General features: G+C 70.5%; 53 protein-coding genes (1 of these 53 running past the window's edge). 28 read left to right on the plus strand and 25 right to left on the minus strand.

The window, feature by feature from the left end:
* Nucleotides 1-133: 133 nt before the first annotated feature.
* Nucleotides 134-895, minus strand: a complete 762-nt coding sequence (locus tag BDK63_RS00510) for an SDR family oxidoreductase (RefSeq protein ID WP_183329349.1) — start codon at nt 893-895, stop codon at nt 134-136.
* 232 nt (nt 896-1,127) lie between these two features.
* Here BDK63_RS00510 and BDK63_RS00515 point away from each other — a divergent pair, with 232 nt between their 5' ends.
* From BDK63_RS00515 to BDK63_RS00530, 4 genes are all read left to right on the plus strand, one after another.
* Nucleotides 1,128-1,664 carry an FxsA family protein gene (locus BDK63_RS00515; protein WP_183329350.1) on the plus strand — a complete coding sequence of 179 codons (537 nt, stop codon included), beginning with the start codon at nt 1,128-1,130 and terminating at the stop codon, nt 1,662-1,664.
* A gap of 221 nt (nt 1,665-1,885) precedes the next feature.
* Nucleotides 1,886-2,179, plus strand: coding sequence for a co-chaperone GroES (locus tag BDK63_RS00520; protein WP_183329351.1), 294 nt, complete (start codon nt 1,886-1,888; stop codon nt 2,177-2,179).
* 92 nt (nt 2,180-2,271) lie between these two features.
* Nucleotides 2,272-3,915 (plus strand): chaperonin GroEL, encoded by a 1,644-nt coding sequence (gene groL / locus BDK63_RS00525; protein ID WP_183329352.1) that lies wholly within the window; start codon nt 2,272-2,274, stop codon nt 3,913-3,915.
* Between the two features lie 202 nt (nt 3,916-4,117).
* On the plus strand, nt 4,118-4,858 hold the full coding sequence (locus BDK63_RS00530; RefSeq protein ID WP_183329353.1) for an RNA methyltransferase: 741 nt from the start codon (nt 4,118-4,120) through the stop codon (nt 4,856-4,858).
* Nucleotides 4,859-5,006: 148 nt separating this feature from the next.
* On the opposite strand, the gene BDK63_RS00535 is transcribed toward BDK63_RS00530, so the two are convergent.
* From BDK63_RS00535 to BDK63_RS00600, 14 genes are all read right to left on the minus strand, one after another.
* The gene (locus BDK63_RS00535; RefSeq protein ID WP_183329354.1) at nt 5,007-6,356 is read right to left on the minus strand and encodes a Na+/H+ antiporter family protein; all 1,350 of its coding nucleotides are present in this window, start codon (nt 6,354-6,356) and stop codon (nt 5,007-5,009) included.
* Nucleotides 6,357-6,732: 376 nt separating this feature from the next.
* The gene (locus tag BDK63_RS00540) at nt 6,733-7,749 is read right to left on the minus strand and encodes an Lnb N-terminal periplasmic domain-containing protein (protein ID WP_183329355.1); all 1,017 of its coding nucleotides are present in this window, start codon (nt 7,747-7,749) and stop codon (nt 6,733-6,735) included.
* A gap of 66 nt (nt 7,750-7,815) precedes the next feature.
* On the minus strand, nt 7,816-8,790 hold the full coding sequence (locus tag BDK63_RS00545; RefSeq protein ID WP_183329356.1) for a branched-chain amino acid transaminase: 975 nt from the start codon (nt 8,788-8,790) through the stop codon (nt 7,816-7,818).
* On the minus strand, nt 8,787-10,016 hold the full coding sequence (locus tag BDK63_RS00550; RefSeq protein WP_183329357.1) for a class II histone deacetylase: 1,230 nt from the start codon (nt 10,014-10,016) through the stop codon (nt 8,787-8,789). The genes BDK63_RS00545 and BDK63_RS00550 overlap by 4 nt, the downstream gene beginning before the upstream one ends.
* Nucleotides 10,013-10,954 (minus strand): bifunctional Delta(1)-pyrroline-2-carboxylate/Delta(1)-piperideine-2-carboxylate reductase, encoded by a 942-nt coding sequence (gene lhpI, locus BDK63_RS00555; protein WP_183329358.1) that lies wholly within the window; start codon nt 10,952-10,954, stop codon nt 10,013-10,015. Before lhpI ends, BDK63_RS00550 begins: the two co-directional genes overlap by 4 nt.
* Before the next feature lies 1 nt (nt 10,955).
* Nucleotides 10,956-11,312 (minus strand): RidA family protein, encoded by a 357-nt coding sequence (locus tag BDK63_RS00560; RefSeq protein WP_183329359.1) that lies wholly within the window; start codon nt 11,310-11,312, stop codon nt 10,956-10,958.
* A 51-nt stretch (nt 11,313-11,363) separates the two neighbouring features.
* Nucleotides 11,364-12,398: a histone deacetylase family protein gene (locus BDK63_RS00565; protein ID WP_183329360.1), complete on the minus strand. Its 1,035-nt coding sequence runs from the start codon at nt 12,396-12,398 to the stop codon at nt 11,364-11,366.
* An 11-nt stretch (nt 12,399-12,409) separates the two neighbouring features.
* Entirely contained in the window at nt 12,410-13,687 is a 1,278-nt protein-coding gene (locus BDK63_RS00570) for a TRAP transporter large permease (RefSeq protein ID WP_183329361.1), read from the minus strand.
* Nucleotides 13,684-14,229, minus strand: a complete 546-nt coding sequence (locus tag BDK63_RS00575; RefSeq protein WP_183329362.1) for a TRAP transporter small permease — start codon at nt 14,227-14,229, stop codon at nt 13,684-13,686. The genes BDK63_RS00570 and BDK63_RS00575 overlap by 4 nt, the downstream gene beginning before the upstream one ends.
* A gap of 66 nt (nt 14,230-14,295) precedes the next feature.
* Nucleotides 14,296-15,363, minus strand: coding sequence for a TRAP transporter substrate-binding protein DctP (dctP, locus tag BDK63_RS00580; RefSeq protein WP_183329363.1), 1,068 nt, complete (start codon nt 15,361-15,363; stop codon nt 14,296-14,298).
* Nucleotides 15,364-15,511: 148 nt separating this feature from the next.
* Complete coding sequence (locus tag BDK63_RS00585; RefSeq protein ID WP_183329364.1) at nt 15,512-16,291, minus strand: AraC family transcriptional regulator; 780 nt, start codon at nt 16,289-16,291, stop codon at nt 15,512-15,514.
* 75 nt (nt 16,292-16,366) lie between these two features.
* Nucleotides 16,367-17,662 (minus strand): TRAP transporter large permease, encoded by a 1,296-nt coding sequence (locus BDK63_RS00590; RefSeq protein WP_183329365.1) that lies wholly within the window; start codon nt 17,660-17,662, stop codon nt 16,367-16,369.
* Nucleotides 17,662-18,204 carry a TRAP transporter small permease subunit gene (locus BDK63_RS00595; RefSeq protein ID WP_183329366.1) on the minus strand — a complete coding sequence of 181 codons (543 nt, stop codon included), beginning with the start codon at nt 18,202-18,204 and terminating at the stop codon, nt 17,662-17,664. Before BDK63_RS00595 ends, BDK63_RS00590 begins: the two co-directional genes overlap by 1 nt.
* An 84-nt stretch (nt 18,205-18,288) precedes the next feature.
* Nucleotides 18,289-19,263, minus strand: a complete 975-nt coding sequence (locus BDK63_RS00600) for a TRAP transporter substrate-binding protein (protein ID WP_183329367.1) — start codon at nt 19,261-19,263, stop codon at nt 18,289-18,291.
* A gap of 279 nt (nt 19,264-19,542) precedes the next feature.
* Here BDK63_RS00600 and BDK63_RS00605 point away from each other — a divergent pair, with 279 nt between their 5' ends.
* Nucleotides 19,543-20,316, plus strand: a complete 774-nt coding sequence (locus BDK63_RS00605) for an SDR family NAD(P)-dependent oxidoreductase (RefSeq protein WP_183329368.1) — start codon at nt 19,543-19,545, stop codon at nt 20,314-20,316.
* Here the strand turns inward: BDK63_RS00605 and BDK63_RS00610 are convergent.
* Nucleotides 20,291-21,190: a LysR family transcriptional regulator gene (locus BDK63_RS00610; protein ID WP_183329369.1), complete on the minus strand. Its 900-nt coding sequence runs from the start codon at nt 21,188-21,190 to the stop codon at nt 20,291-20,293. The genes BDK63_RS00605 and BDK63_RS00610 overlap by 26 nt on opposite strands.
* A 151-nt stretch (nt 21,191-21,341) precedes the next feature.
* Between BDK63_RS00610 and BDK63_RS00615 the strand changes: the two genes are divergently transcribed.
* A complete protein-coding gene (locus BDK63_RS00615; RefSeq protein WP_183329370.1) occupies nt 21,342-22,547 on the plus strand; it encodes a CaiB/BaiF CoA transferase family protein in 1,206 nt (401 codons plus the stop codon).
* Nucleotides 22,548-22,573: 26 nt separating this feature from the next.
* Nucleotides 22,574-23,500: a hydroxymethylglutaryl-CoA lyase gene (locus BDK63_RS00620; RefSeq protein ID WP_183329371.1), complete on the plus strand. Its 927-nt coding sequence runs from the start codon at nt 22,574-22,576 to the stop codon at nt 23,498-23,500.
* A 79-nt stretch (nt 23,501-23,579) separates the two neighbouring features.
* Here the strand turns inward: BDK63_RS00620 and BDK63_RS00625 are convergent, their stop codons facing one another.
* Nucleotides 23,580-24,278, minus strand: a complete 699-nt coding sequence (locus tag BDK63_RS00625) for a GntR family transcriptional regulator (protein WP_183329372.1) — start codon at nt 24,276-24,278, stop codon at nt 23,580-23,582.
* A gap of 168 nt (nt 24,279-24,446) precedes the next feature.
* Between BDK63_RS00625 and BDK63_RS00630 the strand changes: the two genes are divergently transcribed.
* From BDK63_RS00630 to BDK63_RS00665, 8 genes are all read left to right on the plus strand, one after another.
* Complete coding sequence (locus BDK63_RS00630) at nt 24,447-26,027, plus strand: ABC transporter substrate-binding protein (RefSeq protein WP_183329373.1); 1,581 nt, start codon at nt 24,447-24,449, stop codon at nt 26,025-26,027.
* A 108-nt stretch (nt 26,028-26,135) separates the two neighbouring features.
* Nucleotides 26,136-27,113, plus strand: coding sequence for an ABC transporter permease (locus tag BDK63_RS00635; protein ID WP_183329374.1), 978 nt, complete (start codon nt 26,136-26,138; stop codon nt 27,111-27,113).
* Nucleotides 27,110-27,946 carry an ABC transporter permease gene (locus BDK63_RS00640; RefSeq protein ID WP_183329375.1) on the plus strand — a complete coding sequence of 279 codons (837 nt, stop codon included), beginning with the start codon at nt 27,110-27,112 and terminating at the stop codon, nt 27,944-27,946. Before BDK63_RS00635 ends, BDK63_RS00640 begins: the two co-directional genes overlap by 4 nt.
* Nucleotides 27,947-27,949: 3 nt before the next feature.
* Nucleotides 27,950-29,590, plus strand: a complete 1,641-nt coding sequence (locus tag BDK63_RS00645) for an ABC transporter ATP-binding protein (RefSeq protein ID WP_183329376.1) — start codon at nt 27,950-27,952, stop codon at nt 29,588-29,590.
* Nucleotides 29,591-29,621: 31 nt separating this feature from the next.
* Nucleotides 29,622-31,016 (plus strand): FAD-binding oxidoreductase, encoded by a 1,395-nt coding sequence (locus BDK63_RS00650; RefSeq protein WP_183329377.1) that lies wholly within the window; start codon nt 29,622-29,624, stop codon nt 31,014-31,016.
* Between the two features lie 9 nt (nt 31,017-31,025).
* On the plus strand, nt 31,026-31,955 hold the full coding sequence (locus BDK63_RS00655) for a DMT family transporter (RefSeq protein WP_183329378.1): 930 nt from the start codon (nt 31,026-31,028) through the stop codon (nt 31,953-31,955).
* Nucleotides 31,952-32,398, plus strand: coding sequence for a GNAT family N-acetyltransferase (locus BDK63_RS00660; RefSeq protein ID WP_183329379.1), 447 nt, complete (start codon nt 31,952-31,954; stop codon nt 32,396-32,398). The genes BDK63_RS00655 and BDK63_RS00660 overlap by 4 nt, the downstream gene beginning before the upstream one ends.
* 33 nt (nt 32,399-32,431) lie before the next feature.
* Nucleotides 32,432-33,538: a pyridoxal phosphate-dependent aminotransferase gene (locus BDK63_RS00665; protein ID WP_183329380.1), complete on the plus strand. Its 1,107-nt coding sequence runs from the start codon at nt 32,432-32,434 to the stop codon at nt 33,536-33,538.
* 45 nt (nt 33,539-33,583) lie between these two features.
* On the opposite strand, the gene BDK63_RS00670 is transcribed toward BDK63_RS00665, so the two are convergent.
* Entirely contained in the window at nt 33,584-33,847 is a 264-nt protein-coding gene (locus tag BDK63_RS00670) for a hypothetical protein (RefSeq protein ID WP_183329381.1), read from the minus strand.
* A gap of 96 nt (nt 33,848-33,943) precedes the next feature.
* Nucleotides 33,944-34,126 carry a hypothetical protein gene (locus BDK63_RS00675; RefSeq protein ID WP_183329471.1) on the minus strand — a complete coding sequence of 61 codons (183 nt, stop codon included), beginning with the start codon at nt 34,124-34,126 and terminating at the stop codon, nt 33,944-33,946.
* A 167-nt stretch (nt 34,127-34,293) separates the two neighbouring features.
* On the opposite strand from BDK63_RS00675, the gene BDK63_RS00680 reads away from it, so the two are divergent.
* Entirely contained in the window at nt 34,294-35,502 is a 1,209-nt protein-coding gene (locus BDK63_RS00680; RefSeq protein WP_183329382.1) for an MFS transporter, read from the plus strand.
* Between the two features lie 5 nt (nt 35,503-35,507).
* Here the strand turns inward: BDK63_RS00680 and BDK63_RS00685 are convergent, their stop codons facing one another.
* Both BDK63_RS00685 and cysK read right to left on the minus strand, forming a co-directional pair.
* A complete protein-coding gene (locus tag BDK63_RS00685) occupies nt 35,508-36,230 on the minus strand; it encodes a carboxymuconolactone decarboxylase family protein (protein WP_183329383.1) in 723 nt (240 codons plus the stop codon).
* Between the two features lie 65 nt (nt 36,231-36,295).
* Nucleotides 36,296-37,792: a cysteine synthase A gene (cysK, locus tag BDK63_RS00690; RefSeq protein ID WP_183329384.1), complete on the minus strand. Its 1,497-nt coding sequence runs from the start codon at nt 37,790-37,792 to the stop codon at nt 36,296-36,298.
* 210 nt (nt 37,793-38,002) lie between these two features.
* On the opposite strand from cysK, the gene BDK63_RS18615 reads away from it, so the two are divergent.
* The 5 genes from BDK63_RS18615 to BDK63_RS00715 all read left to right on the plus strand — a co-directional run bounded on the left by BDK63_RS18615 (nt 38,003) and on the right by BDK63_RS00715 (nt 44,155).
* Nucleotides 38,003-40,300 (plus strand): AfsR/SARP family transcriptional regulator, encoded by a 2,298-nt coding sequence (locus tag BDK63_RS18615; RefSeq protein ID WP_183329385.1) that lies wholly within the window; start codon nt 38,003-38,005, stop codon nt 40,298-40,300.
* Entirely contained in the window at nt 40,297-40,842 is a 546-nt protein-coding gene (locus BDK63_RS00700; protein ID WP_183329386.1) for a nickel-binding protein, read from the plus strand. The genes BDK63_RS18615 and BDK63_RS00700 overlap by 4 nt, the downstream gene beginning before the upstream one ends.
* Nucleotides 40,843-40,956: 114 nt before the next feature.
* Complete coding sequence (locus BDK63_RS00705) at nt 40,957-41,517, plus strand: OsmC family protein (RefSeq protein WP_183329387.1); 561 nt, start codon at nt 40,957-40,959, stop codon at nt 41,515-41,517.
* Entirely contained in the window at nt 41,514-42,839 is a 1,326-nt protein-coding gene (locus tag BDK63_RS00710) for an NAD(P)-binding domain-containing protein (protein ID WP_183329388.1), read from the plus strand. Before BDK63_RS00705 ends, BDK63_RS00710 begins: the two co-directional genes overlap by 4 nt.
* Nucleotides 42,840-42,994: 155 nt before the next feature.
* Nucleotides 42,995-44,155, plus strand: coding sequence for an alpha/beta hydrolase family protein (locus BDK63_RS00715; protein WP_183329389.1), 1,161 nt, complete (start codon nt 42,995-42,997; stop codon nt 44,153-44,155).
* 70 nt (nt 44,156-44,225) lie between these two features.
* On the opposite strand, the gene BDK63_RS00720 is transcribed toward BDK63_RS00715, so the two are convergent.
* Nucleotides 44,226-45,119 carry a helix-turn-helix transcriptional regulator gene (locus BDK63_RS00720; protein ID WP_183329390.1) on the minus strand — a complete coding sequence of 298 codons (894 nt, stop codon included), beginning with the start codon at nt 45,117-45,119 and terminating at the stop codon, nt 44,226-44,228.
* Nucleotides 45,120-45,241: 122 nt separating this feature from the next.
* Between BDK63_RS00720 and BDK63_RS00725 the strand changes: the two genes are divergently transcribed.
* From BDK63_RS00725 to BDK63_RS00735, 3 genes are read left to right on the plus strand one after another with little or no spacing between them, the layout of a single operon-like run.
* The gene (locus BDK63_RS00725) at nt 45,242-45,946 is read left to right on the plus strand and encodes an ABC transporter permease (RefSeq protein WP_183329391.1); all 705 of its coding nucleotides are present in this window, start codon (nt 45,242-45,244) and stop codon (nt 45,944-45,946) included.
* Entirely contained in the window at nt 45,943-46,677 is a 735-nt protein-coding gene (locus tag BDK63_RS00730; RefSeq protein WP_183329392.1) for an ATP-binding cassette domain-containing protein, read from the plus strand. Before BDK63_RS00725 ends, BDK63_RS00730 begins: the two co-directional genes overlap by 4 nt.
* Nucleotides 46,678-46,700: 23 nt before the next feature.
* Complete coding sequence (locus BDK63_RS00735; RefSeq protein WP_183329393.1) at nt 46,701-47,519, plus strand: ABC transporter substrate-binding protein; 819 nt, start codon at nt 46,701-46,703, stop codon at nt 47,517-47,519.
* Nucleotides 47,520-47,638: 119 nt separating this feature from the next.
* On the opposite strand, the gene idi is transcribed toward BDK63_RS00735, so the two are convergent.
* The 3 genes from idi to BDK63_RS00750 all read right to left on the minus strand — a co-directional run bounded on the left by idi (nt 47,639) and on the right by BDK63_RS00750 (nt 50,554).
* Nucleotides 47,639-48,223, minus strand: coding sequence for an isopentenyl-diphosphate Delta-isomerase (gene idi, locus BDK63_RS00740; protein ID WP_221202427.1), 585 nt, complete (start codon nt 48,221-48,223; stop codon nt 47,639-47,641).
* Nucleotides 48,224-48,251: 28 nt separating this feature from the next.
* Nucleotides 48,252-49,400 carry a phytoene/squalene synthase family protein gene (locus BDK63_RS00745; RefSeq protein ID WP_183329394.1) on the minus strand — a complete coding sequence of 383 codons (1,149 nt, stop codon included), beginning with the start codon at nt 49,398-49,400 and terminating at the stop codon, nt 48,252-48,254.
* A 161-nt stretch (nt 49,401-49,561) separates the two neighbouring features.
* Nucleotides 49,562-50,554, minus strand: a complete 993-nt coding sequence (locus BDK63_RS00750; RefSeq protein WP_183329395.1) for a LysR family transcriptional regulator — start codon at nt 50,552-50,554, stop codon at nt 49,562-49,564.
* Nucleotides 50,555-50,673: 119 nt separating this feature from the next.
* Between BDK63_RS00750 and BDK63_RS00755 the strand changes: the two genes are divergently transcribed.
* From BDK63_RS00755 to BDK63_RS00770, 4 genes are all read left to right on the plus strand, one after another.
* Nucleotides 50,674-51,615, plus strand: coding sequence for a sodium-dependent bicarbonate transport family permease (locus BDK63_RS00755; protein ID WP_183329396.1), 942 nt, complete (start codon nt 50,674-50,676; stop codon nt 51,613-51,615).
* A 262-nt stretch (nt 51,616-51,877) separates the two neighbouring features.
* On the plus strand, nt 51,878-53,047 hold the full coding sequence (locus BDK63_RS00760) for an isovaleryl-CoA dehydrogenase (protein WP_183329397.1): 1,170 nt from the start codon (nt 51,878-51,880) through the stop codon (nt 53,045-53,047).
* Between the two features lie 161 nt (nt 53,048-53,208).
* On the plus strand, nt 53,209-54,816 hold the full coding sequence (locus BDK63_RS00765) for a carboxyl transferase domain-containing protein (RefSeq protein WP_183329398.1): 1,608 nt from the start codon (nt 53,209-53,211) through the stop codon (nt 54,814-54,816).
* 17 nt (nt 54,817-54,833) lie between these two features.
* Nucleotides 54,834-55,438, plus strand: partial view of an enoyl-CoA hydratase-related protein gene (locus tag BDK63_RS00770; RefSeq protein WP_183329399.1) — the 5' portion only. It continues 259 nt past the right edge of the window; the window shows 605 of its 864 coding nt (coding positions 1-605); its start codon is at nt 54,834-54,836; its stop codon lies off the right edge, out of view.

Consider the following 55,438-nt stretch of genomic DNA (forward strand, 5'->3'; position numbering starts at 1 on the left):
CGCCCCTCCCCCCCCCCCGCGGGGGGGGCCGGGCGGGGGGGTGGGGGCGGGGCCCAACCCGGGGGGGGGGGCCCCCCCCCCCCCCCCCCCGGGGGGGGGGGGGGGGGCCCCCCCCCCCCCCGCCGGCGGCCGTTCACAGCCGCAGGCCGCCGTCGCACTCGATCACGCGCCCGGTGAAATAGGCGTTCTGCATGATGAAGGCGACGCTCTGGGCGATGTCCTCGGGCTGCCCCAGGCGACGCAGGGGCACGCCGGAGGTCAGCTTGTCGAGCATATCCTGGCGCATCGAGGCCGTCATGTCGGTCTCGATGAAGCCCGGGGCCACCGCCCCCACCCGGATGCCGTAGCGTGCCAGCTCCTTCGCCCAGGTGGTGGTCAGGGCCACCACGGCGGCCTTGGCCGCGGCATAGTTGCTCTGCCCCATGTTGCCGGCACGAGAGATGCTGGAGATATTGACGATCACCCCCTCGTTGCCCGCCTCGATCATCTGGCTGGCCGCCTCGCGGCCGCACAGGAAGACGCCGGTCAGGTTGACGTCGATCACCGCCTGCCACTGCGCCAGCGACATGGTCTTCTCGACGCGCCCCTCCTTCGCCTTGACCAGCAGGGCATCGCGCAGGATGCCGGCGTTGTTGACCAGACCGCTCACCGGGCCCAGCGAGGCGGCGATATCACCGAACGCCTGCTTCACCGAGGCCTCGTCGGCCACGTTGGTGATGAAGGCACGCGACTCGATGCCCGCCTCGTGAAGGGCGGAGACGGCCTGGTCCAGGGCCGCGGCGTCGGTGTCCAGCAGCGCCAGGCGGGCGCCGTGGCTGCCCAGCAGCTGTGCCATGGCCAGGCCCAGGCCACGGGCCCCGCCGGTAATCGCGATCACGGCATTTTCGAGCTTCATCGTCTGTCCTCCGGGGGTTTAGGGGCGACTGCCTCCGGCGCATGGGCCAGGACAGGCATTGACGCTCGATGCAGGAGCGTACAATAACGGTAGCAGATTTTGTGCGCTGCACAATAGCCAGCAACCCTGGAAATATATTCCATATACCGTCGGCTGGCGACCTCCCTCGTCAACGCTTGATTTCCGCGCCATCGCCCCCACCTCCAGCGGAACTGTCACCCGCGGAGTGCCCATGCCCTTTCTTCTCGCCTTTACCCTCTTCGCCCTGCTCGACTTCGTCATCCTGTTCTCGGTGGGCAGCCACATCGGCCTGCTCACCACCCTGCTGCTGGTGCTGGCCACCGGCTTCATCGGCCTGCACCTGATCCGCCGCGAGGGCGCCGCCACCTTCGCCCGGGCCCGGGCGCGCCTGGAGCGCGGCGAGGTGCCCTCCGGAGAACTGCTCACCGGCGCGGCGCTGATATTCGGCGGCGCCCTGCTGATGGCACCCGGCTTCGTCTCCGATGCCCTGGGCTTCCTGTGCCTGATCCCCGACGCCAGGCGGCTGCTGGGCAAGCTGCTCGCCCGGCTCGGGGTGCGCGCCCAGGGCGTCCACGTGCGCGGTGGCGGATTCACGCAGGGCCCGCGTCACGGGGCCGATGCCGACTGGCAGCAGGCCGCCGGCGACGCTCGGCCCGGCGATTCGCAAGGCGGCGCCTCGGCCCGCGCGGACGAGCCGGATGGCCCGATCGAGGGGGAGTTCATCTCCCGCGACGAGCCACGTCGCTGAGCCGGGTCATCCGGGCGAAAAAATTTATCCACGGCCCCTTGAAAGCCCCGGTGCGGGCCCCACTTATCGGACAGCAACAGGCTTCGGTGCGGGACAGGCGTCCTGCACCATCGACAAGGAAGGCGCCAGTCGCCTCCACCTCGCAGCCACGCTGCGAGGCGATGATGAAACTGCCGGGGCAGCCTGCCCCGGCCTAGCAAACCATCAGGAGAACGTGAGCAATGAACATCCGTCCCTTGCACGATCGCGTCGTCATCCGTCGCGTTGAGGAAGAACAGAAAACCGCTGGCGGCATCGTGCTTCCGGGCAACGCCCAGGAAAAACCGACACGTGGCGAGGTCCTCGCCGTCGGTAACGGCCGGATTCTCGAGAACGGCGACGTCCGCCCCCTGGACGTCAAGGTCGGTGACACCGTGATCTTCAAGGATGGTTTCGGCGTCGAGAAGCAGAAGATCGACGGCGAGGAAGTCCTGATCATGAGCGAGTCCGACATCCTGGCCGTGGTCGAGGGCTGAGGCCCAGCCGTCCAGTAACCTGCTCAAGACACGACGTTCACGTCTGACGTTCAAGAAACTGACGCTCAAGTCACAACAGGAAGATTTCGAAAATGGCAGCGAAACAAGTCAAGTTCTCCGATGACGCCCGCAAGCGCATGGCGCGCGGTGTCGACCTCCTGGCCAACGCCGTGAAGACCACCCTGGGCCCGAAGGGTCGCAACGTGGTGATCGAGAAGTCCTTCGGTGCACCGACCGTCACCAAGGACGGCGTCTCCGTGGCCAAGGAGATCGAGCTCAAGGACAAGTTCGAGAACATGGGCGCCCAGATGGTCAAGGAAGTCGCTTCCAAGACCTCCGACGTCGCCGGTGACGGCACCACCACCGCCACCGTGCTGGCTCAGTCCATCGTCAACGAGGGTCTCAAGGGCGTCATCGCCGGCATGAACCCGATGGACCTCAAGCGCGGCATCGACCAGGCCGTCATCGCCGCCGTCAAGGAGATCGAGGCCCTGTCCGTGCCCTGCACCGACACCAAGGCCATCGCCCAGGTCGGCACCATCTCCGCCAACGGTGACAAGCGCATCGGCGAGATCATCGCCGAGGCCATGGAGAAGGTCGGCAAGGAAGGCGTCATCACCGTCGACGAGGGCCGTGGCTTCGAAGACGAGCTGGAAGTCGTGGAAGGCATGCAGTTCGACCGCGGCTACCTGTCGCCCTACTTCGTGACCAACCAGGACACCATGCAGGTCGAGCTGGAAGACCCGTACATCCTGCTGGTCGACAAGAAGATCTCCAACATCCGCGAGCTGCTGCCGGTGCTGGAAGCCGTCGCCAAGGCGGGCAAGCCGCTGGCCATCATCGCCGAGGACATCGAGGGCGAGGCGCTGGCCACCCTGGTGGTCAACACCATGCGCGGCATCGTCAAGGTCGCGGCCGCCAAGGCACCGGGCTTCGGTGACCGTCGCAAGGCCATGCTGCAGGACATCGCCATCCTGACCAACGGCACCGTGATCTCCGAGGAAGTGGGCCTGACCCTCGAGCAGGCCAACCTGGACCACCTGGGCACCGCCAAGCGCGTGACCATGTCCAAGGAGAACACCACCATCATCGACGGCGCCGGTGAAGAAGGCGACATCGAGGCCCGCGTCAGCCAGATCCGCGCCCAGATCGAGGAGACTTCCTCCGACTACGATCGCGAGAAGCTCCAGGAGCGCGTCGCCAAGCTGGCCGGCGGTGTGGCCGTGATCCGCGTCGGTGCCGCCACCGAGGTCGAGATGAAGGAGAAGAAGGCCCGCGTCGAGGACGCCCTGCACTCCACTCGCGCCGCGGTCGAGGAAGGCGTGGTGCCTGGCGGCGGTACCGCCCTGGTGCGCGTGCTGACCAAGATCAAGGACCTCAAGGGCGACAACGAGGACCAGACCCACGGCATCGCCATCGCCCTGCGCGCCATGGAGTCCCCGCTGCGCCAGATCGTCACCAACGCCGGCCAGGAGGCGTCCGTCATCCTGAACCAGATGAAGGCAGGCGAAGGCAACTACGGCTACAACGCCCAGACCGGCGAGTTCGGCGACCTGTTCGAGATGGGCGTGCTGGACCCGGCCAAGGTGACCCGCAGCGCGCTGCAGTCCGCCGGCTCCGTGGCTGGCCTGATGATCACCACCGAGTGCATGATCGCCGACGATCCGGACGAGAAGGACGCCGCGCCGGACATGGGTGGCATGGGCGGCATGGGTGGCATGGGCGGCATGATGTGATCACGCCCCCTGCCCCAGGCGCTGCTTCACGCAAGGCCTGAGACAGACCCCGCCGGCGCGAGCCGGCGGGGTTTTTTGTGGCCAGCGCCAAGCGCCGAGCTACAAGCGCCAAGCAACCCTGACCTGGCCGCTTGGCCGCCTGGCCGCTTGGCGATGTAAGATACCCACCCTCCGCTCACCCCCTGACGCCGGCCGCCTGCCCATGCTCTCGACTATCCGCATCGTTCTCGTCCAGACCTACCACCCCGGCAATATCGGCGCCTCGGCGCGGGCCATGAAGACCATGGGCCTGACCGACCTGGTGCTGGTCAATCCGCGCCGGTTCCCCGACCCCGAGGCGACCCGGCTCGCCGCCGGCGCCGAGGACCTGGTGGAGCGCGCCCGGGTGGTGGGCTCACTGGCGGAGGCGGTGACCGACTGCGTGCAGGTGGTGGGCGCCAGTGCCCGGCTGCGCAGCCTGCCCCTGCCCCACTATGACGAGCCCGACGCCATGGCCCGGGCGCTGGTGGAGCACGCCGCCACGGACCCGGTCGCGCTGGTGTTCGGCCGCGAGCGCTCCGGGCTCACCAACGACGAGATCCGCCTCTGCAGCCACCAGGTGAGCATCCCGGCCAATCCCGAGTACGGCATCCTCAACCTCGCCCAGGCGGTGCAGGTGCTGGCCTACGAGGCGTTCAAGGCGTGGCGCCGGCGGCCCGACAGCGGCTATCGCCCTGCCCTACCCGCCGAGGAGCGCGCCCCCCGTCGCGAGCAGCTCGACCACTTCCACCGCCACCTGGCCCGGGTGATGCAGGCTAGCGGCTTCCTCACCCAGCCCCACGCCCGGACCGAGGCCCAGCTGCAGGCGCTGTTCGCCCGGGCCCAACCCTCGAGAAAGGAGCTCTCGCTGCTGCGGGGACTGCTTGCCTCTCTGGAGGACCACTTGCCCGAGGAAGGAAAGTAAGGGGCTTCCGGAGGGGCGCCGGGGGCAAGCCGAAAGGGAGGTCCTACGCCAGGGATGGCGTCGGTAGCTTACAGGGAGGTATTCACAGCGCCTCCCTGCAGGCTTGTCACCGGATCAGCCCCGAACGGTGATGGCTAGACTTCTGGGCTCAGAACAGCATCACCGCCGCCCAGCCGAAGGCGATCAGCGGGATGTTGTAGTGCAGGAAGGTGGGCACCACGCTGTCCCAGATATGGTCGTGCTGGCGATCCACGTTGAGGCCGGAGGTTGGGCCGAGGGTGGAGTCCGAGGCCGGGGAGCCGGCGTCGCCCAGCGCCGCAGCGGTGCCGACGAGGGCCACCGTGGCCAGGGGCGAGAAGCCGAACTGCACCGCCAGGGGCACGAAGATCGCCGCGATGATCGGGATGGTCGAGAATGACGAACCGATCCCCAGGGTGATGAAGAGCCCCACCAGCAGCATGATCAACGCCGCCAGGCCGCGGTTGTCACCGATGATGTCGAAGCTCGACTGCACCAGGGTATCGATATGCCCGGTGGCGTTCATCACCGCCGCGAAGCCGGAGGCGGAGATCATGATGAAGCCGATCAGCGCCATCATGCGCATGCCGCTGGTGAAGAGGTCGTCGGCCTCGCGCCACTTGAAGATCCCCCCCACCGAGAGCAGCGCAAAGCCCACCAGCCCCCCCAGCACCATGGAGCCGGTCCAGAGCTGGATGCCCAGCGCGGCGACGATGGCCACCCCCGACATCACCAGGCCCAGGGTGTGGGGCTCATGCCCCTCGGGGTGGTGGTGCGGGACGTTGGTGGTGGCCACGTCCAGGGCCTGGTACGCCCGCGGCTTGCGATAGCTGACCAGCAGCGCCACCGCGAGGCCCAGCGCCATGCCGCCCACCGGCACCGCCATGGCCAGGGGCACCATGCCCCGGGTGATCTCGAGCCCCAGCCCTTCGCCGGCACGGTTGAGGTTGGCCAGCAGGATGTCGTTGAGGAAGATCGCCCCGAAGCCCACCGGCAGCAGCATGTAGGGAGCGGTCAGCCCGAAGGTCAGCGCGCAGGCCACCGCCCGGCGATCCAGGCGCAGCTGGTTCATCACCTTGAGCAGCGGCGGGATCAGGATCGGGATGAAGGCGATATGCACCGGGATCAGGTTCTGGGAGGAGATCGACACCAGCAGCACCGCGGTCAGCAGCAGGGTCCTGACCGTGGCCTGGCGGGCCGCCGTGGCCTCCTGCCCCAGCAGGCTGATCAGGCGGCGCGCCAGCAGGTCCGGCAGGCCAGAGCGGGAGATCGCCACCGCGAAGGCGCCCAGGGTGGCATAGGCCAGCGCCACCTGGGCGCCGCCGCCGACGCCCTCGTTGAAGGCGGAAAGCGTCGCCTCGATGGAGAGCCCGCCCGCCAGGCCGCCCACCAGGGCCCCCACCACCAGGGCGAAGACCACCGAGACCCGGGCCAGCGACAGGCCCACCATCACCAGCACCGCAAGAATGACTGCATTCATGTCCAGGATTCCGAAGAAGTGAAAGGAGAAGCGCAAAAAATCCGGCGGATTCTACCAGAATCTGGCCGTCCATCCGACCGCTCGCGGCGCCCTCGCCTTCGCGGGCCCCTCCCCTGGCGGGTGGCCGGCGCTCACCGCGGCAGCGCCGTCATCGAACCATCATCGAAGGGTCTCGCCGCGGTCATCAACGGCGGCGATAAAGGAGTGCAGTGGGGCAAGGCAAGGGATACTGCACCACGGCGCCAGGGACGCGACGGTACAGGGCGTACCACGGGGAGGCCCCGGGTGACCCGCGGGGCCAGGCATCGGGACGATGCCCAGGGAGGATCGAGACATCGCCACGGCGGCCACGCCGTGGCGTTTTCATGGGCGACCCTCAGCCGGCGTCGGCCCACCCCGGCACGCCGTCGCGAATGCGCCGGGAGAAGTCCGGGGCCTCGTGGGCCAGGCGCGCCCGCTCGGTGATGTCGCCGAGCCGCTTGAGCTCCCGGAGGGAGTAGCCCGGCACGAAGCCGCCATGGTCATGCACATAGCCCGGCAGCAGCCCGCTGAGCAGCAGGCGGTGGTCCATCGGCAGCCCTTCGATGATCCGGCGCATCATGCCGAACACCAGGGTGGTGCAGTTGGCGGTGATGGTATGGTAGAAGCGCGGCGCCGCCTGGAGGCGGTTGGCCTCCTCCACCAGCGCCAGCAGCAGGTCGCGCCGGTCGGCCGCATTGAGCAGCACCCGGTAGAGGGTCACGCTCTCCCCCCGCACGTTGCTGCGCAGGCGCACCGCGTCCCGCTCGTCGGCGGCGATGATCGCCAGCTCGTACTGCTTGAAGAAGCCGCCGATCTCCGAGAACGCCTCGTGGCGCTCGCGCCGGACCTCCACCGAGAAGGCCACGAAGTCGTGCCGCCCGGACACGGGATCCCGGAAGCCGAAGGAGACCAGCACGTGGGCGATGCCGGGTCGGCCCCAGCCCGAGACGAAGAGGTCCACGCTGTCGAGGTCACCCAGGTCATAGGTCCGCCGCTCCCAGGCGATCCGCGCCCGGTCCGGGGTCTGCCAGTCGAAGTCGCGGACATGGTGCAGCGTCAGGCGGTGGGCCTCCACCTCCCCGGTGGCCAGGTGCGCCACGTCATCGGCCCAGTCGAGCGACGCGGCCGGCGCCAGGCGGCGCCACCAGGCCAGCAGCGCCACCAGCTGCACGGCCATGCCGGCCACCGGCGCCAGCCGCGCGCCCTGCCAGAGCAGCAGGCCCCAGAGCCCACCCGACGCCAGCCAGCCCAGCACGGCCAGCCAGCGCAGGCCGCGCGGAACGGGCAGGCGGTGGCCCAGGGCCAGCCCACCCCACAGCGTGGCAAGCAGCACAGGCGTCAGCAGCGCGCCCGCCAGCAGCGAATCGATCATGGCGTCCCTTCCCGGCCGGATCGTCGCAGGCTAGCACGGCGGACGCGGCCGGCCTTCAACGCGGGCTCAGCCCCCCGCCGGCGTCAGCCAGTCGCGGAAGGCCTCGAGTTTCCCGTCGAGGTCGCCACGGGCCACCCGGCGATAGAGCCGCTGCAGCCGCGCGGTCACGGAGTCCGCGGCAATGGGCTCACCCACCGCCGGTGCCCCGGCACGCCCGCCGATGTGCCGGCCGTCCAGTTCGCGCAGCGGCAGGACCTCGGCCGCGGTGCCGGTGACGAAGGCCTCGTCGGCGGTGTAGAGCTCGTCGCGGGTGATCCGCCGCTCCCGCACCTCGATGCCGAGCACCTCCCGGGCCAGCCGGATCACGCTGTCGCGGGTGATGCCCTGCAGGCAGGAGGTCACCTCGGGGGTATGCAGCACGCCGTCGCGCAGCAGGAAGACATTGGCCGCCGACGCCTCGGCCACGTAGCCCTCCGGGTCGAGCATGATCGTCTCGTCGAAGCCCGCCTTGACCGCCGTGTTCAGCGCCAGCATGGAGTTGACGTAGTGGCCGTTGGTCTTGGCCCGGCACAGGCTGATGTTCACGTGGTGGCGGGCCCAGGAGGCGGTCAGCGCGCGCAGCCCGAGCGATGCCGCTTCCGCCGAGATGTAGTCGCCGAGATCCCAGGCGGCGATCATCACGTGCACCGAGAGCCCCCGGGCGCGCAGCCCCAGCCCCTCCGAGCCGAAGAACACCGTGGGCTTCAGGTAGGCGTTGGTCAGGGCGTTGCGGGCCAGGCACTCGCGCTGGGCCTCGACCAGTGCCGCCTCGTCGAACGGCAGCGGCATGTCCAGGGCCCAGGCGCTGTCGGCCAGGCGCCGGGTATGCTCGGCCACCCGGAACAGGTGGCTGCCGTGGGGGCCCGCATAGGCGCGCACCCCCTCGAAGCAGCCCATGCCGTAGTGCAGGGTATGGGTCAGCACATGGACCCGGGCCTCGCGCCACGGCAGCCATTCGCCGTCCATCCAGATCCAGCCGTCGCGATCATCGAGAGGGGTCATGGTCGAGGGTTCCTTGTCGGAGAGTTCGTTGCTGGAGAGTTCTTTGCCGGAGAGTTCGTTGCGGGAGAGCATGTTGCCGGGGAGAGCCGGCCGGCGGCGGCCCAGGCCTGGCGCCAGCCGTCGATCAGCTCACGCTGGTGGGGCTGCAGGGCCTGGTAGGCCCAGGCGGCGATCTCGTCGTTCTGGGGATCGGCCACGCCGATCTCGCTGCCGGCGAGGGTCTGGATGACCGCGTGGCCGCACAGCGGCACGTAGCCCTCCGAGTAGCCGCCCTCGTGGACCATCACCAGCCGCCCCCCGCAGGCGCGTTCGGCCAGCGCCATGAGCTGTGCCGTCATGCGGGCGAAGGCGTCGCTGTTGAGCAGCATCTTGCCCAGCGGGTCCTTGGCGCAGGCGTCATAGCCGCAGGCCACCACGATCAGCTCGGGGCCGAAGGCCTCGATGGCCGGCAGCACCAGCTCGGTCATGGCGTGGTCGTAGGCGCCGATCCCGCAGCCCGGCGGCAGCGGCAGGTTGAGGTTGGCCCCCAGGCCCGGCCCCTCGCCCTGCTCCTCGAAGGTGCCGGTCTCCAGCGGGTAGTTGCCCGCCTGGTGGAGCGAGACGGTAAAGACCTCGGGATCCGCGTAGAAGGCCGCCTGCTGGCCGTTGCCGTGGTGCACGTCCCAGTCGAGGATCGCCACGCGACCCACCTGCCCGAGCGCCCGGGCCCGCTGCACCGCCACCGGAATGTTGCCCAGCAGGCAGAAGCCTCGCCCTCGGTCGGCCTCGGCATGGTGGCCCGGCGGGCGACACAGCGCATAGGCGCGGGCAAGTTCGCCGGTGGCCACCGCTTCCACGGCGGCGCTGGCCAGCCCCGCGGACTGGCGCGCGGCCGCCAGGCTGCCCGGCGTGTAGGGGGCACAGTCGCCGCCATCGCCGCCGCGGGCGCGATCGCCCGCCGCCAGGGCATCCAGGTAGCGGGCGGTGTGAAACCGCTCGAGATCCTCGCGGCTGGCCGGCGGCGGCTTGCGCACCGCCAGCGCGTCGATCAGCCCCGAGACCTCCAGCAGGTTCTTCAGCCGCCGCTTGCTCTCGGGGCTCTCCGAGGCCGGCTGCGGCTGCAGGAACTCCCCGGGCGCCGAGAACACGCCGATGGCGCCGGGGTCGTGCCAGAAGCAGCGCTCGTGCCAGTAGAACCCGACCGCCGGAGCGCCGGCCGCCGGTCCCTCATGCCGTGCCGCGCTCATCCATGGGACTCCTGCTGCTCCCACACCTCGATGGCGGCCGCCAGGTCCTCCAGCGACGCCCCCACCGACTTGAACAGGGTGATCGCCTGGTCCGAGGAGCGTCCGGGCACCTCGCCGTTGAGCAGCTCGGCCAGCTCGCCGCGGATGTCGTCGAAGGCGAAGGCGCCCTCCTCGGCGGCCTGCAGCAGGTCCCCCGCTTCGCCCCTCGCCCCGGCATGGGTGTCCACGTAGACCTCGCTGCGGGCGAGGCACTCGCCATCGGTCTCCCGCATGGAGGGCCGGAAGGCCCCGATCAGGTCCAGGTGGGTGCCGGGGGCGAGCCAGGCCCCGCGGATCAGCGGCTCGGTGGAGAGCGTCACGCAGCTGATCAGGTCCGCCTCGCGGCTGGCGGCCTCCAGGTCGGTGACGGCCGCCGCGTCGAAGCGGTCGGCATACTCGGCGGCGAGGCGCCGGGCCTTCTCCGGGTTGCGCCCCCAGATCCGCACCCGGCGGATGGGCCGCACCGCGGCATGGGCCTCGATCACCATGGGGGCCAGCTTGCCGGTGCCCACCACCAGCAGGCTCGCGGCATCCTCCCGGGCCAGCTCGCGGGCCGCCAGGGCCGAGGCCGCCGCGGTGCGTCGCCGGGTCAGCTCGCTGCCGTCGATGCAGGCCAGGGGGCGCCCGTGGGCGCCCTCGCTCAGCAGGTAGACGCCGGCAATGGCGGGCAGGCCGTGCTCGGCGTTCTGGGGGAAGACGTTGACCATCTTCACCCCGATGTAGCCCTCACGCTCCCAGGCCGGCATCAGCAGCATGGTCGCCTCGCCGTCGGGCCGGTGCATGGCATGGTGGTGGCGCGGCGGCGACTCGACCCCCTCGCGGAAGGTGACCGCGAGGCGCTCGACCAGGGCCTGCCAGGGCAGCGAGGCCGCGACTTGCTCGGCCGTGATGATGCGCATGTCAGGCCTCCGGAAGCGCCGCGGTGACCATGATCTCCACCTTCCACTCGGGCTTGGCCAGCTTCGCCTCGATGGCGGCGCGCACCGGCGGACGGCCCGGCACCACCCAGGCGTCCCAGGCGGCGTTCATCTGGTCGAACTCGGCCATGCTGGTGACCCAGATCTGGGCGGCGATCAGGTGCTCCTTGGAGGTCCCCGCCTTGGCCAGCAGGTCGTCGATGCGCGCCAGCACCTGCTCGGTCTGGCCGCGCATGTCGGCACTGGCGTCCCCGGGTACCTGGCCCGCCAGGTAGACGGTGCCGTTGTGGATGGTGATCTGGCTCATGCGGGCATTGCTGTCGTGATGGGTAACGGTCATGGCGTGTCTCTCGCTTGCGGGGTGCCGGGACGGCACCGGTCGGGGCTGCGCTCAGGCAGCGGTGTAGCCGCCCATGAAGGCGGCCAGGTTTTGGCTCAGGTGCTCGGTGGGGTAGCCCCCCTCCTGGACCAGCACCGTGGGCAGGTCGATGGCGGCCAGGCGGCGCCCCACCTCGGTGAAGTCGGCGGTCTCCAGGGCCATGCCGGCCAGCGGATCGTCACGGTGGGCGTCCAGGCCCAGGGCCACCACCAGGGCATCGGGGCGAAAGGCCTCGAGCCGCTCGATCAGCCGGTCCAGGGTCTCCAGGAAGACCGCCCCGTCGCTGCCCAGCGGCAGCGGCAGGTTGACGTTGGCGCCGACCCCGTCACCCTCGCCCTGCTCGTCGGCGCCGCCCCAGAAGAAGGGGTAGAAGTCCGCCGGGTCGACGTGCAGCGACCCGGTCCAGACGTCGCCGCGTCCATAGAAGAGGTCCTGGGTGCCGTTGCCGTGGTGGAGGTCCACGTCGAGGATCGCCACCCGGGCATGCTGCTCGCGCAGCACCGTGGCGGCCAGGCCCGAGTTATTGAGGAAACAGAAGCCGCCCGCGCGCTCCGGCCCGGCATGGTGCCCCGGCGGACGGCACAGCGCATAGGCGTGACGGTCGCCGGCCAGCACCGCGTCGGCCGCCGCCTCCGCGGTGGCCGCGCTGGCCAGGATGCCTGTGAAGCTGTCGGCGGTCATCGGGCAGGCCATGTCGTGCATGTGCCAGCCCACCAGCCCCACCGGATGGCGGGGATAGTGGTGGCCGCCGCCGCAGGGATGCACGTTGGGCGCCACCACCTCGGCGGCGTCGGGGAGCGCCCGCCAGCGCGCATGGATGGTCTCGAGGAACGCCAGGTAGCGGGGCGCGTGGATGCGCGCCAGGCGCTCCCGCAGCCGTGGGCTGTCGGGCTCGGTGGGGGCGGTCAGCGACAGCCCGATGTCGGCAAGCCCCCTGGAGAGCAGCTCGGCCCGCACCGGCCCCTCGGGGGAATCCACCGGCCGGCCGCGCAGCAGGAAGGTGGGCGGCGCATGGCGTTCCTGGTCGGGGTGATAGAAGAGCTTCATCTCGGGTGTCCTTAGCGCAGCAGCGAGGGGATCCAGGTGGAGAGCGACGGGAAGGTGACCAGCAGCAGGATCACCACGACGAAGGCCACATAGAACGGCAGCGAGGCGATGATCGCCCGTTCGAAGGGCACGTTGGCGATGCGCGCCGCCGTCATCAGGGTCATGCCCACCGGTGGCGTCACGTTGGAGATGTTGAGCACCACGATCATCAGGATGGCGAAGTGCAGCGGATCCACGCCCAGCTGGATCATCGCCGGCACCAGCACCGGCGCCACCACCACCAGCGCCGGCAGCACGTCCATCACCGTGCCGATCAGGATCAGCAGCACGCAGACCAGCAAGAGCTGCAGGAAGGTCGAATCGCTGAAGGTGGTGATCAGGCCGGCGGCGTCCCGGGCGATCCCCGAGCGGGTCACGAACCAGCCCAGCACCGCCGAGGTCGCGAGAAGGAAGAACACCACCCCGGAGAAGCGCACCGTCACCACCAGGGCATTCCAGATCTTGCGCCAGGTGAGGGTACGGTAGAAAACGACCCCGATGACGATGGCATAGACAGCGGCGAAGCCCGACGCCTCGGTGATGGTGGTCAGCCCCGAAAGGATACCGCCGAGGATGATCAGCGGCACGATCATCGCCGGCAGCGCCACCAGGAAGGCCAGGGCTGCCACCTTGAGCGGCGTGGGGGCCTGCTTGGGGTAGCCCCGTTTCCAGGCCAGGAAGAAACTCACCGCGAGCAGCGCCAGGGCCATCAGCAGGCCGGGGATGATCCCCCCGGCAAACAGGTCGATCACCGAGATGTCGCGCAGCAGGGTCGCGTAGACCACCATCACCACGCTGGGCGGAATGATCGGGCCGATGATCGACGAGCAGGCGGTGATCGCCGCGGCATACTCGGCGTCGTAGCCCTGTTTCTTCATCTCGGGAATCATGATCTTGCCGATCGCCACGGTATCGGTGATGGCGGCCCCGGTGAGGCCGGCGAAGAACACCGACACCGAGATGTTGACGTGGGAGAGCGCGCCACGCAGCCGCCCGAACAGGGCGTTGTTGAAGGCGATCAGCTTCTGGGTCAGGCCGCCCTGGTTCATCAGCTCGGCGGTGAAGATGAAATAGGGCACGGCGATCAGCAGGAAGCCGGAGACGCCGGAGAACATGCGGTCGGCGATGATGCCGAGCATGCGCTCGCCGCCCATGGCATAGCCGCCGGCTAGGCCGGAGAGGGCCATCACCACCGCGACGGGGGCACCGATCAGCAGCAGGACGATAAAGACGAGGATCGCAGGCGTCATGGGCGGTTCTCTCCGTCGGTGGACTCGATGAGCTCGTCGATCATCTCCCGCTCGTCGATGAAGTGCTCCAGCAGGTCGAAGCCCTGCACCAGGTGGAGCAGGATGATGGCGCCACTGACAGGCACCACGATGGCGGTGAACTTGCCGTGCACGCGAATCTGGTCGGAGACCATGTAGACCTGGCGGGTGCCCTGGAAGTAGTCCCAGCCGTACCAGAGCAGCAGCGCGCCGAACAGCCCGATGACCAGCAGGCAGAGCACCGCGGCCACCACGGTCAGCACGCGTGGCAGGCTCCTGACCAGCAGGGTCATGGCCACGTGCTCGCCGTAGCGCAGCGAGATGGTCATGGAGAGGAAGCCGATCCACGGCAGGAAGAGCCGCGCCAGGGAGTAGGTCCAGCTCAGCGTATTGCCGGTGGCCAGCTTGTAGACGAAGGCCGTGAAGGAGATGCCCAGCATGGCCAGCACGCAGGCGATGCAGGTCACGATCGCCACCTGGTTGACGATGTCGCTCAGGCGGCGAAGGGGCTGCAGGAGGGTCATGGTGTCACCTCGGGCAGGCGCCCGGCCGCGATGCGGCCGGGCGCAGGACGATGAAGGCCTGGGTGATCAGCGCCCGTAGGTGGCGACGTCCGACTCGGCCACCTCGACGCGGACGCGCTCGACCTCCTCCAGGAAGGCATCCACGCGGTCGCCGTCGAGGCCGAAGTCGTTGACGATCCAGTCGCGCCAGGCGGGGGTGGCGATCTCGGACATCCGCGCCCGCTCCTCCGGGGGCATGATGTAGCACTCCTGGAAGGTCTCGCAGGACTCCTCCCAGCTGGCGGTGGCCAGGGCCCCGGACATGCCGTGGCCGATGGCGATGGCCTCGCGGGCCGAGGTGACGATGGCCTCCTGCTGGGACTCGGTGAGGCCCTGGAACCATTCCTCGCTGACCAGCCAGGCGGCGCTGTTGTACACGTGGCCGGTCAGGGTGGTGTAGTCGGTCACCTCGTGGAAGTTGAAGGTGGTGTTGAGCACCGGGGCGTTGAACTGCCCGTCGGCCAGGCCGGTCTCCAGGGCGGTGATCACCTCGCCCCAGGGCAGCGGGGTCGCCGAGGCGCCCAGCGCGCGCATGATGGCCACGTGGCCCGGGTTCTCCTCGGTGCGGATGTTGAGCCCCTCGAGGTCATCGACGGTGCGGATCAGCCGCTCGTTGTTGGTGAAGGCCACGAAGCCGCCGCCGTCGTCGAAGGTGCCCAGGTAGCGCATGTCGGTCTGTTCGATGGTGCCGGACATGAAGTCGGCGAACCACTCGCCGTCGAAGAAGGCCCAGGCCTGGCGCCAGTTATCGAAGATGAAGGGCGCGGTCATCATCTGGTAGTCGGGGTAGTAGGAGGACATCGCGCCGGTGGTGATGATGGTGGACTGCAGGGTGCGGCCACCCTGCACCTCCCGCGCCGTCTCCACCTCGGAGCCCAGCTGGCTGTTGCCGAAGATCGAGACCGTCACCTCGCCGTCGGTGCGGGTCTCCACCAGGTTCTTGAAGTGCACCAGGGCCGGATACACCTCGTTGTTGCTCATGTTCTCGGGAAGGATGGTGGCGATGGCCATCTCCTCGGCCTGGGCCTGGGCGGCCGCCATGGCCAGCGGGAGTGCGGCGAGGGCGAACAGCCCGGTAAGGGATCTCATGCGCATGATGCCTGCCTCTTGTGATTTGTTCGTTGCATGGCTCGGGGAAACGGCAGCGTCGGAAGCACTGCCCTGCCTCAGAGCCTAGGACGAACGCGGCGAGGCTGCTTGCCCCCGGCTGCGGAGCCTTTGCCCGGGAGTGCGCCGGGGCCGGTCAGGGGGCGCGGCGATCCGCCGAGGGGGTGGTGCCGAAGTGGCGCCGGTAGGCCCGCGAGAAGCTGCCCTGGTCCCGGAAACCGACCAGCGAGGCCACATGGCCCAGGCTCAGGTCGCTGTGGCAGACCAGCGTCCGGGCGTGGCGCAGCCGGCGCTGCTGCACGTAGGCCTGAGGCGTGAGGCCGGTCATCTCGCGAAAGCGGCTGTGGAAGTGCCCCACGCTCAGCGCGCAGAGCGCGGCCAGCTGCTCGACGCGGATCTCGTCGGCCAGGTGGCGGTCCACCCAGGCCTCGAGCCGGGCCAGGTGGAGGCGCTCGCAGGGGCGCCGCGCCAGGGGAAAGGCGCCATCCCCGGCCAGCGGCTCGCTCTCCAGGTGGAGGTGGATGGCCCGCAGCAGCAGCGCGGCGATCTCGCTGTGCAGCGCCGGGCACTGCTCGAGCTGCTGCATCAGGCTGCCCGCCAGCCGGTGGAGCTGCGGCGGCACGCTGAAGAAGCGCGGCCCCTCGAAGAGGCGCTCGATGCGGTCGGCGTCGCGCAGGGCGGCGAGGCTGCCACGGGGGATGTCGAGGACCAGGGTGCGGTTGCGGCCATCACCCAGGTACTCGTGTCGGCTGGAGGTGGGGATGAGGCAGCCGCGGCTGGCGGTGATCCGTCCGCCCTCGCCGTCCACCGCCAGCTCGGTGACCCCGCAGGTGGCCAGGATCAGCTGGTGGAAGTCGTGGGCGTGGTCCACGTGTTCGCGGTCGAGGGTGGTGGCGCGCAGGTCGAGATGGGGCATGGGCGTCGGGTCGTGGCAGTGGCCATGACCCATTACCATGGTCTCAGCCCCCGTTGAAGGCAAGCGACCCGCACCTCAGTAGCCCATCAGGTCCGGCAGCCAGGTGGCCACCGGCGGCACGGCGATCAGGATCAGGATGGTGGCCAGGATCGGCAGCAGGAACGGCAACACCGCCACCACCACCTGGCCATAGCGCAGCCGGGTGATGCCCACCATCAGGAACAGCACGTTGCCGAAGGGGGGCGTGATGACCCCCACCGACAGGGTGATCACCATGACGATGCCGAAGTGGATCGGGTCCAGGCCGGCAGCCAGGGCCGCCGGGACCACGATGGGGGTGAAGATCAGGATGCTCTCCACCACCGACATGAAGCAGCCGATCAGCAGGAAGAACAGCGCGAAGGCCAGCAGCAGCATCACCGTCGGCATGTCGATGCCCGCCACCTGCCCCGCCAGCGCCTGGGGAATGCCGATGCGCACCAGGATCCAGCCATAGAAGCTCGACACCGCGATGATCAGCAGGATCGCCACGCTGAACATCAGGGTGCGGCGGAAGGAGAGATACAGCGCCTTGAGGCTCAGGTCGCGATAGACCAGCCCGCCCAGCACGATGGCATAGAGCGAGGCCACCGCGCCGGCCTCGGTGGGGGTGAAGAAGCCCGTCCAGATCCCGCCGACGATGATCGCCGGCATCATCAGCGGCAGCACCGCGCGACGCCCGGTGCGCACCACCTCGCGCCCGTCGAAGGGCACCGGCGCGGGCATGGCGACACGCCCGCCGGCCCCCAGCCCCACGGTCATGCCCATCAGCAGCAGCGCCATCAGCAGGCCCGGGACGACCCCCGCCATGAACAGCGCGCCGATGCTGACGTTGGCCAGCCAGCCGTAGACCACCAGGGCGATGCTGGGCGGCAGGATCGGGCCGATCACGCTGGAGGCGGCGGTGATGCCGGCCGAGTAGCCCAGGTCGTAGCCGCGCTCCTTCATGGCCTTGATCTCGATGCTGCCGAGGCCGGCGGCATCGGCCACGGCGGTGCCGGACATGGTGGCGAAGATCGAGCTCGCCACCACGTTGGCATGGCCCAGGCCGCCCCGGGTGAAGCCCACCAGGGCCGTGGCGAAGTCGAAGATCCGGGTGGTGGTCGAGCCGGTGTTCATGATGTTGGCGGCGAGGATGAACAGCGGGATCGCCAGCAGCGTGAAGTTGTTGAGCGTCTGCACCATGCGCAGCGACATCAGCTCCACCGGCAGCCCGCCGGTGCCGGTCACCGCCAGGGCGACGAAGGAGGTGATGCCGATGGCCACCACCACCGGCAGGCCGATGATCATCAGCACCAGCAGCCCGCCCACGAAGATCGCGAGTTCCAGCATCAGGGAGCCTCCCCGCCGCTGCCGCCCACCGCCTGCCAGGCCACCCTGCCGCGCAGGGCCTGCCAGGCGGAGAGCAGCGTCATGCCGGCGAAGCCGACGAAGATGCCGTAGTAGAGGTAGCTGAAGCTGATGCCCAGCGACACCGTCCGGTTGTTGGCGCTCATCTCGGACATGGTCCAGGCGCCCCAGGCCGCCAGGGCGAAGAAGCCGCAGGAGAGCAGCGCCGTGAGCCGGTACTGCAGCGCCAGCGCCAGCGGCGGCAGCCGGTGGCTGAACAGGTCCACCAGCAGGTGCTCCCCGCGCACCCAGGCCGAGAGCGAGCCGAACCCCACCGCGTAGATCGCCAGCAGCGTGGCCACCTCCTCGGTCCAGGGCATGCCCAGGTCCAGCAGGTCGCGGGCCACCACCGCCGCCACGATCAGCAGCAGCACCCCGGCCAGCAGCAGCACCCCCAGCAGGTCGCAGACCAGGGTCACGGCCCTGAGCAGCCGGCAGGCCAGCCGGTCGACGGCCCCCCGGGGTAACGCGCTCTCTTGCCTCACGGAAACATCCTCTCGTCCCTCACGGCTCGGCGGCGCCCGCTGGGCGCCGCCGAGATCGTCGAATCACCCCATCAGGCCCTGACGTCATTCACCGCCCAGGGCATCGTCCATCACGCCATCGGCCATCTCGTCGAGAATCCGCTCGATGGCCGGCATGGCCGCCTCGCGGAAGGCCGCCACGTCGGGCTCGATGACGGTCATGCCCTCCTTCTGCAGCTCCTCGAGGTAGAACTCGTCGAGCTCCCGTTCGCGCTCGGTGCCGTGCTGGCGCGCCACCTCGATGGCCTCGCTGATCAGCGCCTGGTCATCGGCCTCCAGGCCGTCCCACCAGCGCTTGCTGGCCACCCAGTTCCACGGGAACATCACGTGGCTGGTCAGGATGATGTGGTCCTGAACCTCCCACAGCCGGCGGGTATAGGGCGAGGAGAGGGAGTTCTCGTGGCCGTCGACCTGGCCGGTCTGCATGGCCAGGTAGATCTCCGGCGCCGGCACGTTGACCACCTGGGCGCCGATCTCCTCCCATACCTCCAGCCACACCGGCAGCGAGGGCAGCCGCAGGCGGAAGCCCTGCAGGTCATCCGGCGAGTGGATCGCCTTGTTGGCGGTCATGTGCCGCGGGCCGCGGTGCTGGGTGCCGAAGTACTTGATGCCGCCCTTCTCCTCGGCGATCTCCACCAGACGCTGGCCGGAGGGGCTCTCCATGTAGGCGTCCACCTCCTCCCAGGTGGAGAAGACGAAGGGCACGGTGATGGCGTCATACTCCGGCGCGTACTGCTGGCGCCAGTTGCCACCAGTGATGGAGAGCTGGGTCTGGCCCAGGTTGAGCAGCTCGAGCACGGCGTTCTCGCCGCCCAAGGAGCCTGCCAGGAAGGGGCGGACGTTGAAGCGGCCCGGCGCCTGCTCCTCGAGATACTCGGCGAAGCGCTCGACGGCGGCGCTCTCGGAGCCGCCCTCGCTCATGGTGTTGTTGACCTGGATCTCGATGGTATTGGCCAGCGCGAAGGGGGCGGCCGCGGCCAGGCCCAGGCTGGCGAGGGTGGCAAGTAGCGTCTTGCGCATGTGAGGTTCTCCCGGCGGTATTGTCGTTATGGGGGTGCCGCCACGCGGAAGGCGGCTCCGGCACCCTGATCTTGGGACAAGCCTCGTCCCGGCTCAAATCGAGGTTGGAGAAGGCAGGCTTCGTGAATAACGATGGCAGAAGATAGCGCGATCTCGCGCGGACTGTCGGCGGGTACCGTGCCCGTTACGACCAAAGGAGGATACCCCGGCGACTATTCCGGAGCCCCCAATGCGAGGTAGCCACACTGTGACGCCAACCGACTGCCTGGAGGGTTCATCATGCACGAAGCCAGCCCCGTCGCCTTCATCACCGGCGCCACCTCGGGTATCGGCGAGGCCTGCGCCCACCGCTTCGCCGAGGCCGGCTGGTCGCTGGTGCTGACCGGGCGACGCCGCGAGCGGCTCGAGGCCCTGCAGCAGGCGATCGGCGAGCGCGTGCCGGTGCACGTGGCTCCCTTCGACGTCGCCGACCCTGACGCGTCGGCCCGCGCCATCGATGCCCTGCCCGCCCCCTTCGCCGCCGTGCGGCTGCTGATCAACAGCGCCGGCCTGGCCCTGGGCAAGGGGCCGGCCCAGGAGGCCGAGCTCGCCGACTGGCACCGCATGATCGACACCAACATCAAGGGCCTGGTCAACGTGACGCGCCTGCTGCTGCCGCGGCTCATCGCCACCGGCCCCGGGGCCACGGTGATCAACATCGGCTCCATCGCCGGGCACACCCCCTACCCCGGCGGCCACGTCTACGGCGCCACCAAGGCCTTCGTCGAGCAGTTCAGCTACAACCTGCGCTGCGACGTCAGCGCCGCAGGAGTGCGCGTCACCGACCTGGCCCCGGGCATGACCGAGAGCGAATTCACCCTGGTGCGCATGAAGGGCGACGCCTCGGTGGTCGGCGACTACTACCGCGGCACCCGGGCGCTGCAGCCCCGCGACGTGGCCGAGCAGGCCCTGCATATCGCCGAGCTGCCGCCCCACGTCAACATCACCCGGCTGGAGGTCGCCCCGCTCTGCCAGCAGTGGTCGCCCTTCACGGTGCTTCGCGACGACGGATGAGGTGGTCGACCAGGTGGCGAGCCGTCACCGGCAGCGTCTCGTAGCGGCGCATGCCGATCACCAGCTCTCGCCGGGCCCAATCGTCGGCCAGCGAGATGCTGCACAGCGCCAGGTCGCGCAGGTCGCGGTAGATGGTGCGCTGGGGCAGCACCCCGACCCCCATGCCGTGGTGGATCATCCGGCAGATGGCGTCGAAGCTGCGCACCTGGATGCGCATGCGCAGCGTCCGGCCGGCGCGGCTGGCCTGCTCGTGGAGCAGCGACTGCAGCGAGGCGTCCTGCTGCAGGCCGACGAAGTCGTACTCGGTGGCCTCGTGGAGGCACAGCGACTCGCGCTCCGCCAGGGGATGGTCGCGGGGCGTCACCAGCACCAGCCGGTCGCTGCGATAGGGCATCACCTGGAGGTCCTGAGCGGGCACGTGGCCGGCGAAGATCCCCAGGTCGGCCAGGCCGTCGCGCACCGCCGCGATCACCTCGCTGCTGACCCGCTCCTGCAGGTCCAGCTTGATCTGCGGGTAGTCCCGCGAGAAGTCGCTCAGGTCGCGGGGCAGGAAGGCGATGATCGCCGAGGTATTGGAGTGGATGCGCACATGGCCGCGGATGCCCTCGCCGTACTCGCTGAGCTCGGCGTGGAGGCGCTCGACGTCCTCCAGGATGCGCCGTGCATGGTGCAGGAAGGCCTGGCCGGCCGGCGTCAGCTGCACGCCCCGGGAGCGCCGGTAGAGCAGCGGCGTGCCGACCAGCGCCTCGAGGTCGCTGATGCGCTTGCTCACCGCCGCCAGCGCCAGGTGCTCGCGCTCGGCCGCCGCGGTCAGGCGCCCCTCGTCGGCCACGGTGACGAACAGCTTCAGGGTCAGGAAATCGAAACGGCGCATGGGGCCCCCGGGTGAAGGGATCGACGAACGACATCGCGGCACTATACCCGCAGGTTCGTGTTCCACGAAACCAAGCTTGTCGATTGCCTAATGGCAGGCCGCCGGGTCCATGCCCCATGATAGGCCCAAGACCGCACAAGGAGTCTCCCCCATGACGACCCCGGAAACACGCCAGCTCCCCCTGGCCGGGCTGAAGGTGATCGAGCTGGGCCAGCTGATCGCCGGCCCCTTCGCCACCAAGCTGCTGGGCGAGTTCGGCGCCGACGTGATCAAGATCGAGCCGCCGGGCACCGGCGATCCCCTTCGCAAATGGCGAATGATCGAGGACGGCACCTCGCTCTGGTGGCATGTCCAGACCCGCAACAAGCGCTCGGTCTCGCTGGACCTGCGCACCGCCGAGGGCCAGGACCTGGTCCGGCGGCTGGCCGCCGATGCCGACGTGCTGGTCGAGAACTTCCGCCCCGGCACCCTGGAGCAGTGGGGACTGGGCTACGCGGCGCTGTCGGCCGCCAACCCCGGGCTGATCATGGTGCGCGTCTCCGGCTACGGCCAGACCGGCCCCTACCGCGACAAGCCGGGCTTCGGGGTGATCGGCGAGGCCATGGGCGGCCTGCGCTACCTGACCGGCCAGCCCGGCGAGCCCTCCGTGCGCGTCGGCGTCAGCATCGGCGACTCCCTCTCCGCGCTCTACGCGGTGATCGGCACCCTGCTCGCCCTCCAGGAGCGGCACCGCAGCGGGCAGGGCCAGGAGATCGACGTCGCCCTCTACGAGTCGGTGTTCGCCATGATGGAGAGCCTGCTGCCGGAGTACGACGCCAGCGGCCAGGTCCGCGAGCCCAGCGGCAGCGCCCTGCCCGGCATCACGCCCTCCAATGCCTATCGCACCCGGGACGGCGACTACGTGCTGATCGCCGGCAACGGCGACAGCATCTTCAAGCGCCTGATGAGCGTGATCGGCCGCCCCAAGCTGGCCGAGGATACCGAACTGGCCCACAACGACGGCCGCACCCGCCGCGCCGCGGAGATCGACGCCGCCATCGAGGCGTGGAGCCGCCAGCACGGCCGCGACGAGATCCTCGCCGCCCTGGACGAGGCCCGGGTGCCGGCCGGCTACCCCTACACCGCCGCCGACATCGCCCATGACCCCCACTACCTCGCCCGGGAGATGATCCAGTCGTTCACCCGGCCGGACGGCCGGCCGCTGAAGGTGCCCGGGGTGCTGCCCAAGCTCAGCGCCACCCCCGGGCGCCTCGGCCAGGGCGGGCCCGCCCTCGGCGCCCATACCGAGGAGGTGCTCGACGAGCTGGGCATCGACGAGGCGACCCGCGCCAAGCTGCGCGACGCCGGCATCATCTGACCCCCGACCGACCCAGGATTTCCATCATGACCCAGCTGCAGATCAATGAGGTGGCCCCCCGCGACGGCTTCCAGATCGAGGCGACCTTCGTGCCCACCGCGGCGAAGATCCGCCTGATCGACGCCCTCTCCGCCACCGGGCTGGCCCGCATCGAGGCCACCTCCTTCGTGTCGCCCAAGGCGGTCCCGGCGCTGGCGGACGCCGCCGAGGTAGTGGCCGGCATCACGCGCCGGCCGGGGGTGGGCATCACCGTGCTGGTGCCCAACCTCAAGGGCGCCGAGCGGGCGCTGGCCGCCGGCGTCGACGAGATCAACCTGGTGATGTCGGCCAGCGACTCCCACGGCCTGGCCAACCTGCGCATGACATCGGCGCAGTCCCTCGAGCAGCTCGCCGCCATCGTCGAGGCGGTGCGCGCCCACCCACAGGGCCGGGAGCTCTTCATCAATGCCTCGCTCTCCACCAGCTTCGGCTGCCCCTTTGAGGGCGCGGTGGCCGAGGCCCGGGTACTCGCGCTGGTGGAACGCCAGCTGGCGCTGGGCGTGCAGGGGGTGACCCTCTGCGACACCACCGGCATGGCCAACCCGGCCCAGGTGGCCCGCCTCTGCGAGGCGGCGCAGGCACGCTTCCCGGGCATCCCCTTCACCCTGCACTTCCACAACACCCGCGGCATGGGCCTGGCCAACGCCCTGGCCGCCTGGCAGGCCGGTATCACGCGCTTCGACGCCTCCCTGGGCGGGCTCGGCGGCTGTCCCTATGCCCCCGGGGCCACGGGCAACGTCTGCACCGAGGACCTGGTGCACATGTTCGAGCAGATGGGGGTGGCGACCGGCGTCGACCTGGACGCCCTGCTGGCCGCCTCGGCCACCCTGCCCGAGCTGGTGGGGCACGAGACGCCGGGGCAGGTGGTGAAGGCGGGCAAGGCCGACCGGCGCTATCCCATGCCGGCCCGCTGATGCCGGCCCGCTGATGCCGGCGCCCATGCCGGCCCGCTGATACCGGCCGGCCATCACGGAAGGGCGCGGGGTCGTCAGGCTAGTGTGCCAGGGTCTCGGCGCGCGACTCGACGACCCCGCGCACCACGTAGTCCCGCGCCACGCCGATGTGGTAATCGATCGCCTCCCGGCAGCGCGCCGGGTCGCCGCTGGCCAGGGCGTCCAGCAGCAGGTGGTGGCAGTCGGCGATGGTGTCCGGGTCCTCGTGGGTCTTGGTGATCAGGGTGATGCACAGGCGCAGCTCGTGGGCCAGGTCGTCGAAGCCCTTGAGCAGCCGGCGGTTGCCCACGGCGGCGATCATCATGCGGTGGAACGCCAGGTCCTCCTCGATGCGCCGGCTCTCGCTGCCGCTCGCCGCGGCCTCGCAGAGCACCTCGACCTGGCGGTGAAGGGCCCGAAGGGCCTCGGCCGAGCAGGCGTGGGCCAGGTGCTCCATGGCGTGGCGCTCCAGGCAGAGCCTCAGGTCGAAGATGTCCTCGAGCTCGCCCGCGTCCAGGGCCCGCACGAAGAAGCCGCGGCGCGGCTGTGACACCAGCAGCCCCCGGCTCTCCAGCAGCCTGGCGGCCTCGCGGATCGGGGCCCGGCTGACCCCCAGCGCACGGGCCAGCCCCACCTCCGAGAGCCGCTCCCCGGGGATGAAGCGCCCAGCGATGATCGCCTCGGTGAGGTGATCGGCCACCTGGTCGACCAGGTTGGGCGACCGGATCGCCCTGAAACCCTCGCTCTGCGACTCGGACATCCCTGCACCACCCCTCGGACTTTGACCCAGACTGCGCTCATTATGGCCGACACTGCGGAGTTGTCGACCGTCGATTGCCGACTGTCGACAGTTTGCCAGGTCGCTGCTAGGTTCATTCAGGTGGCTTCTCGTACCGAACAACAACCGCAACAATCGGGGGACAGCACCATGAAGACTCCACTGGCCATCGCCATCGCCGCGGCGGCACTCTCCACCACGGCCCTCTCCACCACGGCCCTCTCCACGGCGGCCCTGGCCGACGAACCGAAGACGGGCGGCACCCTCAACACCATCATCCAGCCCGAGCCGCCCGGCCTGGTGCTGGGCATGATCCAGAACGCCCCGACCCGCACCGTGGCCGGCAACATCTACGAGGGGCTGCTGCGCTACACCACGGACCTCGAGCCGATTCCCCAGCTGGCCGAGTCCTGGGAGACCAGCGACGACGGCCTGACCTGGACCTTCCACCTGCGCGAGGGGGTCACCTGGCACGATGGCGAGCCCTTCACCGCCGCCGACGTGGTGTTCTCCGCCGACGTCTTCCACCGCGAGCTCAACCCCAGTGCCCGGGCGGTGCTGCAGCACATCGCCTCCATCGAGGCCACCGACGACCACACCGTGGTCTTCACCCTCGAGGAGCCCTTCGGCCCCTTCCTGATCTCCTTCGAGGCCGGCACCTTCACCATGGTGCCCAGGCACATCTACGAGGGCACCGACTTCCGCGATAACCCGGCCAACAACCACCCCATCGGCACCGGTCCCTTCAAGTTCGACAACTGGGACCGCGGCACCGTGATCCAGCTGGTGCGCAACGACGACTACTACGAGGAGGGGCTGCCCTACCTCGACGGCGTCAACTGGCACATCATCCCCGACGGCGCCTCCCGCGCGGTGGCCTTCGAGAACGGCACCGTGGACGTGCTGCCCAACGGCACCATCGAGAACTTCGATATCCCGCGCATCTCGGCCATGGACAACGTCTGCATCACCGACGAGGGCCACGAGTACTTCAGCCCCTTCGCCATGCTGTGGATGAACAACCGCGAAGGGCCCACCGCCGACCGGCGCTTCCGCCAGGCGGTGATGTACGCCATGGACCGCGAGTTCGCCCGCGACGTGCTGTGGAACGGCCTGGGCAACGTGCCGCTCTCCTCCTTCGGCTCCAACGCCCGCTTCCAGCACGACGGCCTCGAGCCCTACGATCACGACCCGGAGCGCGCCCGGGAGCTGCTCGAGGAGATGGGCTACGACGGCGAGGAGGTCCGCCTGCTGCCGCTGCCCTACGGCGAGACCTGGACCCGCTGGGCCGAGGCCGTGCAGCAGAACCTGCGCGAAGTGGGGGTCAACGTGCGCACCCAGGCCACCGACGTGGGCGGCTGGAACCAGCGCCTCTCCGAGTGGGACTACGACCTGGCCTTCACCTTCCTCTACCAGTACGGCGACCCGGCGCTGGGTATCTCGCGCACCTACCTCTCCAGCAACATCGAGAAGGGCTCGCCCTGGAACAACGTCGAGGGCTACGAGAACGAGCGCGTCGACGAGCTGTTCAACGCCGCCGCCACCGCCTTCCCCGACGAGGAGCGCGAGGCCCTCTACCACGAGGTCCAGGAGATCCTCCACGAGGATGTCCCGGTGGGCTGGCTGCTCGAGCTCGGCTTTCCGACCCTCTACCGCTGCGATGTCAAGGACCTGATCAACTCCAGCGTCGGGGTCAACGAGGGCTTCCGCGACGCCTGGCTCGACCGGTAAGGGACCTGCCGGCCGCCGCTGGCGGCCGGCACCCCCGCACCCGACCAGGCTCCACTGACGACGCGGGGCGGCTCCCCGAGCCGCCCCATCCCCCGCCGAGGGAACCCCATGCTCTATGCCAGACTGATCCTGTCACGGCTCGCCAAGGCCGTGGTCGTGCTGTTCCTGATCGTCATCTTCAACTTCTTCCTGATCCAGATGGCGCCGGGCGACCCCGCCGCCATCCTGGCCGGCGAGGCCGGCGCCACCGACGAGGAGTTCCTGCGCCAGCTGCGCGAGCGCTTCGGCCTCGACCAGCCGCTCCACGTGCAGCTGTGGCGCTACGTCTCGGGCATCGCCATGCTCGACTTCGGCTGGTCCTATCGCCAGCAGATGCCGGTGCTGGACCTGATCCTGGCCCGCCTGCCCGCCACCCTGCTGCTCACCGGCACCGCCTTCGTGCTGTCCCTGGCGCTGGGCATCGTCGCTGGCTCCCTGGCCGCCGCCCGCGTCAAGAAGCCCTCCGGCTCGCTGATCATGGCGCTGGCCCTGGTCTTCTACGCCACCCCGCTGTTCTGGGTCGCGCTGATGGCGGTGGTACTGTTCTCGGTCTATCTGGACTGGCTGCCGGCCTACGGCATGGTCACGGTGGGCGCCGGCCACACGGGGCTGGCGATGGTGCTGGACGTCGGCAAGCACCTGATCCTCCCCGCCACCACCCTGGCGCTGTTCTTCATGGCCATCTACACCCGCATGACCCGCGCCTCGATGCTCGAGGCCAGCCAGCAGGACTACGTCAAGACCGCCCGCGCCAAGGGGCTCTCGCCCGGCGTCATCCAGCGACGGCATATCCTGCGCAATGCCCTGCTGCCGATCATCACCCTGGCGGGCCTCCAGGCCGGCCAGATGGTCGGCGGCGCCATCCTCACCGAGACGGTGTTCGCCTGGCCCGGCATCGGCCGGCTGATGTACGAGGCGCTCATGCAGCGCGACTACAACCTGCTGCTCGGCATCTTCTTCTTCTCGGCCGCCCTGGTGATCGTCTTCAACATCATCACCGACCTGGTCTATCGCCTAGCCGACCCGCGCATCAAGGAGGGGTCATGAGCTTCTTCGCCCGCTTTGCCCAGAACCGCGGCGCCCTGATCGGGCTGATCATCCTGGTGGCGATCATCCTGATGGCCCTGCTGGCCCCGGTGCTCTATCCCGAGTCGCCCTGGCGCATGGTGCAGCGCCCCTTCCTGGCGCCCATGGAGGTGGAGGGCTTCTGGCTCGGCACCGACACCATGGGCCGCAACGTGGCCGCCGGGCTGATGCACGGCGCCTGGGTCTCGCTGCTGATCGGCCTGGTCTCCACGGTGGTGGCGCTGGCCATCGGCGTGCCGCTGGGGGCCGTGGCCGGCTACTACGGCGGCCTGATCGACGATGCCCTGATGCGCTTCACCGAGTTCTTCCAGACCATCCCCAACTTCGCCCTGGCCATCGTGCTGGTGGCGATCATGCAGCCCAGCGTCACCTCTATCGTGCTGGCCATCGCCCTGGTCAGCTGGCCACCGGTGGCGCGCCTGGTGCGCGCCGAGTTCATGTCGCTGCGCCATCGCGAGTACGTGGAGGCGGCGCGCCTGGTGGGCCAGACCAACCGCACCATCATCCTGCGCCAGATCCTGCCCAACACCCTGTCGCCGATCATCGTGCTCGCCTCGCTGATGGTGGCCACCGCCATCCTGCTGGAGTCCGCCCTCTCCTTCCTGGGCCTGGGCGACCCCAACGTGATGTCCTGGGGCTACATGATCGGCGCGGCGCGCACGGTGATCCGCCAGGCCTGGTGGCTGAGCTTCTTCCCGGGGCTGGCGATCCTGCTGACCGTGCTGGCCCTGAACCTGGTGGGCGAAGGCCTCGACGACGCCCTGAACCCGAAGCTCGCCCGCGAGCGCTCGTGAGGAATGCCCATGACAGCCACTGACACCACCTCACCCGGGCCGGTGCTGAGCCTGCGAAACCTGACCATCGCCCTGCCCGCGGGGGCCGACCGCGACCACGCCGTGGAGGACGTCAGCTATGACGTCGCCCGCGGCGAGATCCTCTGCGTGGTGGGCGAGTCGGGCTCGGGCAAGTCCATGGCCGCCAACGCCATCATGGGCCTGCTGCCCAAGGGGGTGCGCCCGGTGGGCGGCCGGGCGCTGTTCGACGGCCAGGACCTGCTCAGCCTCACCGAGAAACAGCACCGCCAGCTGCGCGGGCTGCGTATCGGCATGATCTTCCAGGAGCCGATGACCGCCCTGAACCCGCTGATGCGGGTGGGCGCCCAGATCGCCGAGGTCTTCGAGGCCCATGGCCGACTGAACGCCCGGGAGCGCCAGGAACAGGCGCTGGCCCTGCTCACCGAGGTGGGCATTCCCCAGCCCGAGAAGGCGATCCGCGCCTACCCCTTCCAGCTCTCCGGCGGCCAGCGCCAGCGGGTGATGATCGCCATGGCCCTGGCGCTGGAGCCGGAGCTGCTGATCGCCGACGAGCCCACCACCGCGCTGGACGTCACCACCCAGGCCCAGATCCTCGAGCTGATCCGCGACCTCCAGGCCCGCCGGGACATGTCGGTGATGTTCATCACCCACGATTTCGGCGTGGTCGCCGAGGTCGCCAACCGGGTCTGCGTGATGCGTCACGGCCGGATCGTCGAGCTCGGCGACGCCGAGACGGTGCTCAAGCATCCCCGCCACGCCTACACCCGGGCGCTGATCGAGGCGATTCCCAGCGACGTGATCCCCGAGGCCCGCGGCGCCGAGACCGATACCGCCCTGCTCGAGGTGACCGGGCTCAACAAGGTGTTCCGCTCCAGGGGCGGGCTCTTCAAGCCGGCCCGGGAGGTGCATGCCCTGCGGGACGTCTCCTTCTCGCTGGTCAAGGGCGAGACCATCGGCATCGTCGGCGAGTCGGGCTCCGGCAAGTCGACCCTGGGCCGCTGCATCGTGCGCCTGGAGCGCCCGGACAGCGGCCACCTGAGCCTCTCCGGCACCGACTTCATGCACCTCACGGGCGAGGCGCTGCGCCGCGAGCGCCACCGGGTGCAGATGATCTTTCAGGATCCCTACGCCTCCCTGAACCCCCGCACCCGGGTGGGGATGGCCATTGCCCAGGGCCCCATCGCCAACGGCGTGGCCAGGGGCAAGGCGCTGGCCCGGGCCGACGAGCTGCTGGAGCTGGTCGGGCTCGGCGGCACCGCCGACCGCTTTCCCCACGAGTTCTCCGGCGGCCAGCGCCAGCGCATCGGCATCGCCCGGGCGCTGGCCCTGAACCCCGAGCTGATCGTCGCCGACGAGGCGGTCTCGGCCCTGGACGTCTCGATCCAGGCCCAGATCCTCGAGCTCCTCGAGGAGCTCAAGCAGAAGCTGTCGCTGTCGCTGCTCTTCATCACCCACGACCTGCGGGTCGCGGCCCAGATCTGCGACCGCATCATCGTCATGCAGCACGGCCGCATCGTCGAGCAGGGCCCGGCCCGGGATGTCTTCCTGGCCCCCCGGGAGGCCTACACCCGGGAGCTGCTCGACGCCATCCCCGGCCGCGAGCACGAGCTCGCCGATGCCTGACAGGCTCACCCACAAGGAGACGAGGGAACGAATGGATGCCCTGCTGAAGGAGATCGCCGAGCGGATTGGCCCGGCCAACGTGCTGGTCGGCGACGACGTGGCGGCGCGCCGGGTCGACTGGCTCACCGGCGCGCCCTGCCGCGCCGGCGCCATCGTCCGGCCCGGCTCCACCGACGAGCTGGCCGCGGTGATGCGCGCCTGCCATGCGGCCCGCCAGCCGGTGGTCACCCACGGCGGCCTGACCGGCCTGGTCCACGGCGCCGAGGCCGCCCCGGAGGAGCTGGCCATCTCGCTGGAGCGCATGAGCGCCATCGAGTCGGTCGACCCGGTGGGCGGCACCCTGACCGCCCAGGCCGGCGCCCCGCTGCAGCGGGTCCAGGAGGCGGCCGAGGCGGTGGGCCTGCAGTTCCCCCTCGACCTGGGCGCCCGCGGCAGCTGCACCATCGGCGGCAACATCGCCACCAACGCCGGCGGCATCCGCGTGATCCGCTACGGCATGATGCGCCAGCAGGTGCTGGGGCTGGAGGCCGTGCTCGCCGACGGCCGCGTGGTCAGCTCCATGAACCACATGCTCAAGAACAACGCCGGCTTCGACCTCAAGCAGCTGTTCATCGGCAGCGAGGGCACCCTGGGCATCGTCACCCGCGCGGTGCTGCGCCTGCAGCCCCCCACCCCGGACGTGCAGACGGCGCTGGTGGCCTGCCCGAGCTTCGCGGCGCTGACCGGGCTGCTCGGTCACATGGGGCGGGCGCTGGGCGGCAGCCTGGCGGCCTTCGAGGCCATGTGGCAGAGCCACTATCGCCTGCTCACCGAGGAGAGCGGCCGACACCCGCCGCCGCTGGCCACCGACGCCCCCTTCTACGTGATCCTGGAGTCCCTGGGCACCGACCCGGACGCCCACGCCGCCCAGTTCTCCCGGGCCCTGGAGGACGCCCTGGAGGCCGCGCTGATCGACGACGCCGTGCTCGCCCAATCGGCCCAGCAGCGCCAGGGCATCTGGGCCATCCGCGAGGACATCGAGGGGCTGATCCAGGCCCTCTCGCCGCTCTTCACCTTCGATGTCAGCCTGCCCATCGCCGCCATGGAGCGCTACGTGGCGGACCTCGAGACGGCGCTGCACCGGCGCTGGCCCGAGGGCCGGCTGGTGACCTTCGGCCATCTGGGCGACGGCAACCTGCACCTGTCGGTAGGCGTCGGCGACAAGGCGCCGGCGACCCGCGCCGCGGTGGAGGCCATGGTCTACTCCCCGCTGGCCGAACTGGGCGGCTCGGTCTCCGCCGAGCACGGCATCGGGCTGGAGAAGCGCGACTACCTGGCGATCTCCCGCACCCCGGAGGAGATCGCGCTGATGGGCACCCTCAAGCAGGCGCTGGACCCGCTGGGGCTGCTCAATCGCCACAAGGTGCTGCCCCACGGGGCAGGCTGAGCCGCCGGCATGCGCCTGTTGGCACAGCGCTTTCGGCTGGCGACCGAGGCGCGCCCGCTGCTCGGGTCCGCGGCGCTGATCGCGGCCATCGGGCTGTTCTGGGGCGGCAACTGGCCCGCCGTGCGCTTCATCCTGATGGACCTGCCGCCCTTCACCCTGCGGGCGATCGGCTTCACGACGGGGGCACTCCTGCTGCTGGCCTGGGCCCGCTGGCGGCGCCTGCCGCTGGGCGTATCGGCCGAGGAGTGGCCGTGGCTCATCGCCACCGGGCTGTTCACGATCCTCGGCTTCAACCTGGCCACGGCCTTCGCCCAGCTCAGGATGCCCACCTCCCAGGCCGCGATCATCGCCTTCACCATGCCCTGCTGGGCCCTCTTGCTGGGGTGGTGGCTGCTCGGCCAGCGCATCACCGGGCGCCAGTGGCTCGGGCTGGCCTGCGGCCAGGCGGGCCTGCTGGTGCTGCTGGGCCCCGCGGCCCTGGCCGGCGGCTCCCAGGGGCTGACGGGGCCTCTGATCATGCTGGGCGCAGCGCTTTCGTGGGCGCTGGGCACGGTACTGATCAAGAAGCGCGGCGCCTGGCAGAGCCATGCGGTGGTGATCACCGGCTGGCAGTTCGCGATCTGCGCAATACCCATGGTCGTGATGATGGTGGCCTGGGAGTCACCGCCACCGCCGGCCGCCTGGCGGCCGAGCACCTGGCTGGCCCTGGGCTACCACCTGCTGTTCTCGATCACCCTGGCCCAGATGCTCTGGTTCATGAACGTCAACCGGCTGACCATCGCCCAGGCCACCATCTCGACCCTGATCATCCCGACCGTCGGCGTCACGAGCGCGATCCTGCTGCTCGGCGAGCCATTGAGCGCCAAGGTCTTCCTCGCCCTGCTGCTGACCCTGGCCGCCGTGGCCATCGTCATGCTCAACCGGAGAGCCCCACCATGACCCTCACCCTCGCCTCACCGACCGCCGCCGATCGCGCCGACTGGGAGCGCCTCTATCACGGCTATGCCGAGTACTACGGCATGCCCATGGACGCCGCGATCCTTGATACCGTATGGGGATGGATCCAGTCGCCGGACGAGCCCTTCCACGGCCGACTGGCGCGCAACGCGGACGGCGAGGCCGTCGGCCTGATGCACTTCCGCCCCATGCCCTCGCCGCTGCGGGGCACCCGCATCGGGTTCCTGGACGACCTGTTCGTCGACCCGGCCCATCGCGGCAGCGGGGCCGTGGACGCGATGCTCGATGCCCTGCGCGAGGAGGCCCACCGCCGGGGCTGGCCCTTCGTGCGCTGGATCACCAGGGAAGCCAACTACCGGGCGCGGGGCGTCTACGATCGCCACGCCACCCGCACCGACTGGCTGACCTATCAGCTCGAACCCTGACACCCTTCGACGACCACCGACCGGGAGTTTTTCATGCCGCGATTCCCCGACCACCTGACCGGTGACGGCCCCGACAACCCCTTTCCCGGAGTGCGCGTGCTGGAGCGCCGCCTGGGCCGCGAGATCCCCCACCAGCTGGGCTCCAACGAGGGGCTCGACATGCCCCACCGCGCCCTGCGCGAGCGCTTCGGCGACGCCATGGCCGCCCACGTCTACAGCTACGGCGACAGCGAGGCGCTGGGCATCCGCCGGCGCCTGGCCGAGCAGAAGGGCATTCCCCTGGAAGCGATGCTGGTGGACGCCGGCGCCGACAGCCTGATCGCCCTGGCGCTGCGCGCCGTGGCCGAGCCCGGCCTGCCGGTGGTGAGCACCACCGGCACCTACCCCACCTTCGGCTACTTCGCCCGTGGCCAGGGCTGCCGGCTGGTGGAGGTGTCCTACGACGAGGGCCCCGGCCGCCTGGCGCCTGACCTGGAGGCCCTGGCCCGGGCCGCCCATGACCATCAGGCACGGCTGGTCTACCTGGCCAACCCCGACAACCCGGGCGGCCACCTGCATGGCGACGACGCCGTGATGGCACTGCGCAAGGCGCTACCCGATGACTGCTGGCTGCTGCTGGACGAGGCCTACCACGACTTCCGCGAGGATGCCGACGGCGACTTCGGCCGCCGGGTGCTGCCCGGGGTGATCCGCCTGCGCACCCTCTCCAAGGCCCACGGCCTGGCGGGGCTGCGGGTGGGCTACGCCATCGCCGAGCCGGAGACGCTTGCGGTGATGATGAAGGTGCGGATCCACTATGCGGTATCGACGCTGACCCAGGCCGCCGCCGAGGCAGTGCTCGACGCCCCCGACGAGGTGGACGCCCACGTCGCCGCGGTGCGCGAGCGCCGGGAGCGGCTGGCAGCGCATTTCCGCGCCCTGGGCGCCGACGTTCTGCCCAGCGCCACCAACTTCGTGGGTATTCGCCTGGCCGATGCCGACCTGGCCGGCCGGGTCCACCAGGCCCTGCTCGACGAAGGCAAGCTGATCGCCCGCCCCGCCGACCCGGCGCTGGGCCATGTGCTGCGCATCACCGCCGTGGCGGACGCCCTGGTCCCGGGGCGCCTCGCCACCCTGGAGCAGGCCCTGGCCGGACGCTGAGCGTGAGCGCACCGCCCGAGGGCGGTGCGGCAGGCGCTCCGGGTCTCAGCAGCGGCCCTGCATCTTCAGTCCCGGGGGACAGAAGCCTCGGCGGCGGCGATCATCGTAGTGGTAGTGACGCTCCACGCGGCGGTGGCGATAGCGATCCCGGTAGTAGCGATCGTCGCCGCGATAGTGGCGATAGCCTCTGTCGCCGTCGATCTCGATCAGCGGCCGTGTCTCCACCCGGGCGGGGGTATAGCTGCATCCCGCCAGGGTCAGGGTGGCGGCCACCACGGCCAGCAGGCTCAGACGAGCGGGAGTCCTCATGGGGTTACCTCGCAGGGCAATCGGTGGATGAGCTCCCTTCGTTCCCGGTTCGGTCTCGTGTGCCGTCAACATCTTGACGGTGGCCTCTGGCGGGCCTCAGCAGCGGCCCTTCTTGGCCTGGCCCGGCGGGCAGAAGTAGCCGCCGCGCGAGTAGCCGCCCCGGTCGTCATCGATGACGATCAGCGGCTCGGACTTGATGCGGGCGGGGGTGTAGCTGCAGCCGGCCATGACCAGGCTGGCGGCGACCAGCACGAGGGGAAACCACAGGCGCCGTGACATGGGACCTCCTTGTTGTCGTGGGGGATTTTCCGGCGTCCATTCTAGCCAAGCGGCCGCCACCCTCCCATGTGGCAAGGCGGCGACAAGCGCGTCGCCAACTGGAGACAGTAGCCAATCCGCCGGCGAGCGGCGATAGTGATAGCCATTAGTCTGCAAACGGGATTCCCATGGACAGCGTACGTCGCCACGCCCTTCTCATCATCGTGCTCGGCGGCCTGGTGGTCACCCTGGCCATGGGCCTGCGCCACGGCTTCGGGCTGTTCCTCGAGCCCATGAGCTCGGAGCTGGGCTGGGGCCGCGGCGTGTTCGCCTTCGCCCTCGCCCTGCAGAACCTGCTCTGGGGGCTCTCCCAGCCCTTCGCCGGGGCCCTGGCCGACCGCTACGGCGCCGCCCGGGTGGTGGTGACCGGTGGCGCCCTCTATGCGCTGGGCCTGCTGTTCATGGGAGTCTCGGAGTCGGCACTGGGCATGACCCTCTCCGCCGGCGTGCTGATCGGCCTGGGCCTCTCCGGCACCACCTTCTCGGTGATCCTCGGCGCCGTGGGGCGCGCCGTGGCGCCGGAGAAGCGCAGCATGGCCATGGGCATCGTCAGCGCCGCCGGCTCCTTCGGCCAGTTCGCCATGCTGCCCGGCACCCTGGGGCTGCTGGGCTGGCTGGGCTGGTCCGCGGCACTGCTGGCGATGGGCGCCATCGCCGCGCTGATGCTGCCGCTCGGGGCCATGCTGCGCGACCGCCCCTCGGCCAAGGCCGCCGGCGATATCAGCCTGGGCGCGGCGCTCACCGAGGCGTCCAACCATCGCGGCTTCTGGCTGCTCTGCCTGGGCTTCTTCGTCTGCGGCTTCCAGGTGGTGTTCATCGGCGTGCACCTGCCGGGCTACCTGTTCGACAGCGGTATCGCCGTGCAGGTGGGCAGCACCGTGTTGGCCCTGGTGGGACTCTTCAACATCTTCGGCACCTACGCCGCCGGCTGGCTGGGCGGGCGCTACGCCAAGCCGCGCCTGCTCACCTGGCTCTACCTGATCCGCGGCGTGGTTATCACCCTGTTCCTGGTTGCTCCCCTCAGCCCGGCCAGCGCCTACCTGTTCGGCATCGCCATGGGCCTGCTGTGGCTCTCCACGGTGCCGCTCACCAACGGCATCGTCGCCTCGGTGTTCGGGGTGCAGCACCTCTCCATGCTGGGCGGCATCGTCTTCCTCTTCCACCAGCTCGGTTCCTTCATGGGGGTCTGGCTGGGGGGCCTGCTCTACGATATCCACGGCGACTACGACGTGGTCTGGAACATCGCCATCCTGCTCTCGGTGGTGGCCGCCGCCCTGCACTGGTTCATCAGCGAGCGGCCGGTCGACCGCCCCGCCCCGGCGGAGGCCGAGGCATGAGCCGCTCACGCCGGCTGACGCTGGCCGCCGCGCTCCTCACCGCCCTGGCTCTCGCCCTGGTCTGGTGGGGCTGGCATCATCTCGATGCCGCCCAGCTGCTGCTGGGCAGCCGACTGTGCTGAGCCCTGCCCTGCCTCGGGGTCCCGCCCCGCAATCGGCCGTCCCACGGTAAGGGCCTCGCACAGCGGGTCGGGGAGCTCGCGGTAGGCGGCGTCCGGCTCGACCCCCAGGCCGTCGAGCACCTTGGTGAAGAAGGCCCGCCCCGCCACCACCGCCACCAGGTCGAAGATCTCGGCGTCGGTCAATCCGCTCTCCCGCAGTCGCGCGACGTCATCGCCGGTGACCCGGCTGGCATCGCCCGCCACCCGGCGCGCGAACGCCAGCAGCTCCCGCTCCGCGGCGTCGAGGCCGCCAGGCTCGCCACCCCGGGCGATCGTCGCCACCATCTCGTCATCGAGCCACTGGCCCAGCGCCTTGCCGTGGGCCAGGGCGCAGTAGCTGTTGCCCAGCACGCTGGCCGCGGCCAGGGTCGCCAGCTCGAAGCGCCGCGGCGCGACGTGCCGGCGGATGCTGGCCAGCAGCGCCGCCCAGGCCGCCATCACCTCGGGGCGATGGCTGAAGGCCCGGGCGTAGTTGGGCAGGTAGCCGAAGTGCGCCTGCTGGCGCCGGTACATCTCGTCGACCGCCTCGTCGGCCTGCTCGGGCGGGATGGTGTGGATGAAGGTCATGGCTTGCGCTCCTGCAAGTGGGTCGCCGGCCCGGGCCCGCCGGGCGGCGTGGTTGGGGGGCGCGCCTATGCCGTCTCGGCTCGGGGGTGCAGCCAGCGGGGCAGCAGCTCGTCCGGGTCGAAGGCGGCCTCGGCATCGACGCGGATGCCGCAGGCCGCCAGGCGCTCGGTCAGCGAGCCATCCCGCCACGCCTCGAACAGCTCGCTGCAGCCGCCGACCAGGCGCCCGCCGACGAAGATCTGCGGGATGGTGGCCGCCCCGGTGCGCACCGCCAGCACCGGTCGCACCCGGCCGCCGATATCGCCGGCCTGGCAGGCCACCGAATCGAGATCCACGCTGCTCACCTCGACGCCGAGCCGGGCGAACAGCTTGCGGGCCGACCAGCAGAACTCGCACCATTCCAGGGCGAACATCACCACCGGCGCCGAGGCGATCGCCTGGTCGACGAAGGCCACGGCCTCGGCATCGACGTCCGCTGCCGGCGGTCTCGCGACGCTCGTCGCGGGCGGCACCGCCGGGCGGGCATCGAAGCGATACCCCGGCGTGGAGCGCGACAGGGCCAGCTCCTCGTCGTCCATCTCGTCGCGGATGTTCTCGAAGAGTGGGGTCGAGAGGTAGCGCTCGCCGGTATCGGGCAGCATGCAGACGATGCGGCTGCCGGGCGGCGAGCGCCGGGCCACCGCCAGCGCCGCCGCCAGGGTGGCGCCGCTGGAGATGCCGGCGAAGATGCCTTCCTGACGCGCCAGCTCCCGGGCGAGGCGCAGCGCCTCGGCTCCGGCCACCGGCATCACCTCGTCCACCAGGCCGGCCGACACGGCCTGCTCGGTCAGCGGCGAGATGAAGTCCGGGCTCCAGCCCTGCATCAGGTGGGGACGAAAGCCGGGATGGCTGGCCGTCGACCCATCGCGGCCGCGGGGCTGGGCCAGGCCGCTGCCCAGCATCGGCGCGTTGTCCGGCTCGGCCACCACGATCCGCGTCGCCGGGTCGGCGTCCTTCAGCACCCGGGCCACGCCCTGCAGGGTCCCGCCGGTACCGAACCCGGAGACCCAGGCATGCAGTGGCTCGCCCGCGAGGTCGTCGAGGATCTCCCGGGCCGTGGTGCGGCGATGCACCTCGGCGTTGGCCGGGTTCTCGAACTGGCGGCACAGGTAGTAGCCGTGGGTCTCGGCCAGCTCGATGGCCTTGGCCAGCATGCCGCTGCCCTTCTCCGCCGCCGGGGTCAGCACCACCCGGGCGCCGAGGAAGCGCAGCAGCCGGCGGCGCTCGACGCTGAAGTTCTCGGCCATGGTCACCACCAGCGGGTAGCCCTTGCGGGCGCAGACCATGGCCAGCCCGATGCCGGTATTGCCGCTGGTGGCCTCGATCACCGTCTGGCCGGGGCGCAGCTCGCCGCGGCGCTCGGCCGCCTCGATCACGGCCAGTGCCATGCGATCCTTGACCGAGCCCATGGGGTTGAAGGCCTCCACCTTGGCATAGAGGTGGATGTCCGGCGGGGCGAGCCGGGCGAGCCGCACCAGCGGCGTGCCGCCGATGGTCTCGAGGATGCTGTCGTGGCGTGCCATGGGGTCTCTCCTGCGCTTGTTGTCTGGGAGGGGGTACCCGCCAAGCATCGTCGGGCGCCGGGAGAGCGGGCGTGTGAGCCAGCGTGGTTTTTGCGCCTCGCCTCCGGTGCACCAGCGTGGAAAAAGCGAGAGTGAGGCCGGAGAGCCGGCGCCGGGCGGACTATACTGAACAGGTTGTCACTGGCGTGGCGCTGCCACCCGGGGCGAGAGATGAACGCGCTGACCCTCAACCTGCTGGGCGACCCCGAACTCCGTCGGGACGGCCAGCCTGTGGCGCTCCCCCCCTCGCGGAAGACCCGCGCCCTGCTCGCCTACCTCGCCCTGCATGCCCGCCCCTTCAGCCGCGAACACCTCTGCGAGCTGTTCTGGGAGCTGCCCGACGACCCGCGCGGGTCGCTGCGCTGGAGCCTCTCCAAGCTGCGGCGGCTGGTGGATACCCCGGAACGGTGCCGGCTCATCACCGACCGGCTCTCCGTCGGCCTGGATGTCTCCGACGTGGACATCGACGTGCTGAACCTGCAGCGCCTGGTGGCCGGGGAGCTGGCCGAGGCCGATACCACCAGCCTCGAGGCCGCCGCCGTGCGCTATCGCGGCCCCCTGCTGGAAGGCCTCGACCTGCCCGGCTTCCATGACTTCCACAGCTGGTGCCTGGCCGAGCGGGAGCGCGCCATGCGCGCCCAGGCCCGGCTGCTGACCGCGCTGGCGGAGCGGCTGCGGGACCACCCGGAGCGGGCCCTGCCCCACGCCCAGGCGCTGGTCAGGCTCACCCCCTTCGACGAGGCGGCTCACGCCCGGCTGGTCGGCCTGCTGCAGGCGCTGCACCGGCCGCGGGAGGCCGAGCAGCAATACCGGCTCGGCCTGCGGCTGCTCGGGGAGGCCGGCATTCCCGTCACCGGCGCCCTGCCGCGGGCCCGCCGAACAAGGATCGAGCCCCCCTCCCCATCGGACGGCCCTGCGCCGGAGGACGCACTTGAGAGCGCGCCGCCCGTGCCGACCGCTCCCGGCGAGGCAGGCGTGGAGGCGCGGCTCGCCGGGCTCGACCCGGACGCCCTGGAGGTCATTCGCTGGGCCGCCGTGCTCGCCCCCGAGATCGAGGTCTCCGCCCTGGGCCGCTACACGGGCCTGGCCAGCGGTCGCATCGGTGCCGCCCTGGAGGCGGCCGAACGGCGCGGGCTGCTGGCCATCGGCGAAGGGGGCCTGGACTTCGGCGATCCCGAACTGGCCGAGGCGGTCTATGCGACCCTCTCGCCGGCGCGGCGGCAGATGATGCATCGCCGGGTCGCCGACAGCCTGGCCCTGGCGGCGGTCTGCGACCTCGACCACGCCGCCGCCCTCGTCCGGCACGCCGAATGCAGCGGCGACCCCGACCTCGCCGCCGCCGCCCTGGTCGGTGCCGGGCGGCTCTGCCTGCGCTTCTTCGCCAACGACGAAGCCCGGCGCCTCGCCGACCGCGGGCTCGCCCTGGCCGAGCGCCTCCCCGACGTGCGGCGGGTCTGCCTGCTGCTGGAGCTGCGTGAGATCCTGATCAGTGCCGCCCCCCTGGCCGACTGGGAAACTACCGCCACGGCGGTGGTGACCCTGGCCGAGCAGGCCCTGGAGCACGGTGCCCTGGCCCACGCCAGGCTGGGCTACCACCTGGCCAGCCACATCCTCTGGGCGCACGGCCAGTGGACCGATGCCCGCGAGGAGGCCCTCCAGTCGGAGCGCGTGACGCGCTGCGCCGACGACGCCGAGCAGGTGATCGCCATGGCCGAGACCGCCCGCTGCCTGGCCATGCTCGAGCGCGACCTGGATCAGGCCCGCGCCCGGCTGGCCGATGCCCGGGGGCTGGCGAGCCGCTGCCACATGCGCCCCCCGGCCCTGCCCATGGCCGAGGGGCTGCTGGCCTGGCACGCGGGGCGCCAGGCCGAGGCGGAATCGGCCCTCAAGGAGGCCCGCACCCAGTGCAAGGCCAGCGGGGACCGGCTCGGAGAGTTCCAGGCCAACGAGGCGCTGATGATGATGGCCATCGAGCAGGGGCAGCCCGCCCAGGCGCTCTCGCGCTGCCGGGCGCTGCTGCTGCTGGGCGAACGACTCCGCGACGGCAGCGAGGCGCCCTTCGCCCAGGCCGCCCTGGGCCTCTGCCGCCTGGTCACGGACGACGACCCCGCCCCCCTCTACGATGCCCTCGGCGCCCTGCGCGATGCCGACGCCAGGCATCGCCTGGCCTGGGTGCTGAACCGCGCCGCGCTGCACCACCTGGAGCGCGGCCATCCCAGCGAGGCGCACTCGGCCGCCGCGGAGGCCCTGAGCCACGCCCTGGCCCTGGAACGGCGCAGCGAGCAGCTTCTGGCCCACGGGGTGCTGGCCGCCGCCAGCCGGGCGCTGGGCGACCTGCCCGACGCCGACCGCCACGCCCGGGCAGCCGCCGGCCTGCTGCACCCGCCGGCGGGCGACTGGGCCCGCCGACGCGTCGCCGCCCTGCTGGCCACCGCCGAGGCCAGGGGCGACGTGGAGGGGGCGCCATGATCGACCTGTTCCTCGAGCGACAGCTGCCGACGCCGGTCACCCCCGACCTGGTCAGGCAGCTGACCCTGGAGGCCGGCGCCTGCCTGGACCTCCACCGGGTCCAGTGGCAGGGCAGCCTGCTGGCCCGGGATGGCCACCGCCTGGTCTGCCACTTCCGGGCGCGGGATACCGAGTCGGCGCGTATCGGGCTGCGCCAGGCCGGCGCCGAGGTCGAGCGGCTCTGGGCGGGCACGCTCCACGACGCCCCGGGCGAGGGCCCGCTGGCGGCCAACGTGCTGGTGGAGCGCACCTTCCCCGCGCCGGTCACCCTGGCGGCGATCCAGGCCATCGAGGATGCCGGGGCGGCCTGCCTGCAGAACCACCGGGTGTGCTTCGTGCGTACCTGCTTCGCCCTGGACCGGCGGCGGATGCTCTGTCTCTACCGGTCGCCGGATGCCGAATCGGTGCGCCTTGCCCAGCGCCTGGCGGGCATGCCGCTGGAGCGGGCCTGGGCCTTCCGGCACGTCAGGCCTCTCCCGGAAAATTCCACTGCCGCCCGCTGAAAAACCACGGCACCTCCCACGCTGGGTCCCACGCGCCCCTCGCACCCTGCCTGTCGAGACCCGCGGCACGCCGCCGTCGGGCTCGACCACAACGACAAGACGAGGAGAGACCCCATGCAAACCGCTACCCAGGCCATCGACAACGGCGTCAACGTCACCGCCCTGCTCGGCGCCCGCGAGGCCCTGGCCCAGGCCCCGGAGGCCGCCCGCTTCACCTGGCGCGCCCACTGCGACTGGGTGATGGGCACCCACAGCCGGGTCGCCGTCGAGGCGTTCCACGGCCTCGGCGAGACGCAGCAGCATCGCCAGCGCTTCACCTTCGACGTGGACCACCCCGCGGTCTTCGCCGCCGAGGACCACGGCCCCACCCCGGTGGAGTACGTGCTGGTGGGGCTGGCCGGCTGCCTCACCGCCGGCATCGCCGCCGTCGCCCAGCACCGCGGCATCCAGCTGCGCTCGATCCGGGCCAGCGTGGAGGGGAGCATGGACATCCAGGGCATCCTGGGCATGGACCCCGAGGTGAGAAACGGCTTCGACGACATCCGGGTGGTCTACGAGATCGACGCCGACGCCAGCCGCGCGGAGATCGAGGCGCTGGTCGCCCAGTCCCAGAAGCGCTCGGCGGTCTACGACCTGCTCACCAACCCCACCCACGTGATGGTGAGCGTGAAATGATCCCGGGGCGCCCGCGCCCGCTGCATCGCCCGGCCCGCGCCGTGACCGCCCTGGTCATCGGCGCGGGACACGCCGGGCTCGCCATGGGCCATCACCTGGCGCAGCGTGGCATCGACCATGTGATCCTGGAGCGGGGCGAGGTGGCCAACGCCTGGCGCAGGGAGCGCTGGGATTCGCTGCGTCTGCTCACCCCCAACTGGCAGTGCCGCCTGCCCGGTCAGCCCTACCCGGGCCCCGACCCGGAGGGCTTCATGGGCATGCCGGCGCTGATCGCCCTGCTGGAGGGCTACGCCCGGCGGCTGGCCTCGCCGATCCACACCGGCACACGGGTGACGGCGGTGCGCGCCATGGACGGCGGCTATCGGGTGGAGACCGACCGGGGGACCTGGCACTGCCGGGCGCTGGTGATCGCCACCGGCGCCACCCAGCTGCCGGTGGTGCCCGCCCTGGCCGAGGCCCTGCCGCCCTGGATCGAGAGCCTCACCCCGCTGGCCTATCGCCACCCGTCGCAGCTGCCGCCCGGCGGGGTACTGGTGGTGGGCGCCGCGGCCACCGGCGTGCAGCTGGCCGACGAGCTCCAGCGCAGCGGCCGCCAGGTGACCCTGGCGGTGGGCGAGCACCTGCGCCTGCCGCGCCGCTATCGGGGACGCGACATCCAGTGGTGGCTGGAACAGGCCGGCCTGCTCGACCAGCGCTTCGACGAGGTGGAGGACATCGCCCGGGCGCGGCGCGCCCCCTCCCCCCAGCTGGTGGGCGGTCCTTCCCCCCGCGATCTGGACCTCAATGCCCTGAGCGAGCGCGGCGTGCGCCTGGTGGGGCGCCTGGCAGGCCTCTCCGGCACCCGGCTGCAGTTCGCCGGCTCCCTGGCCATGCACTGCAGCGCGGCGGACCTCAAGCTCGCCCGGCTGCTCGACAACCTGGACGCCTGGGCGCTGGCCCACGGCTGGCACGACGCCCTGCCCGCCCCCGAGCGTCCGGCCCCCACCCGGCTGCCGGCGCGCCCCCGCCTGGGCCTCGACCTGGCCGCCGGCGAGATCAAGACGGTGCTCTGGGCCACCGGCTTTCGTCCCGACTTCTCCTGGCTGCAGGTACCGGTGTTCGATGCCAGGGGGCGGCTGCGCCACCACGGCGGCGTGGTCGAGCACGCCCCGGGGCTCTACGCCATGGGCCTGCCGTTCCTGCGGCGGCGCAAGTCCGGGGCCATCCACGGCGCCGATGACGACGCCCGGGAGCTCGCCGACCACCTGGCCGCCCGGCTGGCGGGGGCGTCGACCGGCGGCCGGGCACCTCGCAGGCCTGAGGCCGCCCTGCCCGCCCCCTGATGTCGTGACCACCGCACCGCGATGCGCGCACGGAAGCGCGCCGCTCCCGCCATGGCGACTAGGCTGTAAGGGGGCCGAGCCAAGGCTGGCCGCCACCCTGTACCGCGGGATCGACGAGGCGTCGTCGTGACGTGGCGCCCGCCAGGAGGAGTCGCTTGCGCGAGGACGACACACCACACCGCCGCCGGCGGGGGCCGCTCGGGCTGCTGCCGGGGCTGCTGCTCGGCCTGCTGCTGACCGGCTGCAGTGCGCTGGAGCGCCAGCACGAGGCCCTGCTGGTACTCGGCGACCTGGCCGCCGGCGAGGGACCGAGCCGGCTGAAGCAGCGCGTCCCGTCACCCGACCGCGAGGGGCTGACCTACGCGGTGGAGGGGCGCGGCTATGTGGCGGACCTCTACCACCCGCCATCCCCCCGCCGCGGGACCCTGGTCCTGGTGCATGGCCTCACCGACGCGGGCCGACGGGACCCGCGCCTGATGGATTTCGCCCGCACCCTGGCGCGGGCCGGTTTCACGGTGCTGGTACCGGAGCTGGACGGCCTGCGCGACTTCTCGGTGGGCATGCGCGAGGTGGAAGGCATCGCCGATGCCGTTCGCCACGCCACCGCCACGCTGCCCATGGCCGGGGAGGGCCCGGCGCTCGCCGCCATCAGCTTCGCCACCGGGCCGGCGCTGCTGGCCGCCATGCAGCCGGACATCGCCCAGCGGGTCCGCTTCGTGATCGCCGTGGGCGGCTACTACGACCTGACCGACATGCTGCGCTACGCCACCACCGGGGAGGATCGCGGCGGCGCCGGCCTCCGCGCACCGCCTCCCCAGCGCGACCTGCGCTGGGCCATGCTGCAGAGCCAGCTGCATACCCTGGAGGACGCCGGGGATCGGCAGCGCCTGGCGGCCCTGGCCCGACGCCGGCTGGCGGGCGACGAGGGCCCCGCCCCCGAGCTGGCCGACCTGGGAGACCAGGGCCGGGCACTCCTTGCGCTGGTGGTCAATCGCGACCCGGCGCGGGTGACGTCGCTGCTCGCGGCCCTGCCCCCCTCGCTGCGCGACGCGTTCGACGCGCTGGATCTCGCCTCCCGGGATCTCGATGCCCTGGCGGCGAGGCTGGTGCTGGTTCACGGCCCCGACGACCGGGTGGTCCCGATCAGCCACTCGCGGCGGCTGCGGGATGCCCTTCCCGCCGGCCAGGCGCGGCTCTTCGAGGCCGGCGGGCTCGGCCACGTGGAGGTCTCCTCCCACTGGCGAGACGCCTGGACGCTGTGGCGGGCGATTCATCATGTGCTCAGGCTCGGCGAGGTCGAGAGCACGAACCGGTGACCGGAAGGGCGTCGCCTGCCGGTGAGCCAACGAGGCGAGAGCGACGGCGCTTCCTACCGTCGCCCCGCCCTCAGGCGTTGAAGACCACCCGGCCCAGGTCACCCAGGTCATAGCCCCCCAGCGCCTCGGCGCGTTCGCGGAAGCGCGGCTCCCGGGCGAAGGCCAGCAGCCGCTGGATCGGCGGCTCGAAGTAGCTGCGCCGCCGCAGGGCCAGGTCGAAGGCCTCCTCATGGAGCGGCACGAAGGCGAGCCCCTGGCGACGCGCGGCCGCCTCGACGCCGAGCCCGGCATCGGCCTCGCCCTGGCGGATCGACAGGGCCAGGTCGTCCTCGGAGAGCGAGGGGTGGCCGGCCAGGGTCAGGCGCTCGACGCCGATACCCTCCCGCGCCAGCAGCAGGCCCAGCAGGCGCGCCGCGCCGGCGTCGGGCTGGCGGTGGGCGACCCGCACCGCCGGCCGCGCCAGGTCGGCCAGCCGCCGGATGCCCAGGGGGTTGTCCGGCGCCAGCAGCAGCCCCTGGCGGCGCTGCGCCCAGCGCACCATCACCAGGTCGCGCATGCCGCCCAGGCCCAGCCTCGCCGGCTCGTTGTAGCGACCGCTCTCCGGGTCCAGCAGGTGCAGGCCGGCCAGCATGGCGTCGCCGTCCAGCAGCCGCCGCACCCCGTCGCCGCTGCCGTGGCAGAGCAGCGCCAGCCCCGAGCCGCTCTCGCGCACGGCCCACTCCAGCAGCGGGTCCTGGCTCCCCGCCAGCACGCTCGGCACCGGCCGCCGGCTCGCCTGGTCCCCCTCCAGGTGGCTCATCAGCCACAGGTCGAGGCTCTGGCGGGGAAACAGCAGCTTGCCGGTGATCCGCACGCAGGGGATCTCGCCCTGGCGCACCAGGTCGTAGACCTTGCGCTCCTTGAGCCGCAGGTAGTCGGCCACCTCGGCGGTGGTCAGGTAGGCGTGGGTCGCGGGTGTCTCCATGGGCCCTCTCCGGTCTCGGCGGCGCAGACGCTCTTATCATGCACAAGACTGCATGGATTCCATCGTTGGATGCGCGACTTCGCCTCAACGCACAAGATGCAACGAGACCACCGGAGAACACGATGCCCGCCGACGCCAACGCCTTCCAGACCGCCCTGGCCCTGATCCTGGGCATGGACCCGGTGCTGCTCGGCATCGTCGCGCTCTCCGTGCAGGTGTCGCTGAGCGCGGTGCTCATCGCCGCGCTGCTGGCCCTGCCGCTGGGGGCGGCGCTGGCCCTGTGGCGCTTCCCCGGCCGCGGCGCCATCGTCGTCACGCTCAACGCCCTGATGGGCCTGCCGCCCGTGGTGGCGGGCCTGGCGGTCTACCTGCTGCTCTCCCGGGCCGGCCCCCTGGGTCCGCTCGGCCTGCTCTTCACCCCCACCGCCATGGTCATCGCCCAGGTGATCCTGATCCTGCCGATCATCGCCGCCCTGACCCGCCAGCAGATCGAGGAGCTTCACGGCGAGTATCGCGACCAGCTTCGCTCGCTGGGGGTCTCCCGGCCCCGCATGATGCCCACCCTGCTGTGGGATGCCCGCTTCTCGCTGATCACCGTGATACTCGCCGGCTTCGGCCGCGCCAGCGCCGAGGTGGGGGCGGTGATGATCGTCGGCGGCAACATCGACGGCGTCACCCGGGTGATGACCACCGCCATCGTGCTGGAGACCAGCAAGGGCAACCTGCCGCTGGCCCTGGGCCTCGGCCTGGTGCTGCTGGGGCTGGTGCTGCTGGTCAACGCCGCCGCCCACCTGGTCGGCGAGACGGCGCGGAGGCGGCTGGGATGAACGATATGCTCCGCCAACCCACCGATACGGGGACCGGGATCGCCCCGCTGGCCTTCGAGGCCGTCACGGTCACCCATCGCGGACAGCCCCTGCTCGGCCCGCTGGACCTGCGGCTGGCGGGCTGCCACCGCACCCTGGTGATGGGCCCCAACGGCGCCGGCAAGAGCCTGCTGCTGCGCCTGGCCCACGGCCTGCTGGCCCCCAGCGCGGGTCGGGTGAGCTGGGAGGGGACCACGCCCCGCCAGGCCATGGTCTTCCAGCGTCCGGTGCTGCTGAAGCGTTCGGCCATCGACAACCTGACCTATGCCCTGGCGGTCAGCGGGACGCCCCGCCCCGAACGGCGCGATCGGGCCCGGGAGGCCCTCGCCCGCTTCGGCCTGGCGCCCCTGGAGAAGCGGCCGGCCCGGGTGCTCTCCGGCGGCGAGCAGCAGCGCCTGGCCCTGGCCCGGGCCTGGCTGACTCGCCCCGAGGTGCTGTTCCTCGACGAGCCCACCTCGGCGCTGGACCCGGCGGCGATTCGCGCCGTGGAGGAGGCCGTGCTGGACTTCCACCGCCGCGGCACGCGCATCCTGATGACCACCCATGACCTGAACCAGGCACGCCGCCTGGCCGACGACGTCGTGCTGCTCTACGGGGGGCGCCTGATCGAGCATACCCCCGCCGAACGGTTCTTCACCCAGCCCCGAACCCCGGAAGGCCAGGCCTTCCTGCGCGGCGAACTGGTCTGGTAGCCCCACCCGACGAGGATGACATCATGACCCGACGCCCCTTCGCGACCATCGCCCTGGCCCTGGCGGCCCTCTCCGGCACCGGCCTGGCCCAGGCCAGCGACGACTACATCGTGCTGGCCTCCACCACCTCCACCGAGGCCTCGGGACTGTTCGGCGCCATCATCCCGCGGTTCACCGAGGCCACCGGCATCGAGGTTCGCGTGGTGGCCGTGGGCACCGGCCAGGCGTTCGAGATTGCCCGCCGCGGCGATGCCGACAGCCTGCTGGTCCACGACACCGCCGGTGAGGAGCGCTTCGTGGAGGAGGGCTACGGCACCGAGCGGGCCGACGTCATGGTCAACGACTTCGTGATCATCGGCCCCGGGGGCGACCCCGCCGGCATCAGTGAGGCCGAGACCGTGGCCGAGGCCATGCGCCTGATCGCCGAGGTCGAGGCCCCCTTCGCCTCCCGCGGCGACGACAGCGGCACCCACCGCGCCGAGCAGCGGCTGTGGGAGACCGCCGGCGTCGAACCGGGCGGCAGCTGGTACCGCGAGCTGGGCAGCGGCATGGGGCCGACGCTCAACACCGCCGCCGCCATGGACGCCTACGTGATGAGTGACCGCGCTACCTGGGTCGCCTTCGAGAACCCACAGGACCTCACCCTGCTCTTCGAGGGCGACGAGGCGCTCTTCAACCAGTACGGCAGCCTGCTGATCGACCCCGAGCGCCACCCCCACCTCAAGCACGACCTGGCCGAGCAGTGGCACCGCTGGCTGCTCTCCGAGGAGGGCCAGCAGGCCATCGCCGACTTCACCGTCAACGGCCAGCCGCTGTTCTTCCCGAACGCCCATTCGGACTGAACCGGAGTTGACGGCGCCTCATCCGTAGGCCCGCCAGTGCCCGGCCACACCCGGTCATACCCGGCCGGGCCACACCAGGCCCGGCCGAGCCGTCAAGGGGCCGTGATCGGCCGTCGCGCCTATCGGGTATAGGTCTCGAGCTCAGCCGCATACTCGCCGCGCAACCGCGTCCACTCCATCTTGAACCAGGGCGTGAAGTGTTCCGGATGAGCCGCCAGCTCGGCATCGAGACTGGCGGGTGATATCCAGCGCCAGTCGGCAATCTCCTGGCGGTTGGGGCGCGGCTCCTCGGCACAGGTCCCCAGGTAGACCCAGCAGAGCTCGTGCTCGGCCCCGCTTGAATCGTACTGGGCCTGGTAGCGGAACTTGTAGAGGAAGGCGAGCTGCGCCTCGATGCCGACCTCCTGCCACAGTCGCCGGTGGATCGCCTCCTCCATGGGCTCGCCGCGGCGTGGATGACTGCAGCAGCTGTTGGACCAGTAGAGCGACCACAGCCGCTTGCCTTCCGCCCGCTGCTGCAGAAGCAGCTCCCCCTGAGGATTGAACACGAACAGCGAGAAGGCGCGATGCAGCACACCGCTTCCTTCGTGGCAGCTGGCCTTGTCCAGGTGTCCCAGCTCCCGGTCCTCGTCATCGACCAGGATCAGCTCCTCGTCATCGAAGGAAACGGTCTCGTCGCGCTCGCCTGAGCCTGTGCTGATCAAGGGGTCACCTCCATCGCCATATCGCTGTCTACTCCTTGCCGTTGCCTGACCGAAGGCCAGGACATCCCGCAGCAAAGCCCTCACCACCGGAGGGCTCGGCCGCCCATGCGCTCAGTGCCCGGGGCGAGCCCGAAAGCGGCCTGAGCGGCAACCCCCGAGTCACACCGCCAAACAGCAGCCTGAGCGTCCCATCATGACGTGCCGCCAGGCGGGTACTCGCGATGACGGCCTTGACCGTGCGACGTGACACCTTGACCTCCCGCCCCGAGCCATAGGTCGGCCGCGCCACTATCCGCCGGAGGGTGAGCACGGCCAGGCCGATGGCCCATAGGCAGAACCGCCGGATCCCCGCTTCTTCCGCAGGAACCATCAGGGTGTAGCGAAAGGCATTGCGCAGATGGGCATGCGCGACACCGACCAGGTAGCGCAGTGCCGCGGCGAACGCCGGATCACTGCCCCCCGGCGCCAGGCTCGCCACGTCCACGCCGAGCGCTCGAAACTCCCGGCGCGGCAGCCAGCAGACGCCACGTTGCCGATCATCCCAGAGGTCCTTGAGGATATTGGTGAGCTGCAGACCCTCTCCGAACGAAGGCGCCAGGGCCAGCATCTCGGCCCGCTTCTCATGCATGGCGCCGGAGTGCTGGCAGAACAGCTCGGTGAGCATTTCACCCACGACGCCTGCCACGTGATAGCAATAGCGGTCCACCTCGCCCAGGTCTGCCAGGCCCTCCAGGCTGGCACTGTCCTGGTAATGGCTCATGCCCCGGCACATGATGCTCACACACTTGACCAGCGCCTGCTGCTGGGGCGCATCGAGACTGTGGGTGCAGCGGACGACCAGTGACGTATTGGCCATCAGCTCTCGCTCATCCGCCGACGTGGCCGGCGAGAGCAATGGCATGACCTGCCTGACGAAACCCTGGGCCGTCTCCTCTCCTCTCAGCACCGCCAGAAACCGTTCCTGCAGGAGGGCCTTCTGAACGGCGGAAAGCGCGGGCTCGTCCTCCAGGGTGTCGGCAATGCGGCAGAGCAGGTAGGCATTGGTCACGACCTTGCGCAGCTCGGCCGGAAGCTGGGGGATGGTGAAGGCAAAGGTGCGTGACACCGCGCCCAGGACCTTGCCCTGATAGGCTTCTGCCTCTGCAATTGCGGGAGCCGTCGAGAGGACCTGGGCCATGGCAGAACACCCGTTGATGTGTGGCGGTTGACCGAGGCCGGTCATCTCTCCCAGCGTGACGTGAAAGCAGGCAGGCTGGCTGGAAACGCAGGCTATCACGCGGGCTTCGGGAGGGTAACGACGCCCAGCCAACGCCAGGGACGCCAGCCGGGGTCAGACCCTTAATTTCCCTTAAGGGTCTGACCCCGGGGGGCCCCCGCGGCGGCGTCGAGCCGCCGCAGCAGGTCGTCGAGCTCGTTGCTGAGGAAACGTGGCTCCACGCACTCGCCCAGGTGCCCCTCGGCGAAGCGCAGGAACCCCAGCGCCGCATGGGAGAGTCGCCGGTCGCGGCGCACTATGAACTGCCAGTGACTCTCGATGGGCAGCCCCGCCACCGGCAGGATCACCAGGTCCGGGTGCTCCGGCGGCAGCACGTGCTCGGAGAGCACGGCGAGCCCCATGCCCGCCGCCACGCCCACCCGGATCGCCTCGTTGCTGGCCATCTGCAGGGTCGGGCCCAGGGTCAGCCCCTGCTCCTGGAGCCAGCTCTCGAACAGCATGCGGGTGGCCGAGCCCGGCTCGCGCAGCAGGAAGCGCTCACCCAGCAGCTCATTCATGGCGATGCGCTCGCGCCCGGCCAGGGGATGGCCCCGCGGGGCCACCGCCACCAGCGGGTTGCGCAGGAAGCGCCCGGCCAGGGCGTGGGCCAGCGACGGCGGGTGGCTGAACACGTAGAGGTCGTCCTCCTGGCGCTCGAAGCGGGTGAGCATCTGGCGGCGGTTGCCGAAATGCACGGTCACGTCGACCTCCGGAAAGGCCTGGCTGTAGGGGCCGAGCAGCCGCGGCAGCACGTACTGGGCGGTATTGACCAGGGCGATGGAGAAGCGCCCCCGCTCGCCGCCACGCAGCGCCGAGAGGTAGTCGTCCAGGTCGGCGAAGCGCCCCAGCACCTCGCGGCTGGCGCGGTAAAGTTCTCCGCCCGCCTCGGTGGGCACCTGCCGCCCCTGGCGGGTCTCGAGCAGCGGCTCGCCGAGGGTCTCCGCCAGGCGCTTGAGCTGCAGCGAGACGGTGGGCTGGGTCAGGTGGAGCTGCCGCGCCGCCTCGCTGATCGACCCGCTGCGGACCACCGCCACATAGACCTGCAGCAGCCGGAAGGTGAGGTGTCGAATGTTCATGGCGACCCCGGGATATAGATGATTATCTATACTGCATTGCAAGCAACACAATTGGTATCAATACCATCGACTCCGCACAATCCCCGACGTTTCCTGACCCCGACCCGTGAGAGTCCCCCATGCCCGATATCGTGGTGATGTTCTTCCTGCTCGGCCTGGTGGCCGGCGTGCTGAAGTCGGACCTGACCATCCCCAAGGCCGCCTACGACACCCTTAGCCTGCTGCTGATGCTGACCATCGGCCTCAAGGGCGGCATGGCGCTCTACGGCAACCTCGGCTGGTCGCTGCTGCCGGAACTGGTCGCCGTGGCCGCGCTGGGCGCGCTGATCCCGCTGGCCCTGATGCCGATACTGCGTCGCCTGGTGCGGCTCTCGCCCGCCGACAGCGCCAGCATCGCCGCCCACTACGGCTCGGTGAGCGCCGGCACCTTCGCCGTGGCGCTGGCTTTCGCCGAGGGGCGCGGCCTGCCGATCGGCGCCGAGGTCACCCTGTATCTGGTGATGATGGAGCTGCCGGCGATCATGGTCGCCATCGCCCTCTACCGCCGCCATGCGGGCAAGGCGGCCGGGGAGGCGATGCAGGGGATCTGGCACGAGACGCTGACCAACCGCGGGGTGATCCTGCTGGCCGGCGGCGCGGTCATCGGTGCCATGTACGGCCCCCAGGAGGGCGCCAACGTCACCGAGCTCTTCACCAGCGCCTTCCACGCCGTGCTCGCCCTCTTCCTGCTGCAGATGGGCCTGACCGCCGCGGACACGCTGCGCCCCATTCCCTGGTTCCACTGGCGGCTGCTCACCTTCGCCCTGGTCGCCCCGCCGGTGCTGTCGCTGGCCGGCCTCGCCGTCGGCCTGGCCCTCGGCCTGCCCGCCGGCTCGCTGCTGATCCTCACGGCGCTTGCCGCCAGCGCCTCCTATATCGCCGCCCCGGCCGCCATGCGCACCGCCATCCCCCAGGCCAATATCGGCCTGGCGATGCTCGCCGCCCTGGGCTTCACCTTCCCGCTCAACGTGATCCTGGGCATTCCCCTCTACCACCAGCTGATCACCTGGCTGGCCGGCTAGCCGTCTAACCCCGCCTGGCCCGTCCCGGGGCAGCCCTCGCGGCTGCCCCGCTGCCGTTACCGCCCTGTCGTCTCCCCTCGCCCGTCGGCCACCGATTCGACATTCGTCGAAGCCGGGACGAGCTGCACTTTACGTTAACGTCAACCTGACCTAGTCTTGTGCCATCACGGTTTCACCACCCGACGCGACCCGTCGTGCCCGCCCCCCCCTCCCGCCACGGAGCCGGTGGGTCACGACTCCCGACAAGAACGGAGCCCCGCTCATGCATACGCCCTTCAAGCCCCTCGACTTCGGCCTCGACGACGAACTGAACATGCTGCGCGACCAGGTGAACGCCTTCGCCCGCGACGAGATCGCCCCGCGCGCCGCCGAGATCGACGAGAAGAACGAGTTCCCCAACGACCTCTGGCAGAAGTTCGGCGACATGGGCCTGCTCGGCATCACCGTCTCCGAGGAGGACGGCGGCACCGGCATGGGCTACCTGGCGCACTGCATCGCCATGGAGGAGATCTCCCGGGCCAGCGCCTCCGTGGGCCTCTCCTACGGCGCCCACTCCAACCTCTGCGTCAACCAGCTCAAGATCAACGCCAATGCCGAGCAGAAGGCCAAGTACCTGCCCAGGCTGATGAGCGGCGAGCACGTCGGCGCGCTGGCCATGTCCGAGCCGGGTGCCGGCTCCGACGTGGTCTCCATGAAGCTGCGCGCCGAGAAGCGCGGCGACCGCTACGTGCTCAACGGCAACAAGATGTGGATCACCAACGGCCCCGACGCCGACGTGCTGGTGGTCTACGCCAAGACCGACCCGGAGGCGGGCTCCAAGGGCATCACCGCCTTCATCATCGAGAAGGGCATGCCCGGCTTCTCCACCGCCCAGAAGCTCGACAAGCTCGGCATGCGCGGCTCCAACACCTGCGAGCTGGTGTTCCAGGACTGCGAGGTGCCGGAAGAGAACGTGCTGGGCGAAGTGGGCAAGGGCGTCCGCGTGCTGATGAGCGGCCTCGACTACGAGCGCACCGTGCTGGCCGCCGGCCCCATCGGCATCATGCAGGCCGCCATGGACATCGTGGTGCCCTACATCCACGAGCGTAAGCAGTTCAACCAGTCCATCGGCGAGTTCCAGCTGGTGCAGGGCAAGGTGGCCGACATGTACACCACCCTGAACGCCTGCCGCGCCTACCTCTACGCCGTGGCCGCAGGCTGCGACCGCGGCCAGACCTCCCGCAAGGACGCCGCCGGCGTCATCCTCTACTGCGCGGAGAAGGCCACCCAGGTCGCCCTGGACGCCATCCAGCTGCTGGGCGGCAACGGCTACATCAACGAGTACCCGACGGGACGCCTGCTGCGCGACGCCAAGCTCTACGAGATCGGCGCCGGCACCAGCGAGATCCGCCGCATGCTGATCGGCCGTGAGCTGTTCAACGAATCTGCCTGAGCCACCGGCTTATGTAGGAGGGATGCTTCGCATCGCGACCGGAGGCCGCAGGCCTCCCACGGAAAACACCAAGGCACCTGGCGGCGCCTGTCGCGCAGCGGAGCTGCCCTCCTACAACACCACCGGTACCCTGTGTTGGCATATCAATTCAAGGATTCGCTATGAGCATCCTGCAGACCCAGATCAATCCGCGCAGCGACGGCTTCCAGGCCAACGAGGCGTCGATGCGCGCCGAGGTGATGAAGCTGCGTGAGCTCACCGCCGCCATCGCCCAGGGCGGCGGCGAGAAGGCCCGCGTGCGTCACGAGTCCCGCGGCAAGCTCTTCGTGCGCGACCGCATCGACCACCTGATCGACGAGGGCTCCCCCTTCCTGGAGTTCTCGGCGCTGGCCGCCCATGAAGTCTACGACTCCGCGGTGCCCGCCGCCGGCGTGGTGACGGGCATCGGCCGCGTCAGTGGCGTCGAGTGCGTGATCGTTGCCAACGACGCCACCGTCAAGGGCGGCACCTACTTCCCGCTCACGGTGCGCAAGCACATCCGCGCCCAGGAGATCGCCCGCAAGCACCGCCTGCCCTGCATCTACCTGGTCGACTCCGGCGGCGCCTTCCTGCCCCGCCAGGATGAGGTCTTCCCGGACCGCGAGCACTTCGGCCGCATCTTCTACAACCAGGCCACCCTCTCCGCCGAGGGCATCCCGCAGATCGCGGTGGTGATGGGTTCTTGTACCGCCGGCGGCGCCTACGTCCCGGCCATGGCCGACGAGTCGATCATCGTCCGCGAGCAGGGCACCATCTTCCTGGGCGGCCCGCCCCTGGTGAAGGCCGCCACCGGCGAGACCATCAGCGCCGAGGACCTGGGCGGCGCCGACGTCCACGCCAAGAAGAGCGGCGTGGCCGACCACTACGCCGAGAACGACGCCCACGCCCTGCAGCTCTGCCGGGCCTGCGTGTCGCGGCTCAACTGGCAGAAGCGCGGCCAGCTCAAGATGCAGGCGCCCAAGCCCCCGCGCCTGGATCCGGCCGAGCTCTACGGCATCGTCGGCACCGACCTCAAGAAGCCCTACGACGTGCGCGAGGTGATCGCCCGCATCGTCGACGACTCCGACTTCGACGAGTTCAAGCGCTACTACGGCGACACCCTGGTCACCGGCTTCGCCCATATCCACGGCCACCCGGTGGGCATCGTCGCCAACAACGGCGTGCTCTTCTCCGAGTCCGCGGTCAAGGGCGCGCACTTCATCGAGCTCTGCGCCCAGCGCAAGATCCCGCTGATCTTCCTGCAGAACATCACCGGTTTCATGGTGGGCTCCAAGTACGAGCACGAGGGCATCGCCAAGCACGGCGCCAAGCTCGTCACCGCGGTGGCCTGCGCCAAGGTGCCCAAGTTCACCGTGCTGATCGGCGGCAGCTTCGGCGCCGGCAACTACGGCATGTGCGGCCGCGCCTACGACCCCAACCTGCTCTTTATGTGGCCGAATGCCCGAATTTCCGTCATGGGGGGTGAACAAGCCGCCGGCGTGCTGGCCCAGGTCAAGCGCGAGCAGATCGAGCGCGAGGGCCGCGAGTGGAGCAAGGAGGAGGAAGAGGCCTTCAAGCAGCCCACCCGCGAGCAGTACGAGCACCAGGGCCACCCCTACTACGCCAGTGCGCGGCTTTGGGACGACGGCGTGATCGACCCGGCCCAGACCCGCGACGTGCTGGGGCTGTCGCTGGCCGCGGCCATGAATGCCGAGGTCGAAGAGACCAAGTTCGGCGTGTTCCGGATGTAACCGCAGGGGATTCCGTTATGTCTGAGACAACCTTTTCACGGCTGGAGCTCGACGACCGCGGCATCGCCTGGCTGACGCTGGAGCGCCCCGAGGTCCACAACGCCTTCGACGACAGCCTGATCGCCGAGCTCAACGCCCACCTGGAGCGTCTGCGCGACGCCGCCCACCACGGCGAGATACGCGCCGTGGTGCTGGGCTCCGAAGGCAAGAGCTTCTCCGCCGGGGCCGACCTCGGCTGGATGAAGCGCATGGTCGAATACGACTTCGAGGGCAACCTGGCGGACTCGCGCAAGCTCGCAGCCCTGATGCACGGGCTCGACACCCTGCCCTGCCCCACCCTCTGCCGCGTGCAGGGGGCCGCCTTCGGCGGCGCCGTGGGCCTGGCCGCCTGCTGCGACATCGTCGTCGCCTCCGAGAAGGCCAAGTTCTGCCTCTCCGAGGTGAAGATCGGCCTGTCGCCCGCGGTGATCAGCCCCTACGTGCAGCGTGCCCTGGGCGAGCGCCAGATGCGCCGCTATGCGCTCTCCGCCGAGGTGATGGACGCCACCACCGCCCTGGCGCTCGGCCTCGTTCATCGCCTCGCCCCCCACGACGAGCTCGACGCCGCCGTGGAGGCCATGCT

Origin of the sequence: Halomonas campaniensis, from assembly GCF_014193375.1 — a bacterium.
Classification (GTDB): domain Bacteria; phylum Pseudomonadota; class Gammaproteobacteria; order Pseudomonadales; family Halomonadaceae; genus Halomonas; species Halomonas campaniensis.

What these genes read in the sequence shown, in the direction of transcription:
- BDK63_RS00545 (WP_183329356.1), bottom strand. Translation starts at nt 8,790, where the DNA reads ATGACCCCTCTCGATGATCGCGACGGCTGGATCTGGATGGACGGCGAA.
- BDK63_RS00755 (WP_183329396.1), top strand. Translation starts at nt 50,674, where the DNA reads ATGCCCGATATCGTGGTGATGTTCTTCCTGCTCGGCCTGGTGGCCGGC.
- BDK63_RS00620 (WP_183329371.1), top strand. Translation starts at nt 22,574, where the DNA reads ATGACCCAGCTGCAGATCAATGAGGTGGCCCCCCGCGACGGCTTCCAG.
- BDK63_RS00630 (WP_183329373.1), top strand. Translation starts at nt 24,447, where the DNA reads ATGAAGACTCCACTGGCCATCGCCATCGCCGCGGCGGCACTCTCCACC.
- BDK63_RS00680 (WP_183329382.1), top strand. Translation starts at nt 34,294, where the DNA reads ATGGACAGCGTACGTCGCCACGCCCTTCTCATCATCGTGCTCGGCGGC.
- BDK63_RS00655 (WP_183329378.1), top strand. Translation starts at nt 31,026, where the DNA reads ATGCGCCTGTTGGCACAGCGCTTTCGGCTGGCGACCGAGGCGCGCCCG.
- cysK (WP_183329384.1), bottom strand. Translation starts at nt 37,792, where the DNA reads ATGGCACGCCACGACAGCATCCTCGAGACCATCGGCGGCACGCCGCTG.
- BDK63_RS00670 (WP_183329381.1), bottom strand. Translation starts at nt 33,847, where the DNA reads ATGAGGACTCCCGCTCGTCTGAGCCTGCTGGCCGTGGTGGCCGCCACC.
- BDK63_RS00660 (WP_183329379.1), top strand. Translation starts at nt 31,952, where the DNA reads ATGACCCTCACCCTCGCCTCACCGACCGCCGCCGATCGCGCCGACTGG.
- dctP (WP_183329363.1), bottom strand. Translation starts at nt 15,363, where the DNA reads ATGCGCATGAGATCCCTTACCGGGCTGTTCGCCCTCGCCGCACTCCCG.
- BDK63_RS00625 (WP_183329372.1), bottom strand. Translation starts at nt 24,278, where the DNA reads ATGTCCGAGTCGCAGAGCGAGGGTTTCAGGGCGATCCGGTCGCCCAAC.
- groL (WP_183329352.1), top strand. Translation starts at nt 2,272, where the DNA reads ATGGCAGCGAAACAAGTCAAGTTCTCCGATGACGCCCGCAAGCGCATG.
- BDK63_RS00600 (WP_183329367.1), bottom strand. Translation starts at nt 19,263, where the DNA reads ATGCGCAAGACGCTACTTGCCACCCTCGCCAGCCTGGGCCTGGCCGCG.
- BDK63_RS00700 (WP_183329386.1), top strand. Translation starts at nt 40,297, where the DNA reads ATGATCGACCTGTTCCTCGAGCGACAGCTGCCGACGCCGGTCACCCCC.
- BDK63_RS00590 (WP_183329365.1), bottom strand. Translation starts at nt 17,662, where the DNA reads ATGCTGGAACTCGCGATCTTCGTGGGCGGGCTGCTGGTGCTGATGATC.
- BDK63_RS00540 (WP_183329355.1), bottom strand. Translation starts at nt 7,749, where the DNA reads ATGATCGATTCGCTGCTGGCGGGCGCGCTGCTGACGCCTGTGCTGCTT.
- BDK63_RS00615 (WP_183329370.1), top strand. Translation starts at nt 21,342, where the DNA reads ATGACGACCCCGGAAACACGCCAGCTCCCCCTGGCCGGGCTGAAGGTG.
- BDK63_RS00535 (WP_183329354.1), bottom strand. Translation starts at nt 6,356, where the DNA reads ATGAATGCAGTCATTCTTGCGGTGCTGGTGATGGTGGGCCTGTCGCTG.
- BDK63_RS00575 (WP_183329362.1), bottom strand. Translation starts at nt 14,229, where the DNA reads ATGACCCTCCTGCAGCCCCTTCGCCGCCTGAGCGACATCGTCAACCAG.
- BDK63_RS00550 (WP_183329357.1), bottom strand. Translation starts at nt 10,016, where the DNA reads ATGAGCGCGGCACGGCATGAGGGACCGGCGGCCGGCGCTCCGGCGGTC.
- BDK63_RS00745 (WP_183329394.1), bottom strand. Translation starts at nt 49,400, where the DNA reads ATGGCCCAGGTCCTCTCGACGGCTCCCGCAATTGCAGAGGCAGAAGCC.
- BDK63_RS00585 (WP_183329364.1), bottom strand. Translation starts at nt 16,291, where the DNA reads ATGCCCCATCTCGACCTGCGCGCCACCACCCTCGACCGCGAACACGTG.
- BDK63_RS00650 (WP_183329377.1), top strand. Translation starts at nt 29,622, where the DNA reads ATGGATGCCCTGCTGAAGGAGATCGCCGAGCGGATTGGCCCGGCCAAC.
- BDK63_RS00710 (WP_183329388.1), top strand. Translation starts at nt 41,514, where the DNA reads ATGATCCCGGGGCGCCCGCGCCCGCTGCATCGCCCGGCCCGCGCCGTG.
- BDK63_RS00730 (WP_183329392.1), top strand. Translation starts at nt 45,943, where the DNA reads ATGAACGATATGCTCCGCCAACCCACCGATACGGGGACCGGGATCGCC.
- BDK63_RS00765 (WP_183329398.1), top strand. Translation starts at nt 53,209, where the DNA reads ATGAGCATCCTGCAGACCCAGATCAATCCGCGCAGCGACGGCTTCCAG.
- BDK63_RS00640 (WP_183329375.1), top strand. Translation starts at nt 27,110, where the DNA reads ATGAGCTTCTTCGCCCGCTTTGCCCAGAACCGCGGCGCCCTGATCGGG.
- BDK63_RS00705 (WP_183329387.1), top strand. Translation starts at nt 40,957, where the DNA reads ATGCAAACCGCTACCCAGGCCATCGACAACGGCGTCAACGTCACCGCC.
- BDK63_RS00735 (WP_183329393.1), top strand. Translation starts at nt 46,701, where the DNA reads ATGACCCGACGCCCCTTCGCGACCATCGCCCTGGCCCTGGCGGCCCTC.
- BDK63_RS00645 (WP_183329376.1), top strand. Translation starts at nt 27,950, where the DNA reads ATGCCCATGACAGCCACTGACACCACCTCACCCGGGCCGGTGCTGAGC.
- BDK63_RS00515 (WP_183329350.1), top strand. Translation starts at nt 1,128, where the DNA reads ATGCCCTTTCTTCTCGCCTTTACCCTCTTCGCCCTGCTCGACTTCGTC.
- BDK63_RS00565 (WP_183329360.1), bottom strand. Translation starts at nt 12,398, where the DNA reads ATGAAGCTCTTCTATCACCCCGACCAGGAACGCCATGCGCCGCCCACC.
- BDK63_RS00610 (WP_183329369.1), bottom strand. Translation starts at nt 21,190, where the DNA reads ATGCGCCGTTTCGATTTCCTGACCCTGAAGCTGTTCGTCACCGTGGCC.
- BDK63_RS00685 (WP_183329383.1), bottom strand. Translation starts at nt 36,230, where the DNA reads ATGACCTTCATCCACACCATCCCGCCCGAGCAGGCCGACGAGGCGGTC.
- BDK63_RS00635 (WP_183329374.1), top strand. Translation starts at nt 26,136, where the DNA reads ATGCTCTATGCCAGACTGATCCTGTCACGGCTCGCCAAGGCCGTGGTC.
- BDK63_RS18615 (WP_183329385.1), top strand. Translation starts at nt 38,003, where the DNA reads ATGAACGCGCTGACCCTCAACCTGCTGGGCGACCCCGAACTCCGTCGG.
- BDK63_RS00665 (WP_183329380.1), top strand. Translation starts at nt 32,432, where the DNA reads ATGCCGCGATTCCCCGACCACCTGACCGGTGACGGCCCCGACAACCCC.
- BDK63_RS00760 (WP_183329397.1), top strand. Translation starts at nt 51,878, where the DNA reads ATGCATACGCCCTTCAAGCCCCTCGACTTCGGCCTCGACGACGAACTG.
- BDK63_RS00510 (WP_183329349.1), bottom strand. Translation starts at nt 895, where the DNA reads ATGAAGCTCGAAAATGCCGTGATCGCGATTACCGGCGGGGCCCGTGGC.
- BDK63_RS00750 (WP_183329395.1), bottom strand. Translation starts at nt 50,554, where the DNA reads ATGAACATTCGACACCTCACCTTCCGGCTGCTGCAGGTCTATGTGGCG.
- lhpI (WP_183329358.1), bottom strand. Translation starts at nt 10,954, where the DNA reads ATGCGCATCATCACGGCCGAGCAAGTCGCGGCCTCGCTGCCCTGGCAG.
- BDK63_RS00675 (WP_183329471.1), bottom strand. Translation starts at nt 34,126, where the DNA reads ATGTCACGGCGCCTGTGGTTTCCCCTCGTGCTGGTCGCCGCCAGCCTG.
- BDK63_RS00605 (WP_183329368.1), top strand. Translation starts at nt 19,543, where the DNA reads ATGCACGAAGCCAGCCCCGTCGCCTTCATCACCGGCGCCACCTCGGGT.
- BDK63_RS00570 (WP_183329361.1), bottom strand. Translation starts at nt 13,687, where the DNA reads ATGACGCCTGCGATCCTCGTCTTTATCGTCCTGCTGCTGATCGGTGCC.
- BDK63_RS00720 (WP_183329390.1), bottom strand. Translation starts at nt 45,119, where the DNA reads ATGGAGACACCCGCGACCCACGCCTACCTGACCACCGCCGAGGTGGCC.
- BDK63_RS00725 (WP_183329391.1), top strand. Translation starts at nt 45,242, where the DNA reads ATGCCCGCCGACGCCAACGCCTTCCAGACCGCCCTGGCCCTGATCCTG.
- BDK63_RS00520 (WP_183329351.1), top strand. Translation starts at nt 1,886, where the DNA reads ATGAACATCCGTCCCTTGCACGATCGCGTCGTCATCCGTCGCGTTGAG.
- BDK63_RS00530 (WP_183329353.1), top strand. Translation starts at nt 4,118, where the DNA reads ATGCTCTCGACTATCCGCATCGTTCTCGTCCAGACCTACCACCCCGGC.
- BDK63_RS00560 (WP_183329359.1), bottom strand. Translation starts at nt 11,312, where the DNA reads ATGACCGTTACCCATCACGACAGCAATGCCCGCATGAGCCAGATCACC.